We start from the raw sequence: 57,671 nt of genomic DNA, 5'->3' as shown, positions 1-57,671 counted from the left end.
GCGCATGGATGGCGCCTATCTGCCCTCGGCGCGCGAATATCACTCACTCTACGGACTGACCCCCAAGCGCCTCGAAAAGGCGAAGCCCGACGCGATCGTCATGCACCCCGGCCCGATGAACCGCGGGGTCGAGATCGACAGCAGCATCGCCGACGATCCCGACCGCTCGACGATCACCGAGCAGGTCGAAATGGGTGTCGCGGTGCGCATGGCGTGCCTCGACATATTGACGCGCCGCAAGCGGGGAGTGCCGGGATGGAACTGAAACCGCTCCACATCGTCAATGCGCAGCTCATCGACGGCGACGCACCGCGCGCGGGCAGCCTGCTCGCGGTCGATGGCCGCATCGCCGCGCTCGATCCGACCGAAGTTCCCGACGGAACCGAGACGGTCGATGCCAAGGGCCAATGGCTCGCCCCTGGCATCATCGACCTTGGCGTCTTCGCGACGGACAAGCCCGCCTTCCATTTCGGCGGCATCACCCGCGCCGCGCTGATGCCCGACAACGGCCCGCTCGACGGCGCAGGGCTCGTCGAGCGCGCGGCGAAGGGCGGCAAGCCCGACCTCTGGGTCCACCCGCTCGCTGCCGCGACCAAGAGCCTCGAAGGCAAGGAACTTGCCGAAATCGGCCTGATGAGAGGCGCGGGCGCGCGCGCCGTCGCCACCGGCCGCGCCCGCATCGCCGACAGCGGCGTGATGCGCCGCGTGCTTTCCTACGCTGCCTCGCTCGGCCTCGTCACGATCATCCACGCCGAGGATGAGGGCCTCACCGCGGGCGCGGTCGCGACCGATGGCGAGATGGCAACCCGCCTCGGCCTTGCCTCGGCCCCCGCAATTGCCGAAGCGATGGCGATCGCCCGCGACCTCGCGCTCGTCGAGGAAACCGGCGCGCCGGTCCATTTCCGCCAGGTCACCACCGCACGCGGGCTCGACCTGATCCGCGCCGCGAAAGCGAAGGGACTGCCCGTCCGCTGCGGCATCACCCCTGCGCACCTGCTGCTCTCCGACACCGCGATCGGCGATTTCCGTACTTTCGCGCGCCTGTCGCCGCCGCTACGTTCGGAGGATGACCGCCATGCTTGCCTCGCCGCGATCAAGGACGGCACGATCGACATCCTGTCGTCGGGCCACGACCCGCGCGGCCCCGAGGACAAGCGCCTCCCCTTCGCCGAGGCGCAGCCCGGCATGGCGGGCGCCGAAACCCTGCTCGCGCTCGGCCTCGGCCTCGTCCGCGACGGCCATATCTCGCCCGGCCGCCTCTTCGAACTGCTCGCGGCGACCCCGGCCTCCCTGCTCGGCGTCGACGCCGGCAGCCTCGCGGTGGGCATGGAGGCCGACCTCATCCTCGTCGACGACGGCACCCCGTGGCAGGTCGATGCGAAAAAGATGGCGGCGTGGGCGGGCAACACCCCCTTCGACGGCATGCCGGTGCAAGGCCGCGCGACGATGATGTGGAAGGGCGGGCAGCGTATCCGCTGACCCGTCTCGTCACTCCGGACTCGATCCTGCGCCCCGCTTGCTCGACCATCGATAAAGGCTTTATCTTGCTGATTTAATTCGATAGCTCGTTGAGCGGGGATCGATAAACAGCGAGGATGACCCGATGCGCCGTCTTGCCGTGCCAGCTCTTCTCACAGCCCTGCTCGCCCCCGCAGCGGCGGGGCAGATGGCGCCGGTTCAGGGTATTCCCTGTGCGCAAGGGCTCCCCTGCAACGCCCCGCCGCCGCAGGTGCTCCAGCAAATGTACGGCGGCGGCACCGCCGCGCCGCCGCCCGGACAGGTCATCCCCTTTCAGCAAGAAAAACAGGACTATGTCGGCGGCTATATGGTCAACAGCTTCGCCGCCATCGCCTTCTGGCGCTCGGCGTCGGGCCAGCCCGGCTACAGCTATGGCGCGCTGCGCGGCGACAGTCGCGAACAGGCGGAACAATATGCAATGACGGCGTGCCGCGAGGCAGGCGGGCGGGACTGCGTCGTTGGATTGTGGGGCGGCAATGGCCACTTCGCGATCGCGCGCGACAAGGAAGGCCAATATTATGCCGGCTTCGCGGGCACGCCGGGCGGCGCGAAACGTTCGGTTATGGGTAGCTGCAAGAACGTAGGCGCCAAATGCAAGATTGTCGAGACGATCGAAAGCCTGCCCTATTTCTTTCGCTTCTGACTCTCATCTGTCGTCGGGCGAGGCCATCTCATAAAACAAAAGAGGCGCGGCCTCGCGGCCACGCCCCTCCCCCTTATCTCTCGAGAATCCGTCCTATCGTGACGCGAGCCGCATCGAGCCGGGCTTCGCCGCCCACTGGATCGTCTCGCCGCCGCCCATCGCGCGGATGAAGCAGGTTTGCCCCTGCGCCTTCAGCTGATTGCACAGGTTCGTCGCGTCGGTGCGCGAGGCGAGGCCGTTGACCGTCAGGCGATAATAGGTGCGGCCCTTGACCGTCGCGGCGTGGCTCGACGCCGGGAAGTTCCCGAGCATGCCGTTACGCTTCTTCAGCGTGCCCCATTTTTCCTTGGCGATCGCCAGACTGTCATAGGCGCCGAGCTGCACCGCCCAGCCATCCGGCTTTTTCGCGTCGAAGCCCATCGCCTTGGGAATCAGCACCGTCGCGAGTTCGAGCGCCTGCTGCTGCGCGGGGCGGATGCGCCCCTCGCCCGCAACGCGCGGTGCAGCGCGGTAAGGTGCGGTTTCGGCGAGGATCATCTCGCCCGCCGGCTGCGGCTGCGGCAATTCGGTGACCGGCACGACGCCGCCCTCGCTGCGCACCGGCATCGGCAATTCGACGCTGCGGATCGTGCTGCCCGCATCTGCGAGCACCGGCGGCGGCGGCGCATAGTCGGCGACCGGCGCCGGATCGGCGCTCGCCAGCAGGGTCACGGGCGCGCTTACCGGCTCGGCAGCGGCCATTTGCGTATCGGCGAAATTGCTGAGCGCGAGACGAACCGGCATCCCCGCATCCTGCTGCGCTTCGGTGCCGATCAGGCCCGCGACGCGCACCTGCGCGTTCGGCTGTTCGGCGAGTTTCGACCATTCGGCCATCCGGCCTTCGAGCTTGTCGAGCGACAAATCCTGTGACGCGACGATGCGCGCCTGCGCCCAGCGACCCGACAGCGCGAGCGCGAGCGCGAAATTCTGCCGCGTCCGCGCCTCGGCGCCCTCGGCGCGCGCGGCTTGGCCCAGGACATAGAGCGAGCCTTCGGCGTCGCCCGCCAAGGCGAGCGCCAGCCCCAGGTCGGGCGCCGGAACCGTGTCGCGATGCCGCGTCAACAGCGACACCGCCTCGGCATTTTTGCCCTGCGCGATCTGCGACAGCGTCAGCGACAGGATCGTGTTGCTGTCCACCGCGCCGAGTTCCATCGCCTCGGTCAGCGCCGCGCTCGCCGAAGCAAATCGGCCGTCATTAAGGTAAGCTTGTCCCAGCAGCGCGCGAAAGCCCGCATCGCGCGGGCTGCCCGCGACCGCGGCTTCGGCAAGGCCAACCGCCTTGCTCGCCTTGCCGGCTTCGAGCGCGGCGCGCGCCTTGTCGGCCGATTTGGCGGCGAGCACGGGCGTTCCGGCGGCGCGCGACGGCGCGTCGGCCATCTTGCCCATGCCGCTGCATCCGGTCGCCACGCCGAGGACGAAGCCCGAAAGGGCCAGCTTCTTCAGCAGTTTGCGGTTCATGACGGGTCCCCCTCTTATGTCTTTCAGCGCCGTGCGCGCGCCGGACGCGCGGCCGGCAGGCGGCTCGCCATCGCGTCGATTTCGGGCAGCGACGCCAGATATTCGTCGAGCAGGTCGGTCAGGATCACCTGCGACGACCGGTTCGTCACCGCGCTCGCAAGGCGCAGACGCAGATGGCGTTCGGCGTCGAGACGCAGCGTGAAGGCCGCCTTTTCGCGGGCCCTGAGCGCGCGCGGCGCCTTTTCTTTCTTCGGCGCGGCCTCGGGGCGCGCCTCGACCTTGCGCGCGACCGCGGCGACGCGTTCGATCAGCGATTCCTGCTGGCGGACGACCTCGGGCACTTCGTGCGTTTCGGTCTCGAACTGGTCGGCGCCATAATCGTCGGTCGGCCCGGTATATTCGGCCGAAAACTCCTGCGCCGGTTCGAGATGCGCGCTGTCGTCGACCGCATGTTCGGCCTCGACATTATGCGCCGGCACCGATCCTGTGAGCAAAGGTTTCAGGTCGAGCATCCGCGCGGGTTCGGCCGACTGGTCGGGGTCGACATCATAGCCCATGTCGTTCCAGCCGAGGTCGTCATAACCCATGCTGTTCAGCGGTGCGGGGCCGCTGCCGAGCGGCTGGCGGCGCATCGCGGGACGCGCTCCGCCCTTGCGGGCCAGCAGGCCGGCGCTCAGCGATGCGAGGGGTTTCGGTTCGCCCATGGTTCCCGCTCCCGTCACTGACCGGCGATGCGGCGGCCGAAGCCACCGCCCATCGGGCGGACCGCGCCGTAATTGCCCTGCGTCGGGACCGGTGCGGCAAAGATCGTGCGGCGGAAATTCTTTTCGAGGCGATCGTTCATATAGGTCCAGAGCTGGCGGATTTCGTCGGCCGAGCGTCCGTTGGGGTCGACCTCCATCACCGTGCGGCCGTCGATCATCGACGCGGCATAATCGGTGCGGTGGTGCAGCGTGACCGGGGCGACCGTGCCATGCTGCGACAGCGCGACGGCGGCTTCGCTGGTGATCTTCGCCTTGGGCGTCGCAGCGTTGACGACGAACACCAGCGGCTTGCCCGCGCGTTCGCAGAGGTCGACGGTGGCGCCGACCGCGCGCAGGTCGTGCGGCGACGGACGCGTCGGGACGACGATCAGCTCGGCGACCGAAATCACGCTCTGGATCGCCATGGTGATCGCGGGCGGCGTGTCGATGACCGCGAGCTTGAAGCCCTGCTGGCGCAAGATTTCGAGGTCGGAGGCAAGCCGCGCGACCGTGGTCTGGGCAAAGGCCGGAAGGTCGGTTTCGCGTTCGTTCCACCAATCGGCGAGCGAGCCCTGCGGGTCGATATCGATCAGGACGACCGGGCCGGCGCCGGCAAGCTGCGCCTGCACCGCGAGGTGCCCCGACAGCGTGGTCTTGCCCGACCCGCCCTTCTGTGAAGCCAATGCCAATACGCGCACTGCGTTTACCCCCTCGGAAATCCAAAAATCGGGGAAGGGATGCCATGCGGGGCGCTAAAATTGGGTTAACGATGATAAAAAGAGGGTGAACGACTTGCTCGTGAATATGGTAAACACCCCCTCAAGACCAACTTGTCCCGGAATGGATCAAGTTCGGCGCGCCCCATTTTGTCGCTAACACCGTGTTAGCCAATTGGCGCTATGAAGCATCCGGGGACTGCAGCGGCTGTCGTGTCGCGCAAGTCATTGGAGAATAAGATGCGTTCGTTCCGCACCGCCGTTTCACTGGCCCTGCCGCTCGCCCTTGCGTCGATGCTGGCGGTGCCCGCACATGCCGATGTAAAGGACGGCGTCGATGCGTGGCAGGCAGGCAATTATCAGGCGGCCGTCGCCGAATGGCGTCCGCTCGCGATCGCCGGCGATGCCGATGCGCAATTCAACCTCGGCCAGGCGTACAAGCTCGGCCGCGGCGTGCCGACCGATCTGGGCCAAGCCGAAGCCTGGTATCGCCGCGCCGCGAAGCAGGGGCATTTGCAGGCCGAGGACAATCTCGGCCTCGTCCTCTTCACCGCGAACCGCCGCGAAGAGGCGATGGCCTTCATCACCCGCTCGGCCGCACGCGGCGAACCGCGCGCGCAATATGTCCTTGGCACCGCGCACTTCAACGGCGACCTCGCGGCGCAGGACTGGCCGCGCGCTTATGCGCTGACCAAGCGCGCGAGCGACGCCGGGCTCGCCATCGCGTCGGCGCGCCTGGTCCAGCTCGACAATCTGATCCCGCTCGAACAGCGCCAGCGCGGCCTCGCGATGATCCCCGACATCGAGCGCGGCGAACAGCAGGCGCGCCTCGCCGCGGTCAGCGCCGCGGCGCCGTCCGCGCCGAACCCCGCGCCCGCCTCACCGATCAAGACCGCAAGCCTGCCCGCCTCGACCCCCGGCACCAGCTACACGCCGCCGCCGGTGATCAAGGCGCAGCCCACGCCGTCACCCGCCGCGAAGGTCCCCGAACCGATCCGCAGCGTCGCCGTGCCGCCCTCACCCGCCGCCAGCGCCGCCGCGGCGGCCGCCGCCGAAGCGACCGCCGACGCCATTGCCGCGACCGGCCAGACGGAGCCCGGCACCACTTACGCGCCGCCGCCCGCGAGCGACACGCTACCTCCCGCACCGGGGAAACCGGCCAAAGTCGAATCCGCGCCGGCCAAGCCCGAACCGGCAAAGGCGGCCTCCGTTCGCGTCCACAACGCCAATACCGCCAGCCCGTGGCGCGCCCAGCTCGGCGCGTTCGGCGTCGAAGGCAATGCGCGCAAACTCTGGGCGACGCTCGAAAAGAAGAATCCGGCCTTCGCCGGCCGCCAGCCCTATCTGGTCAAGAGCGGCAAGCTCACCCGCCTCCAGGCCGGCGGTTTCGCGAACAAGGGCGAAGCCGAAAGCTTCTGCGGCGCGCTGCGCAATAACGGCCAGCCTTGCCTGGTCGTCGAAGAATAGCGCACCCCCGCGATCAGTCGGTGACCGCCGGCTCGTCGTCGGCCATCCCGCCGCGATCCGGCATCAGGAATTTCACCGTCTCGACGCAGCCCGAAGCGCCCTGCGCCGAAGGCACGACGCGGCCGCTGCGCACGATTGAGATCGCCTGCCCGCCGAAATCCGCCGACGGCTGCGCTTCGAGCAGCTTGACATTGCCCACCTCGCCCCACGGCGCGACGTCGAACGAAACCATCGCCCAGCCCTCGATCGCGCGCTTGCGATAGGCGGGGGGATAAAAGGTCGTCGGCCGGCTCGCCCATTCGATCTTTGCCGGACAAGCAGCGTTCGCGGGGCGCATCGCCGCCTTGTCGGGCCGTTCGGGCGCCGCGATCTTCGCCGCGGCGCGCCAATAGGGATAGAAGCAGCCCGTCCGCGCGCCACCGGTGAAGCGCGACGTACGCACCGCCTCGATCGCGGCGGTGTCCAGTTCGTCATTGCCGGTGCCGTGCGCGATCCGCACATTGACCGGGGTCCCTTCATCATCGGTGTCATAGGTGACGAGCGACCAGTCGCGCGCGCCGGGCGTCGCCTTCAGCTTCGAAAAATCGGGACGCGCGCGCAGCAGTGCGACCGGGCGCGGCTTGTCGCGGCAATCGCCGACGGCGGCGAAGCGGTCCCAACCCGTCTTGGGCAATCTCGGCCCGGTCGGAAAAATCGAATAGGCCGCGATGTCGGCGAGCGGCGCCTGCGCCAGCGAGGCGAATTGCGGCGAATAGCCTATTTCGCAATTCGCGCGTGGCTCCCCCGCGGCAAAGCGGCTCGCCGCCAGCGCCGGGCCGATGTCCTGCCCGAAGGGCGAAACGCTGCCGCTGTCGCGCACGATCGAGTGCGTGCGCCCCGCGCTATCGATCGCGAAACGATAGGATATCGGCTTGATCCGCTGCGGATCCATCGTCGCCACGTCGACGGCGGGACGCAGCGCCGTGCCCGGAACCGCCGCGCCGTCGCAGCGGATCTCGCCGGGATTCCACTCCAGCAGTTGCTGCGAATAAGCGGGATTGCCGGTGACGGGCGGCGCGGGTGCCGCAGCGGGCAGGAAAGCGAACAGCAACGCAGCATCGAACATCAGCCAATCCCCCGCGAACTCGCCGTCAGACTAGCGCGAGCGCGGGGGCTTACAAGATTGAAAAGCAACGCGATCGAACGCTATTGCGCGCCCGCGCGCTCTTCGGTCAGCCGTTTCTCGAGCCGCTTGCGCGAGCTGTCGGCATAGGCGCGGCACGCGCCCGGCGCGTCGTTATACCGCCCCGGCCCCGCATTGTCGGGATGCGCCGAAATCAATATGTCGCAAGGCATTGCGTCCATCTTGCGATAGCTTGCCGCAAACCCCTCGACAAAGGACGCGCCGGCTTTGGAGGTGAAGCGATAGCCGTCGGCCGACACCGGGTTGAGGCTCGATGCGAAGACGATCGCCTTGCAGACTTTTCCCTCGCACGCGCGCCAGCGCCAGCTCATGCTGCCCATCGTGTGCCCCGGCGTCGCGACCGCCGCGATCGCCGTCTTGCCAAGCTTAAGCACCTCGCCGTCCTTGACAACGCGCACCCGCTCCACCGCGGGCCAGCTGCCACCATAGCCGAGCTGCGGATCGTCCTTTGCGTGCCGCCCCATGCGCAGCCCCTCGGCCCCGCGCGCGCTCGCCACCACCGTCGCGCCGGTATCGCGCGCCAGCGCGGCGAGCCCGCCGGCATGGTCGAAATGCGGTTCGGTGCTCAGAATAAATTTGATGTCTTTGGGGTCGAACCCCAGCTTGCGGACATTGGCGAGGATCGCGGGCGCCGCCTGCGGCAGCGCGCCGTCGACCAGCACCAGCCCGGCACCGGTGTCGATCAGCGCGACGCTCATCCCCGCGAAACCAACAAGATAGGTCTTCCCGAAGATTTTCTCCGGCTCCGCAGGCGCCAGCCATTGGGCCGATCGCGAGGTCTCGATCGGCTGCGTCAGCGGATCGACCGCCGGAACCGGCGCCCCGCTCACACCCGCGAGCCAGGCGAACAGGCTGATTGCATCGAACATTTTCGTCTCCCTTCGCCCCCGAAAATGCCAAGCGAAGCGCCCCGCGACAAAGCATCATTTCTCGACAAAGCCATGAGAATATTTCATATCCTTCGTCATCCCGGACTTGATCCGGGATTCATCTATACAGCCTCGGAACAGCGGACCCCGGATCGAGCCTGTCCTGAGCCCGTCGAAGGGTCCGGGGTGACGAGGCAAATGTGCAGAGAGGTTCGATGGACCGCGCCCAACTCCCGCTCAACGCCCTCCGCGCCTTCGAGGCGGCGGCGCGCCACCTCAATTTCACGCGCGCAGGGCTCGAGCTCCACGTCAGCCAGGGCGCGGTCAGCCATCAGGTAGCCGAGCTCGAACGCCGCCTCGGCACGCGCCTCTTCCACCGCTTGCCGCGCGGCCTCGCGCTCACCGACGAGGGCCATGCGCTCGTCCCCGTCGTCGCCGAGGCGTTCGACCGCATCGCCGCGACACTCGATCAATATGCGGACGGCCGCTTCCGCGAGGCGCTCAAGGTCGGCGTGGTCGGCACCTTCGCGACCGGCTGGCTGCTGCCGCGGCTCGACGCCTTCGCGCGCCTGCACCCGTCGATCGACCTGCGCATCGCGACCAACAACAACCGCGTCGATCTTGCCGGCGAGGCGCTCGACTATGCGATCCGCTTCGGCGACGGCGCGTGGCACGGTACGCACGCAGAACCGCTCTTCGCCGCGCCGCTGGCGCCGCTCTGCGCGCCCGCGATCGCCCCGCGCCTCAAAACCCCCGCCGACCTGATCCGCGAACGCCTGCTCCGCTCGTACCGCGCCGACGAATGGGCGCTCTGGTTCGCGGCCGCGGACGTGCCCGTTCCGGTCCTGCGCGGTCCGGTCTTCGACAGCTCGGCGTTGATGGCGGCCGCGGCCGCTTCGGGCCAGGGCGTCGCGCTCGCGCCGCCCTCGATGTTCGCGCGCGAGCTTGCCGCCGAGTTGCTCGTCCAGCCCTTCGCGGTCACGATCGACGCCGGCCGTTACTGGCTCACTCGCCTGATGTCGCGCCCCGAAAGCGACGCGATGCGGCGGTTTCGCGAGTGGCTGACCGAAGAGATGGCGGCTCCCGAAGCCGCGTAAATCAACGCAAAGTTAACAATGTAAATATTGCCGTCGTCAAAGATAACACCGTCAACACCGGCAGCAACTATTCCCCCGGAATGCGCAAAATCTTCGCCATCGCCTTGCCCTTGGCGAGTTCGTCTATCAGCTTGTCGAGATAGCGGATTTCCTTCATCAGCGGATCTTCGATATTCTCGACCCGGATGCCGCAGATCACGCCCGTAATCAGCTCGCGCGCCGGATTGAGCTTCGGCGCCGCACCAAAGAAATCCTCGAAACTCGTGCCCTTCGCCAGCTCGCTCTCGATCGCCCTCTGACTATATCCCGTCAGCCAGCGAAAAATCTCGTCGACTTCCGCCTTGGTGCGCCCCTTCTTCTCCGCCTTGGCGATGTAATGCGGATATACGCTCGCGACGCTGATCGAATAGATGCGGTGCCTGGTCATGGGTTTCTCCCGCCAGCATGATAGTGGGGCGCAGCGCGATCGTCACCCTGACATCCGCATTGGGGTGGGAGCGGACCCCCGCTTCCTCTCCTTCGTCATCCCGGACTTGATCCGGGATCCATCGCAGCACTAAAGTCGTGGACCCCGGATCAAGTCCGGGGTGACGATGTATGAGGGGGCAGATTCCCGGCCGGAACCGGTCACTTCCAAACGCCCCCTCTCCAGCGGAGCATCCTTTTACTTTCTTCAGTTCAGACTGAACCGCACCGTCGCGCCGAGGGTGCGCGGCCGGGCGACCGAGCCGGCGAAGGCAAAGGGCGCGTTCAAAATGCCATATTGGTTGAACAGATTCTTCGCGAACAGCCCAAGCTCGATCCGATCGTTCACCGTCACCGACGCATTGAGGTCGACGAGGTGGAAATCGCCCTTTTCCAGCGAGCCCGCGAAATCGACGGGCGCGCTCGACAGATAGCGGTGCGCGATGCTGAAGCGCGGCTTCAGCGGCGCGTCCGCGAAACTCAGGTCGAGCGAGTTCGACAGCGTCCATTCGGATGCGCCCGGCAGTCGCGTGCCCTTCGCATAACCGCCGCCGGGCGCAAAGCTGTCGGGGAGCAGCGTCGACAGGCGCGCGTCGTTATAGGCGATGTTCGACGAGAAGCTTAGGTTGCGTGTCGGGCGCAGGTTGAGGCTGATTTCGACGCCGTCGATATCGGCGCCGCCGCCGTTCACCGTATAGGCGTTGAAATCGACCGGAGTGAACAGCCGCGCCTGCACATTGCCCCAGTCGATGTGATAGGCGGTGACATCGACGCTCAGCGTCCGGTCGACCAGGTCGAAGCGCGTGCCGATCTCGCAATTCTTCGTCGTATCGCTTTCGAACGTCAGCGGCAGGCCGGGGACCGCGGCCGAATAGACGTTGACGCCGCCAATGCGGAAGCCTTCCGAATAAAGGGCGTAAACCATGAAGTCGTCCGACGGCTTCCAGGTCAGCGACGCCTTGGGGATGAAGTCCGAATCCTTGTCAGCGGCCGGCGCGAAATCGAACGGGTCGACCAGATTGGCATTGGGCAGATATTGCAGGCGCGGGCGCGAGCGATATTCGAACAGGCGCCCGCCGAGCGTCAGCGTCAGCGTGTCGATGATATCGAACGACGCTTCGCCGAAGATCGCCTTTTCGGTGATGCGGTTGCTGCTGATCGTCCGCGTCGCGAGGTCGCCGGGGGCAAGCTCGCTGCCCGGCTGGCCGTCGAAATCGCCGGGGTTCGCATCGATATAATCGGCGATGCCTTCGATGAAGGTACCATCGGTATTGTTCGAGCGCAGCCGGGTATAATTGGCGCCGATCAACCAGCGGAAACGCCCGCCATCCGGCGACGCGAGCCGCAGTTCGCCATATTCGGTCTTCGATTTGCCGTCGCTGCTGGCGAGTTCGGGCGTGTCGGTGCGCGGGTCGTTGCCGCCGAAGATCGAATTGTCGAATGCCAGGTTCGCTTTCTTCTCGGTATAGCTGCCGACGGCCGTCAAGGTCGCAAAGCCCAGATCCTGCTCCAGCCGCAGGCTGTGCATCATGAAGCTGGTATCCTGAAACTCGGCGACGTTGGTCGCGCGGTCGAACGTCTTGGGCGGGCCGAATATCACATAGGTCTGATCGTCGAGATCATATTCCTGGTACATGCTGAGCGCCGAAATGCGCGTTGCCTCGGTCGGGGTGAAGACGATCGACCCGCGCAGGCCCCGCACGCGAAGGTCGTTGCTGCCGTCTTCGCCAAGCAGCGTGTTGTCGAGATAGCCCGCATCGTAACGCTGCAACGCGACGAGGCGGACGGCGAGCTTGTCGGTGACGATCGGCAGGTTGACCATGCCCTTGACCGCATAGCTGGCCTCACCGGCGCGCTTCGTTGTCGCGACGTTCCCCTCGAAGCCCGCGTCGAACCGGGCGGGATCGGCTTCGTTCACCACATAATTGATTGCGCCGCCGAGCGACGACGATCCGAACAGCGTGCCCTGCGGTCCGCGCAGCACCTCGACACGGCTGACGTCGAAGCTGTCGACGTCGGGGATAACGAGCGGGAAACCCGGTTCGATCAGCGGCACTTCGTTGAGATAATAGCCCGTCGTCGCCTGGTTCGCCTCATGATAGGTCGAGGATGCGACACCCCGGATCACTACTTCGGAGACGCCCGGCTGATAATCGTTGAACACAACGCCGGGAACGCGCGTGATATAGTCGGAGAGGCTTTGGGCGTTGAGTTTCTGCAGCGTCGCTTCGCTGACCGCGCTCACCGACCCGCTGACGTCGCGCACCGACTGTTCGCGCTTGGCGGCGGTGACGACGATCTCGCTGTCGTCGGTATCCTGCGCCAGCGCGCCCGTCGCATAACCCAGCGCCAGGATCGAGATACCGCACGCGGCGACCCGCCGGATCGATGCAAACCCCATTTCTGCCTCCCTGTTTGATAATGCCTATTGGTAGGAAAATCCGATGCTCAAGCTATCATGCGAAACTGGCGTGACGGCGATGGTCGGGCCATAATCCAGCCGGATCGGGCCAGCACATGCACCCGGGAAAGCGCAGTTTCGCGGGGGCTTCCGGTCAAATTGCCCGATCGATGGATTGGGTGGCCTGATCGGCGCAGTAAGCCATTGGTGCCGCCATAGACTGGACGCAATATCCCCGCCGATCGAAAGAGGGTCGCATGAAAAGCATCGAAAACGAGGGTCGGAGAGCGTTTATGGGCGGCGTCGCGATGGCGGCGCTCTTGCTCGGAAATCGCAGCCTATGGGCAAAGGCGCCCGGCGGTCGCTGGCCCAAAGTCGCGCCGCCGCAATCGCCCCGCATTTCGGACGTGATCGAACAATTGGGCCGCACGCGCGACGACGCCTATAGCTGGATGAAATTCATCCCGGAAAGCGGCGAGCGCAACCGCACCAACCTGCCCCCCGCCGTCGCGAAGATGCTCGCCGACGAAAACGCCTATGCCGATGCTTTGCTGCAACCGACCGAGGCGACGCAGGCCGAACTCGTGCGCGCGATGCTGGCGCGCGGTTCGGATGCCGCCGCGGCGCCCGCGCTCGAAAAGGACGGCTGGATCTATTCCTCCGCCATACCCCCGGGTGCGACGCACGCGCGCTACAGCCGCCAGCGCGGCGGCGGAGAGGCCGAACTGCTTGTCGACGAAGGGCTGCGCGCGAAGGATCAGCCCTATTTCCGAAGCACCGGCCACCAGCCGAGCCCCGACCATCGCTGGTTCGCGTGGGCCGAGGATGTCATCGGCAACGACCGCCATCGCATCTGCATTCGCGACAATCGGACCGGCGAGATCCGCACGATCGTCGACAAGGACGCCTATGGCTATGGCGGGCTCGTCTTTTCGCCCTCGTCGCGCTGGCTGTTCTGGATCTGGCGCGACGCGCGCAACCGGCCGACGCGGCTCTATCGCACCTCGGTCGACGGCAAGGTTACCGACCTCGTTTATGAGGAGAAGGACCCGGCGATCTTCATGTCGGTCAAGCGCACCGCGGCCGATGGCTTCGTCGCGCTGACGCTCGCGGGGCCCGAGACCGCCGAAGTTCGCCTCGTGCCCGCGCGCGACGAAACCGCCGCGCCCATCGCTGTCTGGCCGCGCAAAACCGGCGTGCGTTACGAGATCGACGAATGGGACGGCAGCCTCGTCGCGCTCACCGACCTCGATGACGCTTTCGACATGCAGCTGCTGCGCCTCGACCCAAGGGATTTCCGCACGCTCGCCACGCTCGTCCCGCACCGCGCGGGCACGCCGATCCTGTCGATCCTGCCATTCAAGCGCGCGCTCATCCGGCTCGAACGCGCCGATGGGCTCCATCGCCTTGTCATCCTCCGCCCCGATGGATCGGAACAGGTAATCGCGTTCGACGACCCCGCCTATGCGATCGAACTGCCGCTCGAACAGAGCTATGATGCCGCATCGGTGATGATCGCGCACCAGTCGCCCAAATCGCCGCGCCGCTGGATTCGCGTCGACCTCGCGAGCGGCAAACAGACGGTCGTCGGGCGACAAAGGATCGAAAACTTCGACCCCCACGATTATCAGGTCGAACGCCTGTTCGCCCCCGCCCCCGACGGCGAGATGGTTCCTATCACGCTGCTGTCGCGCCGCGGCGCGCCCAAGGACGGGAAGGCGCCACTCCTCCAATATGGCTATGGCTCGTACGGCGTCCCGAGCGATCCCGAATTTTCGATCCCCGCGCTCGCGCTCGTCGATCGCGGCTGGCGCTATGCGATCGCGCATGTTCGCGGCGGATCGGAGAAGGGCCGCCGCTGGTTTCTCGGCGGCCGCAAATTCACCAAGCGCAACAGCTTTACCGATTTCATTGCATGCGCCGAATATCTCGCCGACGAAGGCTATACGGCGAAAGGCAAAATCGTCGCCTATGGGCTTTCGGCCGGCGGACTGCTGGTCGGTGCGAGCATGAATATCGCGCCGACGCTGTGGGGCGGCGTGATCGCGAAGGTGCCGTTCGTCGACATGCTCAACACGATGAGCGATGCGGCGCACCCGCTCGTCCCGCTGTTCCGCCCCGACTGGGGCGACCCGCTCGCCGACCCCAGGGCCTATGACTATATCGCCTCGATCTCGCCATATGAAAATGTCCGCGCGACCCCCTATCCGCCGCTGCTCTGCACCGCGGGGCTCAAGGACGACCGCGTCGCCTATTGGGAGCCGGCAAAGCTGGTAGCCGAGGTGCGGCGGAAGTCGACGAGCGGCAATCCCGCGATGCTGATGACCGATATGGACAGCGGCCATCAGGGCAGCGCCGACCTCGCGAGCGAATATAAGGAAAAGGCGCTCTTCTGGGCCTTTGCCATGCGATGCGTCGCCTAGGCGGAGCGTAAATCATTGATTTGCTGAACCGATCGCCGCGTCTTTTCGCTCAACCCGGGCCGGGCGGCGGCAAAATCCCGCCGAAATGGAGCAAACCGCGCTTAAAGCCGGCCGCGGGCGCTCGTTAAAGCTCGCATGACCACCAAAGCGACAGCATCGAACGAGCCGGTAGGGCGGCTCCTGGGTTGGCTGGGGCTTCGCCACGCACGCGGCAGCGCCCCCGATGGAGGCCTTGCGCCCCCCGACCCCGGCGGCCCGCGCCACCTGGCGCGCGAGGCGCGTTACGAGCTCGCCGCTTCGATCACCTCTTTCCTCGTCGACAACGACCTCGACGTGTCGCCGACCAACCTCCTGATCGCGCATGGCGCCTTTTCGGGGCGCAACCCGCGGCTCGCGCGCCAGATCGTCGCGCAGGCACAGACTGCCGAGGGGATCAGTCAGAAATGGCTCAACGAACTCGATGACCAGGAAGCGGGCCAGCCCGATCGCGTCGAAATCGACCGGCTGATGACGCGGCTCGAAACCAATATCGAGGCCTTTCATGCGAACACCAAGGAAGCCCGCACCGTCACGAGCGACTATGGAATCGAGCTCGAACAGCATGTCACCGATCTCGAGCAGCTCGAGAAGACCGGTCGCATCGTTTCCAGCCTCGCCGACCTTGCCAAGGTCATGCTCGAACGCACGCGCAAGGCCGAGGACGACATGCGCAAGAGCGAGGACGAGGCGAAAGCGCTGCGCCGGAGCCTCGAACGCGCCAAACGCGACGCCGAACTCGACTATCTGACCGGCCTGCCCAATCGCCGCGCCTTCGAGGTGCTGCTCGACCGGCACCACAAGGAAGCCCGCGCCGCACTCGAACCGCTGAGCGTCGCCTTTTGCGACATCGACGAGTTCAAAAAGGTCAATGACCTCCACGGCCATGAGGCGGGCGACCGCGTGATCAAGGCGATCGCCGATACGCTGGCGCGCATCTCGAACGATCATTGCCATGTCGCGCGCCACGGCGGCGAGGAATTCGTCATGCTCTTTCGCGGCCTGACCCCGACCGAGGCCGCAGCCAAGCTCGATGACGCGCGCGAAGCGCTCGCCGACCGCCGGCTGATCAACCGCAAAACCGACGAGCCTTTCGGCCAGATCACCTTCTCGGGCGGCGTTGCCGACGTCTTCGGCTATGGCGACACGCGCGCCGCGCTCAAGGCGGCGGACGAAGCGCTCTACAAGGCCAAGGCCGCGGGCCGGAACTGCATTCGCATCGCCGACCCGGCCTAGGGTCCTGACAACCTATTCCCGCGAGGGGGCGGGAGCCCGCGAGCGGCCGGCACCAGCGCCGGCCGCTCGCGGCACTATCATGCCGTCGCCGGGCGCGTCGTCCACAGCCCGAAACTCGCAATGATCGCATAGCAGGCCAGCGGAACCGCCAGCGCGATGCGGATATCGCCGCTGAGATCGGCCACGGTTCCGAACAGGAAAGGGACGATCGCCCCGCCGATGATCGCGGTGCACATGATGCCCGATCCTTGTGGCGTCCGTTCGCCAAGCCCCTCGGTCGCGAGGCTGAAGATCGTCGGGAACATCAGCGAATTGCAGAAACCGACCAGAATCAGTGCCCAGCCGGAGAGTGCACCCGTGGTTACCGCCGACAATATGATCAGCGAAATCGCGCCGGCCGCAAAGGTCGTGAGCACCCGTCCCGGCTTCGCCAGTCGCAGGATGAATCCGCCGAGCAACCGGCCGACCAGTGCGCCCAGCCAGTACATCGCAACCAGCTTGCCCGCCGCCTGGAGCCCCAGCCCCATCACGCTCGGTTCGGCGAGATAGGCCATCAGGTTCGAACCGATCGCGACTTCGGCACCGACATACACGAAGATGCACAGTGCGCCGAACTGGACGCGGCGGTTGTGGGTCAAGAGGCCCCACGTGCCCTCGAGCTTCACAGCGTCGGTCCTGGCATGGTCGATCGCCGAACGATACATCCAGAACACCGCTGCGATCGCCAGCATCAGCACGCCGAGCCACATATACGCGGTACCGATCGAAGCCCCCTCGGCGACGCGATAGGCCTGGATTTGCGCCTCGGTAGAGGTCTCGGCGTCGATCGGCTGCTCATCGCCGAGCAGAAAGGCCGCGCCGCCATAGACCATCAGGAACACGCCGATCGAATTGAACGCCTGCGCGAAGGTCAGCCGACTGTGCGAGGTTTCGACGGGTCCCAGCGTCGTAATCACCGGATTCATCGCAACTTGCAGAACCGTGATCCCCGCACCGATGCAAAAAAGCGCCGCGAGGAATCCGGGATAGGACGCCGCAGCCGACGCGGGGATGAACAGGAAAGCGGCCGCCGCCACGATGATGAAGCCAAGCACGAAGGTGCGAATATAGCCGAGCTTCGACATGATGATCCCGGCGGGGATCGAAAAAGCGCCATAAGCGATAAAGAACGCCATCTGCACGAGGTTCGCCTCGGCATGCGTCAGGTGGAACATCGGCTTGAATTTGCCGACGAGCAGGTCGTTGATGTTCGTGACCCCGCCAAGCAGGAAAAACACCGCGAAGGCGAGGATCAGCACCACCCGGGTGCTGCCACTGCTCCTGCCCGGTTGCTCTGCCGCGTCCGGTTCCGCACTCGTGACGACATTCGGCGCTAAAGCCATTTCACTCTCCCCAAGCTTTTTTCAGGCTAACCCGCGCCCGGTCTTGTCATTTTGCGGCGGGCGGGCAAGGCAGATTCTCGCCGACCGCCTCGACATTCGTATTCAGCAGCGTCGCGGCAAAACCCTTGTCCGCCTTGACCGTCACCGCATTGTCGACCTGCCGCAAATTGGCCCCCGCATCGGCGAAACAGCGCAGCGGCACCTTGATGGTCGACACCTGTCCGGCGGCCGCCTTGACCGCGGCAGAAATGTCGAACGCCTTACCGCCGAGCGCGAGGCTGACCGGCGCGCTGCCGGCCGCATCGATCCGCCAGTCGACGCGAAGCGCGAAGCTGTTGCCCAGCTGGCGCGACAGGTCGGCATAGGGGCCGGTCAGCTCGAGCGTGGCCGGGCCGGTCCAGGTGAAGCTCTTGCCGTCTTCCTGCGCGCGCACATCGACCGAGCGCGCCGCGATCATGCCGCCGGGGCTCGCGATCGGCGCGGACTCGACCGGCCGTTTGCCGCCCGCGTCGGTGATCGACAGCACCCACGGCGCGCGCGCGCGGCCGCCCGAGAAGAAATTCTCGACATTGAGCGCCGCCGAAATATCGACGCCCAGCTCTTCGGACAGCTGCGGCACCGTCGTCGTATCGCCATATTTCAGCCCGTAGCCTACGGCAAATTGCGGATTTTCGACCGGCGAGCGCGCATCGGACGGCCAGGCGAAGGGGAGCGTGCCGGTGAAGCCGCGCGCGGTCTTGCCGTCCTTGCCGGCGACGAGCACGTCGGCGACCCCGGCCCCCTGCGAGCCCGGTAGCCAGCTGGCGACGAAGGCGTCGGCGGCGTTGATTTCGGGATTGGTGAACATCGGCCGCCCCGAAAGGAAGAGCGCAACCACCGGAATGCCCGCGGCCTTCAGTTTCTTGAGCGTCGCAAGGTCGGTTGCTTCGGTCGGCTGATAATCGAGCGTCGCGACATCACCCTGGAACTCGGCATAGGGCGCCTCGCCGAACACGACGATCGCGACGTCGGGCTTTTCCTTGAATACCCCGGCTTCGGACAAGGTCGCGACGCCGCCGGCGTCGCGCACCGACTTGTCGAGCGCTTCCCAGATCGTCTGCCCGTTCGGGAAGTCGGAGCGCACGACGTCGGTGCCCTGCCAGCTGATCGTCCAGCCGCCCGATTGCATCGCCATATTGTCGGCGCCCGGACCCGTGACGAGCACGCGCGCGCCGGGCTTGACCGGCAGGATATTGCCGTTGTTCTTGAGCAACACCAGCGACTTGGCGACCGCCTCGCGCGCCACGGCGAGATGCTCGGGGGTGCCGACCGCCTTCACGGCGCTGCGATCGACATGGCCTTCGGGAAACAGGCCGAGCTTATATTTCACGCGCAGGATGCGCCGCACCGCATCGTCGAGGCGCGCCACCGGGATCGTGCCGTCCTTCGCCTGTTTCAGCGTCGTCTCGTAAAGCCCCTTCCAGCTGTCGGGCGCCATGAACATGTCGAGCCCGGCGTTGATCGACTGCGCGCAGTCGGTGACGCTGCACCCCGCGACCTGCCCATGGCCGTTCCAGTCGCCGACGACGAAGCCTTCAAAGCCCATCTTGGTCTTGAGGGCGTCGGTCAGCAGCCCCTTGTTGCCATGATGCTTGACCCCCTGCCAGCTCGAGAAACTCGCCATCACGGTCAGCGCGCCGGCGTCGATCGCGGCAGGATAACCCATCGCATGTTTCGCGATCAGCTCCTTCTCGTCGACCTTGGCGTCGCCCTGATCCTTGCCCTCGAACGTCCCGCCGTCGGCAAGGAAATGCTTGGCGGTCGCCGCGACGTGACTTGCATCGACAGTCTTGCCCGCAGCGAGTGGTCCCTGCAGCCCGAGCACCATCGCCTTCGCATAATCGGCGACGAGCTTGGGGTCGGCAGCATAGCCTTCATAGCTGCGCCCCCAGCGCAGATCCTGCGGCACGGCGAGCGTCGGCGCAAAGGTCCATTCGATACCGCTGCCCGCGATTTCGGCCGCCGTCACCGCGCCGATCCGCTGGATCAATTCGGGATCGCGCGCCGCGCCGAGCCCGATATTGTGCGGGAAGAGCGTCGCGCCTGGAATATTATTATGCCCGTGCACCGCATCGACCCCGAAGATGATCGGGATCGCGACGCCGTTCGCCTGCGGTTTCATCGAGACGGAACGAAATTCGCCGACGAGTTTCGCCCAGTCGGCCGCGCTCGATCGTTCATTGCCATTGGGCCCACTGTTGCCACCCGCGAGGATCGATCCGAGCGGCCAGGTTTCGAGATCCTTCGGCGTAATCGTGCTGATATCGCCCTGGATCAGCTGGCCGACCTTTTGCTCGACCGTCATCTTCTTCAGCAGCGCATCGATGCGCGCCTCGGTCGCGGCGTCGGTGATGGCGGCGGGGCTCTTCGCCGCGGGCCAGAGTTCGGGATGGACGGCCGCGGCCTCACCTGCGTCCTGCGTCGCTGCCATTGCGGTTCCCGCCAGAAGCAGCGCAGCCGCGATCACCATTGCCTGTCGGCGCATTGTCTCTCCCATCCCTCATATGTGAACGTTATCAAAATTTGATGTCGCATAGCGACCGAATGAAATCAAGCACTCAGTTCAGGCCTGTTCGGGGGCCGCGTCAGCGCGGGCGCGGCATCGTCGCCAGCAGCAGCACCGCGATCGCGGTCAGCCCGGCAAGCAACAGGAACAGCGCATCGAATCCGAAGCCGGGGACGAGCGAAATGGTCAACCACGGCATGATCAGCGACGGCATCGTATTCGTCAGGTTGAAGATGCCGAGGTCGCGTCCGCGCCGGTCCGAACGCGGCAGGATGCGCAATGTCTGGCTGGCATGGAGCGACAGGAACACCGTCGTTGCCACGCCGAATACAAGATAGCTCGCCTTTGCCGCGTCGAGCTCGGCTGCAAAGGCCATGCCGATCATCCCCACCGCCGACACCGCCGCGCTGACGACGAGCGGCAGGAAGGGCCGGTCGTTGCGGTCGGCCCAGCGCCCGCTCGCCAGCGCGATCGGTATCGCAAGCGTCAGCGCAACCCCGAAGATACGCGCCTTTTCATTGTCGTGCATATCGGGGGCGATCGACCGGAACCAGAAATAGAGATAGGCGAAGAGCGCCGCCTCGGCGATCTGGACCAAGAGGCGTGCAAGCCACATCCGCACCGCCGGGCCGCTCGGGCGCTGGCGATGCGCATCGGCGGCGCGCGCGGGCGGCGCGGTCAGCTCGGGAAAGACGCGCGGCCGGCCAAGCAGCAGCACGGGAAGCACCGCGCTCGCGACGAGCAGCGCGATGACGATCAGGCGGCTCTCACCCGACACCAGCCCCGGCCAGGTCACGAGCGCGCCCGACCAGGCGCCGAGCGCTGGCGAGAAAGCGAGCAGTCCGCCGAGCAGTCCCTTCTGCGCATCGGGGACGCAATCGCCCGCCCAGGCGGCGAGCGGCCCGAGCATCATGTTGAGCGTGAGCTGCCACGCGATGATGATGCCGACCAGCGTCCAGACATCCTCCGCCATCGGAACGAGGAGGAGCAGAGTGATGCTCAGGACCAGCCCGGCGAGCACCCACGCGCGCCGGCTGCGCGTGCGATCGCTGAGCCAGCCGAATGCGATGCCGCCGACACTCGCGGCGATCGCGCCGAAGAAAGTGACATAGCCCAGGGTCTCGACGTCCGCCGGCCCGGCCAGCTCGGTCATGCGCGACGGCAGCCAGATCGTCAGAAACGGCACATAGGCGATTGCCCCGCCCGCCGCGGCGAGCGCGTAGAGGAGCAGGAACGCGAGGGACTGGCGGTGAACCGCGCCCGTATCAGCCATGAATGACGGCCGGCGCGGCGGTCGACCCGCGCGGCACCAGCCCGCCCTGCACGCGCGTCGGCTCGGTCGGGCGCGGCGCGCCGCGCTGCGCCGCAATGATCAGCTCGACCGCGCGCGATGCGGTCTCGGCGACCGGCTGGTCGACCGCAGTCAGCGCCGGCTGGGTGAAACGCACCACGGGCGTATTGTCGAAGCTGACGATCGAAAGCTGGTTGGGCACATCGAGCCCCCTTTCGCGCGCGACCTCCAGCGTCGCCAGCGCCATCTGGTCGCTGCTCGCGATGATCGCGGTGGGCGGGTTCGCACTATCGAGCAGTTGGCGCGCCGCATTCGCCCCTGACGCATAGGTGAAATCGCCCTCGACGAGCAGGCCTTCCGTGGCCAACCCCGCCGCCGCCATCTCGCCCGTCCAGCCGTCGACGCGCCAACGGCTGAGGCTATATTCGGGCGATCCCGCGATAAAGCCGATACGCTGATGCCCAAGGTCGATCAGGTGCCGCGTCGCGCGCCGCGCCGATCCCTCATCGTCCATCGTCAGCGCGATCCCCGCCGCGCCACCGCGCGATCCGATGCGTGCGAACGGAATCTTCTGCTGGTCGAGCAGGCCGACGATCAGCGGGTTGTCCGAATGCGGCGGAGTCAGGATCACGCCGTCGGGCTGGAGCGCTGCGATCGCCGCGCGCAATTCGCGCTCGACATGGTCGTTGTGCGTGTCGACCAGTTCGAAAATCATGCGATAGCCATATTCGGCGCATTTCAGCATCCCGCCGAGCAGCATCTGGTCGACCCAGTCGACGCCCTGCCGTCCCTGCCAGTCGGCAATCGTGCGCTCGCGGTCGTTGATCGCCAGGATCAGATAGGATCGCGACCCGCTCATCCGCTGCGCCGCGATCGACGGGACATAGCCCAATTTGTCGATCGACGCCTGGACGCGCTCCTTCATTTCCGGGCGGACATTGGGCTCGTCGTTGATGACGCGGCTCACCGTCTGCAGCGACACGCCCGCGTCGGCTGCAACATGCTTGATCGTGACCGACTGCCGCCGACGCCCCATTATTGTCCCTGATCCCCCTTGGTGCCGCAATCGCTAACGGCATCACCGCCACATTGCCAGACGCGAACCCAGTCTATTTCCATAATTTTCGGATATCCGCTTTCATCGAGGCCCTTCAGCCCGCGTCCCTCGGCGAGCCCGCCACCGATCGCGAGGTTCAGGATCAGGTGAAAGGGCCGGTCGAACGGCGCCGCGGGATCGTCCGATCCGCTCGTCGACCATTCGCTCGCAACGCGCGTCGCATAGGGCTTGCCGTCGACCGTCCAGACGATCTTTCCCTTTTCCCAGACGATGCCGAAGACGTGGTAACCGTCGAGCGGGGCGGGAAGCGCGGTCTCGTCACCCTTATGCAGGTTGTCCGGCCATCGCCCGCCGAAGTGCAACGTGCCGAGGATGCGGTTCTCGATTCCGCCCGCGCAATCGTCGCACCGCACGCCGAGGTTCACCGCCTCTAATATGTCGATCTCGCCCGACGCCGCCCAGCTCCCGTAATGATCGGCCTCGGGCAGCATCCAGATTGCCGGCCACGTCCCCTGCCCCTGCGGCAGCTTTGCGCGCACCTCGATCTTGCCATAGGTCCACGCCGCCTTGCCGCGCGTGACGAGGCGGGCGGAGGTATACGGCTTCGTGGCCTGCGCCTCCGCCTTTTCCGGGTCGCCGCGCTGCGACAGCGGAAACGCCGGCCCGGTCATCGCCTCTTTGCGCGCGGTGATGACCAGCTTGCCGTCCCTCAGCACCGCATTGACCGGCCGGTCGGTATAGCATTGGCGCTCGTTGTTGCCCCCGCCCCAGCAATCGACGTCGAAATCCCATTTGCCGCGATCGATCGCGCCGCCGTCGAACTCGTCCGACCAAACGAGCCGCCATCCGGCGTCCGCGGGCGGCTGCGCCGCAGCGGCCGCCGGCGCCGCGGCCAGCATCAGGAAAGCCGCGGCACGCATCAGGCCGCCTTCGGCTCCTCGGCACCGCAATAGCGCGCGACATAGGCATGATGCTCGGGCAGCGTCGCGACCGTCTGCGCGATATTGTCGCGCAGCGTCTGGAACAATCGCTCGACCTCGTCGTCGCGCAGCTTGGCGGCGATCGGGTGATAGGTCTGCGGTTCGATCCCCTGCCCCATCATCACCTGCACCCAGCTATTCTCGGCGAACAGCTCCTCATTCTTGCGGAACACGCGCCCCGTTTCGCGAAACAGCTCGATCTTCTGTTGCAGCGTATCGGGAACCGGCATGTTTGCGACATGGCGCCAGAAGGGGCTGTCGCGGCGATTCGTCGCCTTGTAATGGAGCACGACAAAATCGCGGATCTGCTCGATGTCGAGCCGCTGCTGGTCGTTGAACTCCTGCGCGTCGCGTTCGCTGACGCGGCCGTTCGGCATCAACCGGATGAAACGCAGTACCGCGCGCTGGATCAGATGCACCGTCGTCGCCTCGAGCGGCTCGACAAAGCCCCCGGCAAGACCCACGGCGACGCAATTGCGATACCATTGCTTGCGCCGCACGCCGCCCTTAAACTTGATGTCGAACGGCTCGATCAGCGGCTCGCCGACGCTGCTCATCAACCGGTCATAGGCTTCGTCGCGCGACAGGTAGCCACTCGTATAGACGATCCCGGCGCCCATCCGGTGCTGGAGCGGAATGCGCCATTGCCAGCCCGCATCGTGCGCGATCGCCTGCGTATAGGGCATTGGCGGGCCCAGATGTTTGGACTGCACCGCGATTGCGCTGTCATTGGGCAACCAGTGGCTCCAGTCCTCGAAGCCCGCATGCAACGCCCCGTCGATCAGCAGGCCGCGAAAGCCGGTGCAATCGACGAACATGTCGCCCTCGACCCGCCGCTCTCCATCGAGGTGCAGCGCGGCGATATCGCCCGTCTCGCCGTCGAGCTCGACACGCGTAATCTTGCCCTCGACGCGCGTGCAGCCATCCGCCTCGGCCAACTTGCGCAGATAGCGGCCATAGAGCGTCGCATCGACATGATAGGCGTAATTCATCCGGTCTTCGGGTAAATGCGCGAACTTGCCCTGCATTCCCGCGACGAGCTCCAGGCAATAATCCTCATAAGGCTGTTCGTGCCCGCGCTCGCGCGCGTTGAGCCAGAAATGCTGGAAGCCCGCCGACCAGTGATCCTTGCCCGACAGGCCAAAGCTGTGAAAATAGCTGTCGCCGTCGTGCTTCCAATTGTCGAACAGGATACCCAGTTTGAAGGTCGCCTGCGTCGCGCGCATGAATTCGGGTTCGGGAATGCCGAGGATGCGGTTGAAATTGACCAGAGGCGGGATCGTCGACTCGCCCACCCCGATCGTCCCGATCGCCTCGGACTCGACGAGTGTCAGATCGACCGTGTGCCCCATCGTGCGCGCGATCGCAGCCGCCATCATCCAGCCCGCGGTGCCCCCGCCCGCGATCACGACGCGCTGCACCGGTTTCCTGTCGCTCATTTACTCAAGGCCCTCAGCAAGAAGGCGCGCAGCCGCCCCGCCGTCTCGGACGTGAGCGGGGCGAGGATGCTGCGCGCGGTTTCGGGAATATGGTCGGTGACGCTTGCATCGTTGTCGAAGACATAATGGTCGAACTGTTCGCGCCAGATCGCCTTGTCTTCCGGTGGCAGGTCGCGGATCGCGAGGATCGCATGGTTGAGCGCCGCCTGCGGTTGTCCGAGCCACGCCGGGGTCCGCCGCCACCAGTAATTCACCAATATGTTGAAGTCGGCGAGCCCCTCGACATGGTGCCACCACATCGACGGGATGAAGATCGCATCGCCGGGTTCGAGTTCCACCGTCAGCGCCTCGGCCATGGCATCGACGAAGCGCGGATGCTTCGCAAGGTCGGGGGCGTCGAAATCGACCATGCTGACCACGCGCCCCGCGGGCGTATTGTCGATCGGCCCGAGATAGAGATCGCGGAACGCGCCCGGCGGGAACAGCGTGAAGCGGCGGCGGCCGGCGGCGCAGCACGCCAGATTGTCGGGAAAATCATTGTGCGCCGCGATCTTGGTGCGCGTGCCGATCCAGATGCTCTTCAAGGGATCGCGGTCGCCAAGCTCGACCCCGTTCGCTTCGTCGAGCCCGTCGAAATGCGACGGAATATCGATCGACGCCAGATAGACGGTGCGCGCCTCGCCGCGTTCCTCGGCGGTCTCGATGCCGGCGAAAATATCGGCGAGCTTGCCGGTCCCGACCCGGAAATTCATTTGCATTTCGTCGTCGTAGAACAGCCGCCCGTCGTGCCCCGGCGGGCCGATCGAGACTTTGAACGGACGATCGCGCGCATGGTCCAGCAGATAACGCCGCGCGTCGCGCGCCGAGCGTTTGCCCGCTTCGACGAGCGGCCAGCCGGCGACGAGCCCGCGCAGGACAAAGGGCTCGCGCGCGCCTTCCAGCAACGCGCCCGGCCGCGCCCCCTTGTCCCATGGCCGCTCGGGCACCCGCGCAAGGCGGTCGGCAAAGGCGCCGGCCTGTTCAGCCACCGCCGAGCCTGCGGTTCTTGCGCGCGACGAGCGCCGACAGCTGCGACAGCGATGCCAGCGCCATGAACATGGGCATCAGATGTCCGGCAGCGTGCAGCGCGCCGAGTGCCTCGCCATCGAGCCCGCGCAGCTTCGCTTCGTCGATAATGTGGAAGCCGACGAGCGAATGGACCGACCCATCGTCGAGCGTCACCTCGAGGCTGAAGGGTTCGAGCAGGTCATAGGCGAGCAGCGCCTCGTAAAAGGCCTTGCTCTCGCGATAGCCTTCGTCGAGGTCGCCGAGCCGCTCGGCGATCTCGTCCAGATAGGGGGTCGCCTTCCCTTCGCCGTCGAACAGCCGCACGCCGTCGCTCGCATCGGCGATCCGCGGATGGTCGAGATCGATATGGACCTGCCCCGACCCCTCGCCGCCCGCCGGACGCCCGATCAGGAACGGCCCGATCGCAAGCGACAGCGGGCGATAGCGCGCGTCCCAATGCCCGCCTTCGAGAAACAGATTCTCGCCATTCTGGAATCCGAACATCGCGAGCGCGGTGAAGTCGTCGCGTCCGGTTTCGCGGCGGAACAGGATCGGGAAATGCGCCTGCACGCGCCGGAACTCGGTCGGCACGATCAGCGTCGCCATGACCTCGTCGCCCAGTTCCGCCCCCGCGTCGGTGCGCACGCGCAGTTCGCGGTGGGTCATATTGTCGAGAACGGCGTGGCGGGTCATCCAATTCCTTCCTGTCGCGCCGCGGCAGCCTGCACGCCGGGTCGCAGTGTATCGAGATAATCGCGGTTGGCGGGCAGCGCCGCGGCGAGCGACCGCGCGCGCTGGCGGGTGTCGGCAAGCAAGCCTTCCGCACGCCCGCCCGTCGTCGGCAGATCAGCAGGAACCGGAAAGCCCATGCCATAGAGAATATACTGGTGGCTCTCGGCGGAGAAAATCTCGTCGACGCGCGGGAAATCCCAGGCCGACGGCGGCTGGTCGCGCCAGAGCGCCAGCATCTCGGCAAGCCGCGACGGGATATGCGCCGCGTCGCGCTGCGCGAGCCAATAGGGCTCCTCGCGCCGGCTCAGCACATAGTGCAGCTTCAGAAACTCGACGATGCGGTCCCAGCGATAACGGAACAGCTCGTTGAACCGCGCGGCGTGGATCGGCAGCGCCGCCCGGTTCGCGGGAAAATTGTCGATCAGCGCGTTCAGCGACAATTCGATCATCACGATCGCCGAGGCTTCGAGCGGCTCGATGAAGCCCGCGGACAGGCCGACCGCGATGCAATTGCCTTCCCAGAAGCGCACGCGATGCCCGGTGGGGAAACTCAGCCGCCGCGCCGGAACTTCGGGCGCCTCGGGCAGCACGCGCGCAATATAGGCTCGCAGCACCGCTTCCGCCGCATCGTCGTCCATGAAGCGGCTCGCATAGACGCAGCCTATGCCGCGGCGCCCGGGCAGGCCGATATCCCAGATCCAGCCCGCCTCATGCGCGGTCGATACCGTTTGCGATGCGACCGGGCTGCCGGGCGTCACCGGCACCTGCGCCGCAAGCGCGCGATCGTTGAACAGCGTATCGCCGCGGTCGATCCAGTCGACGCCCAAATGCCCGCCGATCAGCAGCGACGCATGGCCGGTGCAGTCGATGAACAGGTCGCCCTCGACCGCACCGTTCCGGCTCGTCGCGACCGACGCTATCCCGCCGGCTCCGTCCGCATCGATGCCGGTGACATGATCCGCGACATGCCGCACGCCCAGCTGTTGCACTGCGCGGCGCGCGAGCAGCGCCGCGAACTTCCCGGCATCGAGATGATAGGCATAGTTCGCCGCGCCCTGATAATCGGGCATCGCCCGCTGTCGCGGCGCGAGGTTCAGGTCGCAGACATGCGTCTGCGGCGTCATCGCCGCGGCGAAGGACAGATCGGCGGCGCCCGACCGCCACGCCGCGAGCAGTTCGGCCGTCGGTGCCGCGGGCGGCGCGGTGAAGGGGTGCAGATAGCGGTCGTCCACCGCACCGGTAACCCAGCCGTCGAACCGCGACCCCTGCTTGAAAGACCCGTCGCACGCGGCAAGGAATTCGCCCTCGCCGATGCCGATTGCCCCGAGGGTTGCGCGCATCGTCGGCCAGGTGCCCTCGCCGACACCGATCGTCGGGATGTCGGGCGCCTCGATCAGCGTGACGGAAAGCCGGCCCGCCATCGCCCGCGGCGAACTTGCGAGGCGCGCCGCCGTCAGCCAGCCGGCGGTGCCGCCGCCCACGATGACAACCTTCTCGATCGCGCTATTCATTGCCGTCGATCCTAGGCCAAGCTTCCATCGCCGTCACGCAAAAGAGCCGCGCCCGAAAAGGCGCGACCCTCTTGCCTGTGACCCGGCGGAAATGGCCCGCGGCCCTAGAAGCTGAACCTGACCCCTGCCGCATAGCGGGCGAAGCCTGGCGATACGAAGGTGACGTTGTTGGGATGCCGAAGATGCTTGCGCTGTCCTTCGCCCGTCAGGTTGATCGCCTCGACGAAGCCGGTGAGTCCGGGGATGAACTCGTAACTAGCACTGGCGTCGATCTGCCAATAGGCCTCAGTGTAGGTCGGATTCGGGCCGGCCGAGAAGAGGAATTTGTCGCGCCAGTTCCATGCCACACGCGCCTGGACCGGCCCCTTGTCATAGAAGAGCACCGCGTTGGCGGTGTCACTGAGGCCGACGAGCGCGAATTGTGCGACTGTCGACGGCTGCGTATTGTCATATTCCGCATCGCCGTTGACGATCGTGTAGTTCAGGATCACGCCAAGACCCGTATCCCAGAAACTGTGCTGAAGCGCGAACTCCCAGCCGTTAAGCGAGGCGGTCTGATCGCTGTTGATCGGCGTCGTGATTTCGAAATTGACCAGCGGGTCGCCGGGCGCCGCGTTGATGACATTGCCGGTGACGGTATCAGGGAAATTCGTGATGATATATTGGCGAATCTGCGCGACGGTTGCACTCGCGCCAAGCGCCGCGACCGCGGCGTTCCAGCGCGGGCCGTTCACCGGCGTCGTCAATCCGAACGCGCTGCTGTCGATGCGCGTCGAGGATATGAAGTTGCTCACATCCTTGTGGAAATAGCCCGCTGAAATATAGCTGTCGCGCGCGTAGTACCATTCCGCAGACAGGTCGATATTCTTTGACTTGTATGGAATCAGTCCTGGATTGCCCTGTGCGCCGCCGCCGCCGCCCACGCGGAACAGCGTGTCGATCGTGCGCCCGCCCTGCATCAGGTCGTACGAGGGACGCGCGATCGTGTGACTGTAGGATGCGCGCAGTTTGACATCCTGCATCGGCGAGATGTCGAAATCGATCGCGGGCAGCCAATTGTCGTATGAGCCCTTGAACCGCGTGAAATCACTTTCGTCGGAAAAGACCACGTTGAACTCGTTGTCACCAACCCAAGTGGTTGTCACCGGCACGGGCACCAGCGCCGACGACGAAATATCGGTCGTTTCATAACGAAGGCCCGCGACGAGATGCGCCGGGTTTTCGAACAGGTCAAAGACGGTCGCCACCTGCAAATAGGGGGCCAAGGTCTTTTCGGTGATGCGCCGGTCGGTATTGAACACGGCAAGGCAGGTGCCCGGTTGAGCCGAACCCGTCGCGGGGTTGCTGCAGACCTGATAATTCTGCTCGTTCAGGTCGGCCAGCCGCTCGAAATCGAAGGTGTAGAAGCTCTCGATCATCCCCGGCTGGGCAAGACCCGGGAATTTGTCGGGCAGCGTGACGAGTTTGAAAATATCGTCGGGAATATCCGACGCCGGCCCCGCCCCGCCCCAGGTGTCGTCGTTCTGGACCGTACCGAACGCCGATCGCACCTTGCTGTCGACATAGGACACGCCGAAATCGATGCTGTCGAGGAAACCGCCGTCATGGTCATATTGGCCGCGCAACTGCACCTGATTGATCCGGTTGCGGAAAAAGGCGTTACGGAAGGCGTTGCCCGTCGGCGTGATCAACGACGCATCGAGCGGATCGATTCCGGGATACATGCCATAGGAGATGACCGGCAGGTCATTTTCGAAATTGACCGTCTGGTTCTGGACGCCGAACACGGCATTGCCCAACGACACGCTTGATCCGAAGCGGTTGACCGGACTGACCTCCGCCGTCGAATGGTGGCCGTCGAGTTCAAAGGTAACTCCGTCGGGGCCATTCCATTCCAGGTTGACGCCCAGTGACTTGTTCTCAGCCCGGTTCTCGGTCAGCGCGCCGCTGTACGACAGATCCTTGCCGCCATAGAGGGCGTCAGGCCCGGGCGTGCCGGTGGGCGCTGCGAATTCCTCGCTATAGAAGATCGGTCCAGCGACCGGCCCATCGGTCCACGCGCTCGACGTATTTTCGTGGTTGAACCACACGCCGACATTGCTGTTGCGATTTTCGACGGTGTTGCGCGAATAGGTGTAGTCGACCGTCGCGGTGAACGCGTCACTCGGGCGGAATTGCAATACCGCCTGCCCGTTGATGCGCTCACGATTGACGTCGTTAAGGTCATAGGACGCGTTTTGCGGGACCTGATAGACATCGTTCGGTCCCGGACGATTGGTAATGTTATCGGCGCGCGGCGTACCCGGCTGCGCCAGCGAACCCCAGTTATTCTCGCTGCCCAAATAACCGTCGCGCCAACCGACATTGGCCGTGTTCTCGCTCGATTTGCGCTTCTGATAAGAGCCGGTGATCAGAATGCCGATCGTATCGTCGGCAAAAGTCGTACTGAGAATGCCCGATATCTCGGGGGTGATCGGATCGCCGTTGTTGCGCGACGAATCATACACGCCCTTGACCCCCAGGCTGCCACGCAGTCCCGGCCGGTCGAGAGGACGCGGCGTGCGAAGATTGATGACCGAGCCGATACCGCCCGATTCCATTGTCGCACGGCCGCTCTTGTAAACTTCGACCGCGGCAATGCCCTCCGAGGCGAGATTGTCGAAGTCGAACGAGCGCGACGACGGCGCGCCATCCCCGCCGCCGATCAGCGCCGTCGGCATCTGGCGACCGTTGAGCGTCACAAGGTTGAATTCGGGACCGAAGCCGCGAACGGTGACCAGCGATCCTTCGCCGTTCGAACGATCGATCGACACGCCGGTAATGCGCTGGAGCGATTCGGCGAGATTGGTGTCGGGGAATTTGCCGATATCCTCGGCCGAAATCGCGTCGACGACGCCCTGCGCCTCGCGCTTGATGTCGGCCGATGCTGCGAGCGAAGCGCGGATGCCGGTCACGATGATCTCGTCGCCGCCGACTTCGCTGTCGGCCGGCGCTTCCTGCGCGACCGCAACCTGCGCGACGCCCATCATCGACAGCGCCGAAGTCCCGGCCAGAAATTTGGCAAGCCACTGTTTTTGAGATGCCCGCATCCCCGTTCCTCCCACATAGCCGCTCTCTTTTGGTGGCGGCATTCCCGTTATGTGAACGTTATCTAAATGGGAACGTTCTCATTGTCAACGCATCGAGCGTGGCATTTCAGTCACAATATTACAGAATATGTGCAGCAAACGTATGCAGCATAACAGGCGCGTCGATTGCGGTTTCAGCGACTCCAGCGCGCAAAAATAGCGGTCGGAAGCAATAGCCCCCTCGCCTCCTCGCGTACTGCGAGTTCGCCGCATTCGATCCTGCCGGGCAGGTCGGCGAAAAGCTGCGCGAGCAACTCGCCGATCGCGAGCGCCGACATGCGCACCGCATAGACGGTCAGAAACAACGCGCGGCTGTCGGCGTCGAGCAGTTGGCGGCAGTCGGCGAGCAGCGGCGCCAGCCCTTCCTCGATCTGCCAGCGTTCGCCGCCGGGCCCGCGCCCGAACTTGGGCGGGTCGAGCAGGATCGCGTCATAACGCCGCCCCCGCCGCACCTCGCGCGCGGTGAACTTGCCCGCGTCGTCGACAATCCAGCGGATTGGCTTGTCGGCCATATCGCCAAGCGCCGCATTTTCGCGCGCCTGCCCGACCGACTTTTTCGACGCATCGACATGCGTCACCGACGCGCCCGCGGCCGCGAGCGCCTGGCTGCCGACGCCGGTATAGCCGAACAGGTTGAGGAACGCCGGATCGGGCTTGTCGGCGATACGCTCACGCAGCCAGTCCCACACCGGCGCCATGTCGGGAAAGAAGCCCAGATGCCGGAACGGCGTGCACGACGCTGTAAAGCGCGTTTCGCGCCAGGCGAGCGGCCAGCCCTCGGCCGGCACGGGCTTGTTATAATACCAGCGGCCGCCGCCATCGTCGTCCGAAGCGGGAATGAACTCGCCATCGGCAGCCGCCCATTCGCTTTCGGGTAGCGCGGGCGCCCACATCGCCTGCGGTTCAGGCCGGATGAAGCGATAGCGGCCATAGCGTTCGAGCTTGCGCCCGTTCCCGCTGTCGACCAGCCCATAATCGTCCCACGACTCGCCGACGAGCGTAACGAGCGGCAGCAAGTCAGCCACGCGCCGCTTCCGCGAGGATGAAGGCCTTGACCGCGTCATAGTCGCCGGGGAGCTTCGTATAACGTTCCTCGCGCTCGAACAGATTGCCGAGCCGCGCAGGCAGCGGCGGACGCACGCCGGTGGCGCGCTCGACCGCCTCGCGGAACTTTGCAGGATGCGCGGTGGCGAGCGTGACGACCGGAATGTCGGCATCGATCTCCAGCGTGCGCGCCGCGGCGAGCCCGACCGCGCTGTGCGGGTCGATGATCTGCCCCCCGCGCTCCTGCGCCCAGCGCAGCGCAAGCGCCATCGCGTCGCCGTCGATGCTGGCACTCGAAAACAGGCCCCGCGCGCCGGCCAGCATGTCGGCGGGAATCGTCATCGCGCGTTCGGCATCGAACTCGCCCATCATCGCGGTGATCGCGGCGCCGTCACGCCCCGCTAGGTCGAAGAGCAACCGCTCGAAATTGCTGCTGACCTGAATGTCCATGCTCGGCGTCGCGGTCGGCGTCACCGTGTCCGCACTGTAATCGCCGCCGGTGAGCGCGCGGTGGAGGATGTCGTTGACGTTGGTCGCGACAACCAGCCGCGCGATCGGCAGCCCCATCTGCGCCGCGACGTAGCCGGCGAACACATCGCCGAAATTGCCCGTCGGCACAGAGAAGGCAACCGCGCGGTCGGGCCCGCCGAGGCGGACGGCCGCGTAGAAATAATAGACGACCTGCGCCATCAGCCGCGCCCAGTTGATGCTGTTCACCGCGGACAGCGCCACTTGGCCCCGCGCTTCTTCATCGCCGAACAGCCGCTTCACCATCGCCTGCGCATCGTCGAAGCTGCCGTCGATCGCGATATTGTGGACGTTCGGCGCGAGCACGGTCGTCATCTGGCGGCGCTGGACGTCGCTGACGCGGCCTTCGGGGTGGAGCATGAAGATGCGGATATGCTCGCGCCCGGCGACCGCCTCGATCGCTGCGGACCCCGTATCGCCCGAGGTCGCGCCGACGATAGTGATGTCGGTATCGCCGCCTGCCAGGAATGTCTCGAAGAGCTGGCCGAGCAATTGCAGCGCGACATCCTTGAACGCCAGCGTCGGCCCATGGAACAGCTCGAGCAGCCAGTGGCGATGGTCGAGCTGGACGAGCGGCGTCACCGCGTCGTGGCTGAAGCGGCCATAGGCAGCCTTGCACAGCGCGCGCAGTTCGTCTTCGCTCAGCGAGCCCGCGACGAACGGCGCCATCACGCGCACCGCGGTTTCGACATAATCGAGCCCGGCGAGCGCGCGAATCTCGTCGCGGCTCAGCTGCGGCCATTTCGCCGGCACATAGAGGCCCCCGTCGCCGGCGAGCCCCGCGAGCGTCGCGGCACGAAAGTCGAGGGTCGGCGCAGAGCCGCGGGTGCTGATATATTCCATGGCGGCCCAGCGCCTAGAGCGATTTCAAGCGAAATGGAACATTTCGCGGCCCGGAAATCGAGGAAAAATATCTTCGGGAGAGGCTCAAGGCCGCAAGCGGCGACGAACGGCCAAAATATAGATGACCAGCGCCGCGGCGGCGAAGAGGAACCATTGCACCGCATAGGCGAGATGGTTGTTCGGCGTATCGTCGGCCGAGGGCACCCCGCTCGCGCGCAAATTCGCGACAGGCGCATCGGCGACGAGCATTGCACGCGCGGGCACCGCCTTGCCCGTCAGGCGCGCGATCACCGTCGGCTGCTCGGGTCCAGGGACGATCGTCCCCTGCACCGTGCCGCCTTTCCATTCGGGCGGCGTGAAATCGTCGCCGATCCCGACATCGACGAGCACCCCCGGCCCTTCAGCGCCGGTGCGGCAGTCGGCGATCATGCGGATACCGGACTTCCCCTTGCGGTCGGTGCCGCTGCGCGGATCCCAGCGCACCGGATCGAGGCAGACGACGCTGCTCTTGCGATACAGCATCTCATCGGGAACCGGCGGCAGTTCGGGATAGGTCACGAGCGACGACATCGCCATGTTGCGCTGGTAAAGCCCGATCAGCGCCTCCTTCTCGCTCTTGCGCTGGAGCTGCCAGACGCCGAGCGCGATCATCACCGCAACCGCCGCGAGCACGAGCAGCGTCGGGATCAGCGGCCAGCGCGACACAGGCACGGGGGCGTTCGCGGGAGCGGCGGGATCAGTCATTTTCGTCCTCCACCTGGCGGCCTTCGCCAGCCTGGCGCTGATGCTCGCTCGCGAGCAACGCGGCCTTTCCCACGCGCAGGCCGTAAACGACCGCGGCGGCGGTCAGCGGCACCCACAAGAGCACATGCACCCAGAAAGGCGGCCGGACCAGCGCATCGAGCGTCAACGCGATCGCGATCAGCAACGCGCCGATGATCAGCGTCAGGAACGCCGCGGGCCCGTCGCCGACATTATAGCGACCGAAATCGAGCGCACAGACGCGGCAGTGCGGCGCGAACTTCACCGGCCCCTCGAACAATGTCTGCGCCCCGCATTGCGGGCAGAGACCGAAAAGGGCAGCGCGCCAGACCGGCGGCTGCCCTTTTTGCGGTTGGTTGTCGGTGGACAATTTAGTGCGCGGCGACCGGCGCGCCCCAGCCGCCCCAGACATAGACGATGATGAAGAGGAACAGCCACACGACGTCGACGAAGTGCCAGTACCACGCCGCGGCTTCGAATCCGAAATGCTGCTGCGGGGTGAAATGGCCCTTATAGGTGCGCACGAGGCAGACGATCAGGAAGATCGTGCCGACGAGCACGTGGAAGCCGTGGAAGCCGGTGGCCATATAGAAGGCCGAGCTGTAATTGCTCTGCCCGAAACCGAAGGGCGCATGCATATATTCATAGGCCTGGATCGCCGAGAAAACGGCGCCGAGGATGATCGTCAGCCACAGACCTTTCTTCAACCCTTCGCGGTCGCCGTGGATCAGCGAATGGTGCGCCCAGGTGATCGTCGTGCCCGAGCAGAGCAGGATCAGCGTGTTGAGCAAGGGCAGCGAGAAGGCGTCGATGACTTCGATGCCCTTCGGCGGCCACATGGTGATCGCGTCGGCGCCATCCTGGCCGAACAACGAGGTGACCGCGCCTTCGGCATATTCGATCGGAACCGGGAAGAGCGAAAAGTCGAACCACGCCCAGAACCAGCCGACGAAGAACATCACTTCGGACGCGATGAACAGGATCATGCCGTAACGCAGGTGCAACTGGACGACCGGGGTATGGTCGCCGGCATGCGCTTCGTTGATGACGTCCGACCACCAGCTGAAGAATGTCGCGATCACGCCCATGAAGCCAAGGCCGAGAACCCATTTCCCGACGCCGCCGAAATGGTCGGCGTGCATCGCCATCACCAGACCGAAGAACATCGTCAGCGCCGCGACCGAGCCGATGAGCGGCCAGACGCTGGGATTTACGAGGTGATAGTCATGATGTTTGGCACCGGCCATGTCACAATTCCCGTTTTTGCTGCCCCAGCATGACGATTCCCCATCATCTGCCGGCCCTTTGTTAGACTCTTGTTCGCGGCCTTAGCTCGCCTTTTTACCCTCGTCTACAGGGTGAAAGGTATAGCTTAAGGTGATTTCCTGCACGTCGCGCGCGTCGGGGTCGTCCTTGATCTTCGGATCGACGAAGAACAGCACCGGCATGCGCATCTGTTGCCCCGGCTCCAGCCGTTGCTGGGTGAAGCAGAAGCACTGGATCTTGGTGAAATACTGGCCCGCCTGCGTCGGCGTGACGTTGAAGCTCGCGGTCCCGACCACCGGCTGGGCCGAATTATTCTCGGCGATGAAGATCGCCATGTCGCGCGCGCCGATGCTGACCGTATCGGTCGGATGCTCGGGATAGAATTTCCACGGCAGGTTCGGCGAGACGTTGGCGTCGAAGCGCACGGAAATGGTGTCCGACAGGATCTTCGGTTCCTCGGCCGCGGCGACGGGGTCGTAACGCTGCGTCGTGCCGCCGAAACCGGTCACGCGGCAAAAGAGATTGTAGAGCGGCACCGCCGCGAAGCCGAGGCCCACCATCGCCAGCGCGAGCAGCGCGGCGAGGCTGGCGGTCTTCGCGTTGGGGGACATGCGGGCGATCATGCGAAAATCTGCATCTTGGCGATGGTGATGAAGAAAAAGAGGATCGCGAGCGCGCCGAGCATCCACGCCATCATGTTGGCGCGGCTGCGCTGGCGGCGCCGATATTCGGCTTCATCGAAGGGCTCGAGATTGGGTTCGTCGGTCATAGCAGCCACCAATGGTCGGCGACGACCGCGCCGAACAGGATGAAAAGATAGGCGATCGAATAAGCGAACAGCCGCTTTTCGGGTTGCATCGTATCACCCTCGCCCGTGCGGCGCGTGCCGACCTGGATCGACAGCAGCACGAAGATGGCCGACAGGATCACTGCGGTCCAGCCGTAAAGCGCGCCGGTGTAACCGAGCGGCCACGGCGCGATCGCGCCGATCGCCATGATGATCGCATAGAAAAGAATCTGGCGCCGCGTCGATTTCTCGCCCGCGACGACGGGCATCATCGGAATGCCCGCGGCGGCATAGTCCGAGCGCACGAACAGCGCGAGCGCCCAGAAATGCGGCGGGGTCCACAGGAAGATGAGCAGGAACAGCAGCACCGGCAGCGGCGCGATGCTGCCCGTCGCGGCGACCCAGCCGATCAACGGCGGAAAGGCGCCCGCCGCACCGCCGATGACGATATTCTGCGGCGTCCGCGGCTTCAGCCACATCGTGTAGACGAAGACATAGAAGAGGATCGAGGCGAGCAGCAGGAGCGTCGCCTGCCAGTTCGATGCGAAGAGCATCAGGAACAGCGAAAAGGCCGCGAGACCGACGCCGAACTGCAGCGCCGTCTGGGGATCGAGACGCCCCGCTGGAAGCGGCCGTCCCGCGGTCCGCTTCATCTTGGCGTCGAGCCCCGCCTCATACCATTGATTGAGCGCGCCCGACGCCCCTGCCCCCAGCGCGATCGCGAGGATCGACGCGAAAGCGAGCACCGGATGCACCGCGCCCGGCGCCGCAAGCAGCCCGCACAGGGCGGTGAACACCACCAGCGACATGACGCGCGGCTTGGTCAGCGCAAACAGGTCGCGCCAGTCGGCGGGTAAGGCCGTTTCGCCGTGGGTCAGGCTCTGCGCCATGGTCACTCCGGCCATCAGGGAAACGCCCCCCGCCGATTTTCAGCAGGGGGCATAACCGATCAGGCGATACGCGGCAGTTCGTTGAACTGGTGGAACGGCGGCGGGCTCGACAGCGTCCATTCGAGCGTCGTCGCGCCTTCGCCCCACGGATTGTCGGCGGCCTGCTTGCCCGCGAACAGTGAGTAGAGGATGTTCGCGAAGAAGATCAGCACGCCCACGCCCATGATCACATAACCATAGGACGAGATCAGGTGCCAGAAGGCATAGGCTTCCGCATAGTCGGGATAACGGCGCGGCATGCCCTGCTGGCCCAGGAAATGCTGGGGGAAGAACAGGACGTTCACGCCGATGAAGAAGATCCAGAAGTGCAGCTGCCCCAGGAACTCGCTGTACATCCGGCCCGACATCTTGGGGAACCAGTAATAGAAGCCGGCGAAGAGCGAGAAGACCGCGCCCAGCGACAGCACATAGTGAAAGTGCGCAACGACATAATAGGTGTCGTGCAGGTTGGTGTCGACGCCGCCGTTGGCGAGCACGACGCCGGTCACGCCGCCGACGGTGAACATGAAGATGAAGCCCAGGGACCAGACCATCGGGGTCTTGAAGCTCATCGAGCCGCCCCACATGGTCGCGATCCAGCTGAAGATCTTGATGCCCGTCGGGACCGCGATGACCATCGTCGCTGCGGTGAAATACATCTTCAGGTTCACGCTCATGCCGACCGTGAACATGTGGTGCGCCCACACGATGAAGCCGACGACGCCGATCGCGACCATGGCGTAGGCCATGCCGAGATAGCCGAACACCGGCTTGCGGCTGAAGGTCGAGATGATCTGGCTGACGATGCCGAAGCCCGGCAGGATCATGATATACACTTCGGGGTGGCCGAAGAACCAGAAGAGATGCTGGTAGAGGACGGGATCGCCGCCGCCGGCCGCATCATAGAAGGTGGTGCCGAAGTTGCGGTCGGTCAGCAGCATCGTGATCGCCGCGGCGAGCACCGGCAGCGCGAGCAGCAGCAGGAAGGCGGTGACGAGCACCGACCACACGAACAGCGGCATCTTGTGCAGCGTCATGCCCGGTGCGCGCATGTTGAAGATGGTGGTGATGAAGTTGATCGCGCCGAGGATCGATGCCGCGCCCGCAAGGTGGAGCGAGAAGATCGCCATGTCGACCGCGGGTCCTGCCGAGCCGCTGGTCGACAACGGAGCATAGACCGTCCAGCCGGTGCCGGCGCCAAGTCCGCTGCCGCCCGGAACGAACATCGACCCGACGAGCATGACGAACGCGACGGCGGTCAGCCAGAAGGAGACGTTGTTCATGCGCGGGAACGCCATGTCGGGCGCGCCGATCATCAACGGTACGAACCAGTTGCCGAAGCCGCCGATCATCGCGGGCATGACCATGAAGAACACCATGATCAGGCCGTGCGCGGTGATCATCACGTTCCAGAAATGCTTGGCCTGTACCTCGCCCGCCGATGCGTCGAAGAATTGCGCCCAGCCGGTCAGGTGCTGGATGCCGGGTTCCGCCAGCTCCCAGCGCATCATGCCCGAAAGCACCCCGCCGACGATGCCGGCGATGATCGCGAAGATCAGATAGAGGGTGCCGATGTCCTTGTGGTTCGTCGACATGAACCAGCGGACGAAAAAGCCCGGCGTGTCGTGGTCGTCATGCGCGTGATCGGCATGGCCGTGCGCGGGTGCAGTCGCTGCGATATCGGTCATCTGTCGGACCCCTTGTTAATTCTTGGCGGCCGGCGCGGCGGCGGGAGCCGCTGCGGGCGCAGCTTCGGTCGTGGTGGCGGCGGGCGCCGCGGCCGGCGCAACAGCCGGCGCTGTCGTGGTCGCGGCGGGCGCGGCTGCGGGCGCCGCGGCAACCGGCCCCGCGGGGTTGCCGCCCTTCGAGCGGACCCACGCTTCCCACTTGTCGACCGGGAGAACTTCGACGGCGATCGGCATATAGCCGTGATCGACGCCGCACAGTTCCGAACATTGGCCGTAATAGACGCCGACCTTGTTCGCGGTGAAGGTCGTTTCGTTGGCGCGGCCGGGGACCGCGTCCATCTTGGTCCAGAAGGCGGGAACCGCAAAGCTGTGGATCACGTCGGCGCCGGTGATGATCAGCTTCACCTGGCGGCCGACGGGAACGACCATGCGGTTGTCGACGGCGAGGTGATAGGGCTCGCCCGCCGCTTCGGCCTTGTCCTTGGGCAGGATCTTCGAGACATATTCGCCGATCCCCTGGTCGGGATAGGCATAGCCCCAATACCATTGATAGCCGGTGACCTTGATCGTCAGCGCGTCCTTCTTGGGCGGTTCATATTGCGCCGCGAGCAGGCGGATCGACGGCACCGCGATCACCGCGAGGATCAGCACCGGAATCGCGGTCCAGATGATTTCGATGAAGGTGTTGTGCGTCGTCTTCGACGGCACCGGGTTCGCCTTGGCGCGATAACGGAACACGACCCAGAGCAGCAGGCCGAGGACGATCAGAGTGATCACCGTGATGACGGGCAGCAGGATGACATGGTTGAAGAAATAGGCCTGCTCGCCGATCGGGCTGACCTGCGGCTGGAAATCGATGCCCGCATCGACCGGCTGGCCGACACCCGGGGTCGGCTTCATCGGTACATAGGTGGCATCGCCCGCCGGAGCCGCGACGGTCGTCGCCGCCGGAGCGGCCGCATCGGTCGCGACCGGAGCTGGATTCGCCGGAGCCGTTGCGGCGGGCGCTTCGGCCGGCGCCGCAGCCGGCGTGGCCGGCGCTTGGGCATGACCGGCGCCCACCGCGCCGAGCGACAAAACCGCCGCAATTACAAGGGTTTTCAAGCTCTTCATAAGGATAGTGCCGCCCGTTGCCTGTTGTATTTATGATGCCCCAGCCTGCCCTTCCCCGCTGCCGGACATGCGCCCGCGCAGCCATCGGACAGGCTGAATCTCGCGGGCGCTATAGACCCGCTTGCCGCTTGCCTCAAGCATCTCTAACACTATTTTGCGGCTGGCAAATCTTCGCCGCTTAAACCCGCTCGCCCGCCATGGGCGGCGCACAGGACAAAAGAATAATCCTTCATGACCGACGATGAAATCCTGGCCGAATTCCGTGCCGCCGAGGCCCTGCTTCAGGGCCATTTCCTTCTCTCCTCCGGCCGCCACAGCGAATATTATCTCCAGTGCGCGCGCGTGCTGATGGATACCGAACGCGCCGGCCGGCTCGCCACCGCGCTCGCCGCAAAGCTGCCGCGCGACCTTCGCCAGGCGATCGACATCGTCGTCTCACCCGCGATGGGCGGCGTCATTATCGGCCACGAAATGGGCCGCGCGCTCGGCAAGCCCGCGATCTTCGTCGAGCGCCCGACCGGCACCTTCGAACTGCGCCGCGGCTTCGCGATCGATCCCGGCGCGAAGGTGCTGATGGTCGAGGACGTCGTCACCACCGGCCTCTCGTCGCGCGAAGCGATGGAGGCGGTGCGCGCGGCGGGCGGCGAGGTGATCGCCGAAGCCGCGCTCGTCGACCGATCTGCGGGCAGCGTCGATCTCGGCGTGCCCTTCTATCCGCTCGTCGCGATCAACTTCCCGACCTATGCCGAGGACGAACTGCCCGAGACGCTCGCCGCGACCGAGGCGGTGAAGCCCGGCAGCCGGAGCAAGGCGGCTTGACCAGCCCTGCTTCCTCGCGCTTGCGGCTCGGCGTCAACATCGACCATGTCGCGACGATCCGCAACGCGCGCGGGGGCGAGCATCCCGATCCGGTGCGCGCGGCGGAGATCGTCGCCGCGGTCGGCGGCGACGGCATCACCGCGCATCTGCGCGAGGACCGGCGCCATATCCGCGACGACGATCTCGCGCGCATTCAGGCCGCGACCGACCTGCCGCTCAATCTCGAAATGGCGGCGACCGACGAGATGCTCGAGATCGCGCTGCGCCACAAACCGCACGCCGCGTGCATCGTCCCCGAAAAGCGCGAGGAGCGCACGACCGAGGGAGGCCTCGACGCCGCGGGCCAGCACAACCACCTCGCCCCCATCGTCACGCGTCTCAACGACGCGGGCATCCGCGTCAGCCTGTTCATCGAGCCCGACCCGCGGCAGATCGAGGCCGCGATGCGCCTCCGCGCGCCCGTGGTCGAATTCCACACCGGCCGCTACGCGCATGTCGAGGGCGAGGAGCGCGCCGCCGAACTCCGCCGCCTCGCCGACGCCGCCGCGCTCGCGTGGAAGAACGGCATCGAACCCCACGCCGGCCACGGCCTGACCTATGACAATGTCGTCCCGGTCGCCGCGATCCCGCAGCTCGCCGAACTCAACATCGGCCATTATCTGATCGGCGAGGCGATCTTTACCGGGCTCGAAGATGCGGTGCGCCGGATGCGCGCGCTGATGGACGAGGCGCGAGGGTGAGTGTGAGTGTGAGAAATAACCGTCGCCCCCGCGAAGGCGGGGGCCGTTGTCGGCTTGTCACGACAGCATGGTTCAAGGCTGACAGCGGCCCCCGCTTTCGCGGGGGCGACGGCCTGTCGGGGCCGTCATGATCATCGGCCTCGGCTCCGACCTCTGCAATATCGAGCGCATCCAGAATTCGCTCGACCGTTTCGGCGAGCGGTTCGAAAAGCGCGTTTTCACCGATGTCGAGCGCGCGAAGGCGGCGCGGCGGCCCTTCACCCGCGCGGGAACCTTTGCCAAGCGTTTCGCCGCCAAGGAGGCTTTCTCCAAGGCGGTGGGCACCGGCTTCAAGCGCGGCGTGTTCATGAAGGACATCGGCGTCGTCAACGCGCCATCGGGCGCGCCGACGCTCGCACTGACCGGCGGCGCGGCCGAACGGCTGGCTCAGATGGTCCCCGCGGGCCATAGCGCGCATATCCACCTGACGCTGACCGACGATCATCCCTGGGCGCAGGCGTTCGTCATCATCGAAGCAATCAAGGACTGATATTTTCATGGCGAAGCGCGGCTCGAAAAGCGGGACAAAGGACAATGAAGGCTGGGGCAAGCTGATCCGCGATGTCGTGGTGATATTGCTGCTCGTGCTGGGCATCCACAGCTGCGTCGCCAAGCCCTTCTATATCCCGTCCGATTCGATGATGCCGGTGCTGCGCAACGGTGACCGGCTGATCGTCAGCAAATATCCCTATGGCTGGTCCTATTCGTCGGTCAGTTTCCACCTCGCGCCCAAGGTCGAGGGGCGGATATTCGGCAAGCTGCCGCAGCGCGGCGACGTCGTCGTGCTCGAACATCCGGTGACGCGCATCGACTATATCAAGCGCGTCATCGGCCTCCCCGGCGATACGATCGAGCTTCGCAACGGCGAACTCAGCATCAACGGCAAGCCGGTGAAGCGCGAGGTTCAGCCGATGCTCGCAATCCCGGTCGATCCCAACCTTCCCGGTCCCGACAGCAGCCTGTTCCGCTTCGTGAGTCGCGACGCGGGCGGCAGGTCAGTGCTCGAACTGCCGATCGTCCGCGAAACGCTCCCCGGCGGCGCGACCTTCGACACGATCGACATGGGTCCCGGCTATGCGACCGACGATTATGGTCCCGTCACGGTGCTTGCGAACCATCTGTTCCTGATGGGCGACAACCGCGACGGCAGCGCCGACAGCCGCGTCGACACCAGCCAGAAGGGGCTCGGCGGCCCCGTTCCCTTCGACGCGATCGCCGGGCGTGCGGAGATCATCAGCTTTTCGACCGACGGAACCGCCGAATGGTATAATCCCTTGAGCTGGTTTGGCGCGCTCCGATCGGGCCGCGCGGGAACCGATCTGCGCCCGGAACGTCAAGGCGAATAGGACAACAGGGAGCAACCATGGCGGCGACACGAAAACCGGCGGCCACGCGCACCGCCGCCTCTGCCGCCGCCAAGGCCGAGGCGCACCGCGAAGCCCCCGGCCCCACCGAAATCCGCAGCCAGCTCGTCCGCGCCGAACTTCTGAAGGCGGGTGTCTGGCTCGGCCTTGCCTTGCTCATCGGCGTGTGCATCGTGCTCATCCAGCCAATCCTGCTGATTTTTGCCGGCATCGTAATGGCATCGATGCTCGACGGCGGCACCCGGCTGCTCGGCCGCGTGCTGCCGATCGCGCGCGGCTGGCGCCTGCTCATCGTCTGCCTCTCGCTCCTTGCTTTCCTGGGTTGGACGATCCTCTTCGCGGGGTCGCAGATCGCCGATCAGGCCGCGACGCTGCAAACCGTCGTCATGGCGCAGGTCGAACGCATCGCCGCCTGGGCGAGCGACCATGGTATGGGCAGCTTCCAGCTCGATACCAAGACAATTACCGAAAATATCGCCGGCACCGTCGGCCGCGTCACCGCCGCGGTCGGCACCGTGCTCGGCGGCCTCACCAGCCTCGTCATGATCGTCGTTCTCGGCATTTTCATCGCGATCGAACCGCGCCTCTACGAGCGCGGCGTCGCATGGATGCTGCCGATGAAGTCGCGCGAGAATTTCTATATCACCACCGCGCGCATGGGCTTCACGCTCCGCCGCCTGATGGCGGGCCGCCTGCTCGGCATGCTCGTCGAGGGGATCGGAACCTGGCTCGCCTGCCTTGCCGTCGGTATCCCGATGGCGGCGTTGATGGGCCTCCTGACCGGCCTCCTCGCCTTCATTCCCAACATCGGTGCGATCGTATCGGGTGTGCTGCTTGTGCTCGTCGGCTTTTCGGCGGGGACCGATACCGGGCTATGGGCGATCGCCATCTATTTCGTCGTGCAGACGGTCGACGGCTACCTGATCGTCCCGATGGTCGCGAAAAAGACCGTCGACCTCGCCCCCGCGCTCGTGCTCGGCGCGCAGATCCTCTTCGGCACGCTGCTCGGACTGATGGGCTTGTTCCTCGCCGATCCGATCGTCGCGATGATCAAGGTCGCGCTCGAACGCGAGGCCGAGCGTAACGCCGGCGCGGCCGATACGAAAACGGCGGCAGGCACCTAGCCCGCCGCCGCTTCATTTTCCCCGACCGCGGCCTTACGGCTGCGGCGCACCGGGCGGCGGGCCGGCCGGACCGCCGGGAGCGCCCTGCATCATCTGTTGCTGCTGCATCTGCTGCATCTGCTGCTGCATCGCGCGAACTTCGGCTTCCGAACGGAAGTCGAGCAAGGTGACGGCGAAGTGCAGCGTGCTGTTCGCGGGGATCGGCCCGACGGCGCGGTCGCCATAGCCGAGCTGCGGCGGGATGCTGATCTTGTATTCGCCGCCCTTCTGCATCCGCGTCAGCGCCTCGGAAAAGCCCGGGACGACCTGCGCAACCTGCATCGGTGCCTGTTCGTTGGAATCGAAAACAGTGCCGTCGTCGAGCTTGCCTTCATATTTGACCAGCACGACGTCGGCCTTCGTCGGGCTCGGCCCGGTACCGACCTTGACGACCTCGAACCCGATGCGCGGGGTCATATGCCAGGCAAAAGCCGCGCCCGCGACCAGCAGCGCGGCGAGGCCGAACCACATCAGCCACAGCCCGCCCTTGCTCACCGGGCGCAATGGAACCGTCGTTACGCTCATCTTGGCTAATCCTTCCGCTGCCCCGGCCGGGGCGAAAATGCTGGCGAGCCTATAGGCGGTGCGACGCGCGGCGGTCCAGAGGCAATTGAGCATCAGAAGCGCACGCAAGAGAATGTCCGCATTGGGTGGTGAGCTGTCGTTGCTCTCCTCCACTTCCGTCATCCCGGGTTTGACCCGGGATCCCGCTTTTTTGGAGCGCCGACCGGTCTTCGGCATCAAGCGGGACCCCGGATCAAGTCCGGGGTGACGAATAAAGAGACGGCTACAATCGGTCGCTTCCCGCCACCTCGCTCTGCACAAACGAAAAAGGGCGCCGCGTTGCCGCAGCGCCCCTTTCACGAACGGGATCCCGAACGGGAGACGGTCTTACTTGATACCGTCGCGCTCCATCCGCTTGCGCTCCATCTTGCGGGCGCGGCGGACGGCGGCGGCGTGCTCGCGCGCGCGCTTTTCGCTGGGCTTCTCGTAATGACGGCGCAGCTTCATTTCGCGATACACGCCCTCACGCTGCAGCTTCTTCTTGAGCGCGCGAAGGGCCTGGTCGACATTATTGTCGCGAACGATGATCTGCATACGCCGTGTCGTCTCCTGTTCGTCAAAACGGTTCGGGCCACCGGTGCGTCCGGTCCGCCGTAAACCGCCGATATTCGGGCAATAAAAAGAGCGCCGCGAAAGCGCGACGTTCCGATGCTGCGCCAACTAAAGGGATTCGCGCCGAAATGCAAGCCCAAAGGCGGTGAACCGCGCCCGCCGCGCCATCGGGCCGCCCCACCCTCCCCGGGATTGTGCCGCGCCCCATCCTTATGGCATAGGTAGCAGGACGAAACTAACATCATAATGAGGGACAGGCCATGGCGACCCAGCTCAAGCGCAACAGCAAATATAGCGAAGCCGAATGGACGGCGCGGCAGGAACTTGCCGCCTGCTACCGCATCTTCGCGATGATGGGCTGGGACGAAATGATCTTCAACCACATCACGGTAAAGGTCCCCGACGAGGATGGCGCCTTTCTGATCAACCCCTATGGCATGCACTTCAGCGAGGTCACTGCGTCGAGCCTGATCAAGATCGACATCGACGGCAACAAGCTCGACGAGGACAATCCCTGGCACGTCAACAAGGCGGGCTTCGTCCAGCACAGCCTGTTCCACCGTGTGCTGCCCGACGCGCATGCGATCATCCACACGCACACGACCGCGACGATGGCGGTCTGCGGGCTCGAAGGCGGGCTCCAGCCGACCAATTTCTATGCGTGCAACTTCATGGGCCAGCTCGCCTATCACGACTTCGAGGGCGTGACGGTGCGCGAGGAAGAAGGCGAACGCCTGGTCAAAAACCTCGGCGACAAGCGCATCCTGATGCTGCGCAACCATGGCCCCGTCGTGATGGGCAAGTCGCTGACCGACGCCTTCATCAAATATTGGGCGCTGCAGCGCGCGTGCGAGATCCAGCTCGCGACGATGAGCATGGGCAAGCCGGTCCTCGTCGACGAGGAAGTGATCAAGGTTCATCAGCGCGACCTTTATATGGCGGCCATCCCCGGCCAGTCGGGCAAGGCCGAATTCGACGCGATGGTGCGCAAGGTCGACAAGATCGACACGAGCTGGCGTGACTAATCCGCTCGCTGCGCTAACAGGGGCGGCATGACGCGATTCTCGGTCAACGACCGCCCGGTCGAATATCGCATGGCCCCCGAAACGCCCCTCTTGTGGGCGCTGCGCGACGCGTCGAACCTGACGGGGACCAAATATGGCTGCGGCACCGGGGATTGCGGCGCCTGCACCGTCGATATCGACGGCGAGGCGATTCGCAGCTGCCTCGTCACGATTGCCGAATGCGAAGGCCGTTTCGTCACGACGATCGAGGGCCTGTCGCGCGACCGCAGCCACCCGGTGCAGCAAGCGTGGGTCGCCGAGCAGGTGCCGCAATGCGGTTTCTGCCAGTCGGGGATGATCATGTCGGCGGCGGCGCTGCTGCGCGCCAACAACAATCCGAGCGATGCCGAGATCGACGCCGCGATGACGGGCATCTGCCGCTGCGGCACCTATCCGCGCATCCGCACCGCGATCCGCCTCGCCGGCCGCGTGATCCGCGGCGAGGAACGCATCGCCGCCGCCCCGCCCCCGGGCATCCGTCCCGAGGACGCCGCGCGCGCCGTGCCCGCACTGCGCCCGCCGCGCGGTAGCTGAACGCACCCGTTCATCTAGCTGAACCGGAGGCAACGGTGTGGTCAGCCATCGATCATCTTGCCAATGGTAAGAATCGATTCATCATCCCGGCTGGCGTCTCCAGCAAACGGGACATGAGTTGGAGAATGGCGAGATGAAGAAGATGTTCGGAGGGTTGCTGATCGCAGCGACGATCCTGACCCCCATTGCCCCGGCGGCCGCGCAGGCGTCTGGCGAGAGGGTCCAGATCGCGCAGCGCGGCGACCGTGGCGACCGGGGCCCGCGCGGCCCCGAAGTGCGGCGCGGCGGCAATCGCGGCGGCGAAGCCCGTCCGCAGCGCCAGCGCAGCGAAATGCGTCAGAGCAGCAATGATCAGCAGCGTCAGGCGCAACGCCAGCAGTGGCGCCAGCGCGGCGATAATGAGCAGCAGCGTCAGGCTCAGCGCCAGCGCAGCGGAATCTACGACCGCAACAATGACGGCCGCATCGATCGCCGGTGGGACCGTAACCGCAACGGCCAGGTCGATCGGCGGTACGACCGCAACGATAATAATCGCGTCGACCGGCGTTACGACCGCAATCGCAACGGCGACCTCGACCGCCGCTGGGATCGCAACAACAACAACCGCATCGACCAGCGCGACCGGCGTTACGATCGCAACCGCGACGGCCGGATCGATCGTCGGTACGACCGCAACAACAATGACCGCGTAGACCGGCGCTATCGCGACGGCCGCCACGACCGCTACGATCGCAATCACAGCCGCTGGAACCGCGAATGGCGCAGCGACCGCCGCTACGACTGGCGCAGCTATCGCGACCGGAACCGCAGCTATTACCGCATGCCGCGCTATTACAACCCGTATCGCGGCTATGGCTATACGCGCTTCAGCATCGGCTTCACGCTCGGCTCGCTCTTCTACGGCCAGCGCTACTGGATCAACGATCCGGGCTATTACCGCCTGCCGCCCGCCTATGGGGGCTATCGCTGGATCCGCTATTATGACGACGCGCTTCTGGTCGATACCTATTCGGGCGAAGTGGTCGACGTGATCTACGATTTCTTCTGGTAATATTCCTTTCGGTTACCCGAAGACAAACTGAGGGGCCGGTTCGCCGGCCCCCTTTTTTTGCATAGCGGCTTTCGACTGATTGCGGACGTTAGTAATAGGCCGCATATAGGGATCATGACACTGGAAACTTGGCAAACAAGGGCGCCTGACCTGATTGCGGAAGTGGTTCTATACCCACTGCACGAGGGTGGCAGAGATAGTGCCATCCTACCCAGCTATGGCTGCCCCTGTTTCGACAAGAAAGAGACCAGTGTCGGAGGATGGACTGCTCGAATGCAACTTGGCGATCGACCTTTCGAGCCAGGAACGAGCCGCCAGGTCGGGTTCGTGTTTCTATCTCCCGAAGGAGCAGAGAAGATGCGTCTCGCGCGAAAGTTCTACCTATGGGAAGGCCGCTTTATCGGCGAAGCATCGGTTACTTCCTAACGACAGCTCTTACCCCAAAGCCGACATTCCTCACCCCCCTTGCCCTCCTCCGCCCGCTCCGCCACGATAGCGCGATCAAACAGGGGAGACTTCATGCTTAAACTGGGAATGGTCGCGGCCGCGGCGCTCGCGCTGCTCGGAACCACCGCACACGCAAAAACCACCGTCATCTATGCGGGCCGCGTCATCACCGACGCCAGCAAGCCCGCGCAGGGCCCCTCGACCATCGTGGTCACCGACGGCCGCATCGCCTCGATCGCCCCCGGCCGCGCCGATGCCCCCGCGGGCGCCGAGATCGTCGACCTCGCCGACAAGACCCTGCTCCCCGGCCTCGTCGACCTCCACGTCCATCTGACCGGCGACCCGGGCGGCGACTATCGCAGCGAAGCCGTCGATCCCGACGAATGGGGCGTGGTCGTCGGCGCAAAGAACGCCGCGACAACCTTGCGCGCGGGCTTCACCACGGTGCGCGAGGCGGGATCGGCGCAATATACCGCCTATGCGCTGCGCCGCGGCACCGCGAACGGCTTTATCGAAGGCCCGCGCATCGTCGCCGCGGGTCCGGCGCTGTCGATCATCGGCGGCCACGGCGACATCACCGGCTTCCGCGAGGATGTTCACGACGTGCTCGATCAGGGCTATACCTGCACCGGGGTGCTCGAATGCGCCGAAAAGGTCCGCAAGGCATCGCGCGCGGGCGCCGACGTCATCAAGATTACCGCGACCGGCGGCGTCCTGTCGCAACAGGCGCGCGGGCTCGAAGGCCATTTCACCAGCGCCGAACTGCAAAGCATCGCCGACACCGCGCACTCGCTGGGCCTCAAGGTCATGGCGCACGCGCATGGCGCGGGCGGCATTACTGCGTCGGCCGCCGCGGGGATCGACAGCATCGAACATGGCACTTTCGCCGACGATACGACGCTGAAAGTGATGAAGGCCAAGGGCACCTATCTCGTCCCCACCCTGATGGCGTTCGAGGGGATCCGCGAACGGCTCGGCAAAGGCATCTATACCCCGACGGTCGAGGACAAGGTGCGCATGACGCTGAACGATGTCGGCAAGGCGGTGACGCGCGCCAAGGCGCTCGGCGTCCCCATCGCCTTCGGCACCGATGCCGGCGTGTTCGAACATGGCCGCAACGGCGGCGAGTTCGCGCTCCTCGTCAAATATGGCCTCACACCCCGCGAAGCGCTCGCCAGCGCGACGACGGTCGCCGCGAAGCTCTTGTCGATGGAAAGCGAGATCGGCCGGATCGCGCCGGGCATGTCGGCCGATATGATCGCGGTCAGCGGCGACCCGCTCGCCGACGTCACGGCGCTCGAAAAGATCGACTGGGTGATGGCGCGCGGCCGCATCGCCGACTGACCGTTGGCCGCCGCGCCCGCGACGCGCATGGTCGTTTGACACGGCCGGGCGCGTCGTCCACTCTTGGGCCTTCGCTCACAGCCAAAGGAGATCGACCCGCCGCCTTGCGGGCATGACGCTATGCGCCAGTTCACGATTGAAAGCCTTTCGACCGCCGATTCCATCCCCTTCCTCGCCGACCTCCCGCCCTGGGCCGAAACGTTGACCGCCCTGGGCCTGCTCGCGCTCCTTGCGTGGACCGGCTACTTCATTGTCAAACATGTGGTGCTGCGCCTCGTGACGCGCTGGCTGCCGCACGAAGGGCTCACCCCGCTTCCCGTCGCCGCCCGCCTCGCCTTCATCGTTCCCGCGCTCATCATATCGAACGGGATTGCGGCTGTGCCGCATCTGCCGCCGGCCGCCGTCACCGTGGTCAGCAATGTCGCCGCGGCCTCGATCATCCTGTTCATCGCGATGGCGATCAGCCGCGCGCTCAGCCTCGGCAACCAGATTTACGACCGCCGCCCCGACGCCGCCAGCCGGCCGATCAAGGGCTATGTCCAGCTCCTGAAGATCATCCTCTACGGCGGCGCGGCGATCCTCATTGTTGCCGCGCTGATGGACCAGTCGCCGGTGCTCCTGCTGTCGGGGATCGGCGCGATGGCCGCGGTGCTGCTGCTGGTGTTCAAGGATACGATCCTGTCGCTCGTCGCCTCGGTCCAGCTAACCTCGAACGACATGCTGCGCGTCGGCGACTGGATCGAAATGCCCGCGCTCAACGCCGACGGCGATGTGATCGACATCGCGCTCCACACGGTCAAGGTGCAGAACTGGGACAAGACGATCACCACCATCCCCACGCACCGGCTGATTTCGGAAAGCTTCAAGAATTGGCGCGGGATGTCCGAATCGGGCGGACGACGGATCAAGCGTTCGATCTTCATAAACCAGAACGGCATCCGCTTCCTGACAACCGAGGAAAAGCAGGCGCTGCGCCGCTTCCAGCTGCTCGACGATTATCTCGGGCACAAACAGGCCGAACTCGGCGAATGGAACGCCGCCGCCGAACGCGCCGGGCGCGATCCCGTCAATATCCGCCGCGTCACCAATATCGGCACGCTCCGCGCCTATATCGTCGAATATCTCCGCGCCAATTCGCATGTCGCCAACGATATGACGTTGATCGTACGCCAGCTCGATCCGACGCCGCAGGGGCTACCTATCGAACTCTATTGCTTCACCAACACCACCGCGTGGAGCGCTTATGAGGATATCCAGTCGGACATCTTCGACCATCTGCTCGCGATCCTGCCCGAATTCGGCCTCCGCCCGTTCCAGGAACCGAGCGGTCTCGATCTGCAGCGCGGCTTGGCGGCCTGATCGCGAAGGGGCGGCATCACGCGGCGCGGCGGACCCGTCCCTGCGCCGGCGCGGCCGCCTTCAGCCCGATCAACGCCTCGATCTCGACTGCCGCGGCGAACTGGACGCCGACGCGGTTGCCCGTCGACCAGCGCGCCTTGGCATCGACCGACTGGCCGGGCCCGAATTCGAGCGTCAGCGGCGTCCCTGTCGGCACGTTCCACAGCCCCTCGATCAGCGCGCCGCGCGACGACATGTTGCGGACGATTGCTTCGTACCGATGTCCGCCGCTGTCGATCTGGATCGTGCGAAAGATCGTGAGCCGCGCCTCGCGCGCGCTCTTGAACCCCTTGGCCTCGACGCGCCCGCCGCCCTCGCGGAGCAGCGCGAGCACTTCGGCGAGGTCCATGGGCTTGCCATAGATATAGCCCTGAACGTGGCTGCACCCAAGCCCGCGGACCAGCGCGAGGTCGTCGTGCGTCTCGACCCCCTCGGCGGTCGTCTCCATATCGAGCGCGGTGGCCAGCCCGACGATCGACGAGATGATCGCCGCGTTCATGCTGTTCTTGTCGGCGGCGCCAAGGACAAAGCTCTGGTCGATCTTGATCTTGTCGAACGGCGCCTTCTTCAGATAGCCGAGCGCCGAATAGCCGGTGCCGAAATCGTCGAGCGCCAGCCGCACGCCGGTGCGCTTCAATTTCTGGAACATCGCCAGATTCTCGGCGCTTTCGTCGAGGAAAACGCCCTCGGTAATCTCGAGTTCGAGCTGTTCGGGCCGGATGCCCGCCGCCGACACCGCATTCACGATCGTCGCGGGCAGCTTTTCGTTGGCGAACTGGCGCGGCGAGACGTTCACCGCGACGCGGTAATCGGGTCCGAGTTCGGCGATCGCGGCGCAGGCCGAGCGGATGATCCACTCGCCGATCGGGACGATCAGGTTCGATTCCTCGGCAATCGGGATGAATTTCGACGGGCTGATCGTGCCCGCGGTCGCATGATGCCAGCGGATCAGCGCCTCGAACCCCGAAATCCGCTCGCTCGCGACGTCGACGATCGGCTGATAGAGCAGTTGCAACTCGTCCTTCGCCAACGCATCGCGCAGCGCATCCTCGATCGCCTTGCGCTCGCTCGCCTGATTGTGCATCGCGTCGGCATAGAAGCGATAGACGCCGCGCCCCGCGTCCTTCGCGGCATAGAGCGCAAGGTCGGCGTTGCGGACCAGCGCGGAGGCGCTCACCCCCTGCCCTTCCGAAACCGCGATGCCGATCGACGATCCGATCCGCACCTGCTCGCCCTCGATCGCGAACGGCTTCGCGAGGCTCAGGATGATCGCATTTGCAATGCCCGCGAGCTTCTCGGGCTGGCTCATCTGCGGCACGACGATCTGAAACTCGTCGCCGCCGAGCCGCCCGACCTGTCCCTTGTCGCCGACGATCTGCGTCAGCCGTCCCGCGACCTGCTGGAGCAGCTGGTCGCCGACCGGATGCCCCAGCGTGTCGTTCACCGCCTTGAACCGGTCGAGATCCATCAGCAGCAGCGCGCACGGTTGCGGCTGGCCGTTGTGGCTCTTCAGCGCGCGTTCGAGCAGATCGGTGATGTGGCGCCGGTTGGCGAGGCCGGTCAGCGTGTCATAGCGCGCGAGCTGGTTGATCTCGCGCTCCGACCTTTTCTGATCGGTCAGGTCGGTGCCGCTGCCACGAAAGCCCTGGAAATTGCCGAATTCGTTGCTGATCGGCTGACCCGAGATCGACCACCAGCGCTCCTCGCCCGGCACCGCCGCCTGCACGGTCAACTCCTTGAACGGCGTGCGAGACGACAGGCTGAACCCCAGCGTGCGCTCCTCGCTCTCGTCCTTGCCGACGCGCTTGCGGATGATGTCGGTAAAGGGGTGGCCTAGCAGATGCGCGAGCGGCCGGTCGAGGCGCGCCGCGACGGTGGGCGAGATATAGACGAGCCGTCCTTCGCGATCGGTTTCCCAGAACCAGCCGCGCCCCGCGCGCTCGAAATCGCGCATCAGGTTGAGCGCGCGCTGCTGGTCGCCGATCGCGAGGCGCGCCGCACGTGTCGCGCGCCGCTGATGGCGGACATCCTCGCGCATCATCGCGATCAGCAGGCCGAGGAAGATGAAACCGGCGACGCCGAACGGCCATGACGCGACCCCGATCGCGCCGCCGAGCACCGTCGCCCCGGCAAAGGTGAAGAAGGCCGGCCGCACGATCGCCGCCGCCGACGCCGCGACCAGCAGCGCCCCGACATGAATCGCGGTGAAGGCGTCGAAATAGCTTCCCCCGTCGGGAACCGCGATCGCGGCGAACATCGCCGCCGCGTTGAGCAATGTGCCAAGGGCGATCAGCGCCATGCACAATATCGCCATCGTCCGCACGCGCTGGTGCGCTATCGGCCGGGGGCGGCGCATCGCCTGCCCGATCACCATCAGCGCGACGTCGCACGGCAGCCCGGCCGCCATCACCAGCCAGTGCGAGAGATGATCAAGGAAACCCGCGGCACCCGGCAGGAAGGCAAAGCTCAGGAACGCGAGGACGCGGCCGATGAGCACATAATGCCACAGCTTCGCGACGCGCATGACTTCGGTGACGAACGCGGGCGAATCGAACAACGACTCGCCCGTCGCCGGATCGCCCGCTCCCGGTCCGATGATGGCCTGCCTTATCCCCAATTTCCCCTCATTCCCGCTTTTGTGATCGCGGTTTTCACTGGCCGGAAGGGGTAACCAAATCCTTACCGCGACGCGTTGATTTCCGCCGATATTGTGCCAAAACGGAAGGGGTTACGTTTCGGTTCGCAACTTGTTATAGATGGGTCATGCCCGCCGTCCGTCTCTTTCCGCCCGACCGCTTTTTCGACCGCGCCGAATGGTCGGCGATCACGCGCGCGTCATCGTGGCGCGGTATCTGGCTGGTGGCGCATGCGTGGATCGTCAGCATCGCACTCGTCGGCCTCGCCGCCTGGTCGCAAAACCCCGCCGCGTGGTTGCTGGCCATCGTCTTCGTCGGCGGGCGCCAACTCGGGCTCGCGATCCTGATGCACGACGCGGCGCATGGCGCGCTGCACCCGAACCGCAAAATCAACAATTTCCTCGGCCAATGGCTGACCGGCGCGGCGGTCGGGTCGGACCTGATCGCCTATCGCACCTATCATCTCCAGCACCATAAATTCACCCAGCAGCCCGAGGACCCCGATCTGTCGCTGTCGAAGCCTTTCCCCACCACGCGCGCCAGCTTGCGCCGCAAGATGCTGCGCGACCTCACCGGGCAGACCTTTTTCAAGCAGCGCATGGCGCAATTCGGCTTCGCCTTCGCTGGCCTCAAGGCGATGCTGCGCGGCGAGCACGCGCAAAAGGGCGGAGCGAGCACAAAGGCCGGAACCCCCTTCAACAAACAGTCGGACGACGGCATGACGTCACCGACGATCGACGCCGCAGGCGCGATGGCGGTAACGCGCGCGGTCGGGCGTTTCCTGATCGTGCAGGCAGTGCTGCTAGGCGCTTCGCTCGCGCTCTATGGCTGGACGCCCTACCTGCTCTGGCTCGCCGGGCTCGCGACGACCTTCCAGCTTTACCTGCGCATCCGCAACATCGCCGAACATGCCTGCACCACCACGGGCAGCGAGGACCCGTTCACCCATGCGCGCACGACCCACGCGGGCTGGCTCGCACGCGCGACGGTTGCTCCATATTGGGTGAATTATCACGCCGAGCATCACCTGTTCATGGGCGTGCCCTGCTATCGCCTGCCAGAGGTCCACGCCGCGCTCGGCCGCGCGGGCAAGCATGATGCGATGACGATCGCGCCGAATTACACCGCGGTACTGCGGCGCGTCACCGCCGCCGGCTGATCAGCCTTCCTGCACGAATCGCGCGCCGGCGCGGTCCTTGACCGTCTTTTCGGGGTCAAAGATCATCCCGTTCATCGCGACATAAACCCCGGGCGGCAGCGTCTGCACCGCCGCCAATGCAAATCCGACGTTGAATTCGGCATCGCTCGCGCGCACCGACGCCGGCTGCATCGCGCCCGTCATCACGATCGTCTTGCCCGCAATCCCGGCCAGCACGCGCCCGGTGACGACCATGGTGTCGGTGCCATGGGTGACGAGGATGCGCGACGCATCGCTCGCCGCCACCGCGGCGCGGATCGCCTCGCGATCGGCATCGTCCAGCTCGAGACTGTCCTTGCGCATCAATTGCGTAACGCGGTGCGCGACATGGACATTATTCTCGCGCAGCATGTCGGGGATCGCCGCGGGACCGATCTGGAACTCGCTCAACGCGTCGAAATAGACCTTGTCGATCGTCCCGCCGGTCGTGAAAATGTCGATGACATCGCTCATGCCAAAGCCTCGGCGATTAGCCGCCGCGTATTGTCGATGCCGAACAGCGCGATGAAGCTCCCCATGCGCGGCCCCGCGCTCGATCCGAGCAGGGTTTCGTAGAGCGCCTTGAACCAATCGCGCAGATTTTCAAAGCCATAGGCCTCATTCTTGCCAATCTCGTAAACGATATTCTGGATGTCGTCGGCCGAGGCATCGGCGGGCAGCGTCGCAAGCTTGTCGTCGAGTTCCTTAAGTGCCGGCCCCTCGCCGCCCTGCGGCTTGCGACGGTTCAGCGTCGGCGCGACATAGTCGCGGTTATACGCCATCGCATTGTCGATCAGCCGGTCGAGTTCGGGATAGGTCGCAGCATCGGCGCCCTCGACATATTGACCGAGGTAGCGCCAGATTTGCTCCTTCGACGCATCGGCGCCCATCACGCCGACGAGGTTGAGCAGCAGCCCAAAGGTCACCGGCAGTTCGGTCGCGGGCACGTCCTGCCCGCGCGCGACATGGACATGGTGCACGGGGTTGCCGAGCTTCTTGTCGGGCTCCTGCGCCGGATAATTGCCGCGCATCTGCAGATATTCGTCGACCGCCTTCGGCACGACGCCGATATGGAGCTGCTTCGCCGCCTTGGGCTCGCGGAACGCGAAGAAGGCGAGGCTTTCTTCGCTGCCATAGCTCAGCCATTCCTCGATCGAGAGACCGTTGCCCTTCGACTTCGAAATCTTCTCGCCCTTCTCGTCGAGGAACATCTCGTAGATCAGCCCCTCGGGCTTGCGCCCGCCGAGCGCCTTGGCGATCTTGCCCGACTGCGTGCCGCTGTCGGTCAGATCCTTGCCATACATTTCGTAATCGACGCCGAGCGCGACCCAGCGCATCGCCCAGTCGACCTTCCACTGCAGCTTCGCGCCGCCGCCAAGGATGCTGTGCGTGATCGTCTCGCCCTCATCCTCGAACGACACGAGGCCGGCATCGGCATCGACGACGGTCACCGGCACCTGCAGCACGATCCCCGACTTGGGGCTGACCGGCAGGATCGGCGAATAGGTCGCGGCGCGCTCGGCGCGCAGCGTCGGCAGCATGATGTCGAGGATGTCCTGATTGTGACGCAGGACATTCTTCAAGGCGTGGTCGAACGCCCCCGACCGGTAACGCTCGGTCGAGCTGACGAATTCATATTCGAAACCGAAACGGTCGAGAAACTCGCGCAGCATCGCATTGTTATGATGCGCGAAACTTTCGAACTTGCCGAACGGATCGGGGATCGCGGTCAGCGGCTTGCCCAGATATTCGCGCAGCATGTCGCCGTTCGGCACATTGTCAGGAACCTTGCGCAGCCCGTCCATATCGTCGCTGAACGCGACCAGCCGCGTCGCCGCACCGCCGGTCAGCGCCTCGTACGCCCGGCGGACCATCGTCGTGCGCAGCACTTCGTTGAACGTGCCGATGTGCGGCAGCCCCGACGGACCATAGCCCGTCTCGAACAGCACGGGATCGCCCCCGGGCTTGCCGCCCGGATAGCGTTTGACCAGCTTGCGCGCTTCCTCGAACGGCCAGGCCTTGGACGTTTGCGCGGGCTCGCGCAGCGAAGGGTGAAGGTGCAAGTCGGTCATGCCGCGCCCATAGCGGCAAGCGGGGTCAAATCGAAAGGCAAAATTGTCCCGGCGCGGCGCAACATCGTTACCGGAAAATTTACCATGCTGCGATAGCGTCCCGGCCATGGACAATTTTCGCCTCCCCGCACCCCGCGGCCACAAGCGCACCCCGGTGTCGATCGACGTCACGGTCAACGGCATCCTCAACTTCGTCGACGGCCGGATCACGGATTTGTCGGAGGGCGGCGCGCGCGTCGACGGGGCGAGCATGCCGGCGCGCTCGCGCTGCGAAATCCATTATGGCGGCGAAGTTACCTACGCCGTCGTCATGTGGTCCGAAGTCGACCGGATGGGCGTGC

At 65.4% G+C, this 57,671-nt stretch carries 51 protein-coding genes (2 of these 51 cut by a window edge); 19 read left to right on the top strand and 32 right to left on the bottom strand.

Annotation, left to right across the window (positions count from 1 at the left end; translation table 11 throughout):
• The 3 genes from E5675_RS08190 to E5675_RS08180 all read left to right on the top strand — a co-directional run.
• Positions 1-265 carry the final stretch of an aspartate carbamoyltransferase catalytic subunit gene (locus E5675_RS08190; protein WP_136174087.1) on the top strand. 731 nt of this gene lie to the left of the window's left edge, so 265 of the gene's 996 nt are visible here — the last part of the coding sequence; its start codon lies beyond the left edge, outside the window; the stop codon is at positions 263-265.
• On the top strand, positions 256-1,479 hold the full coding sequence (locus E5675_RS08185; protein WP_136174086.1) for a dihydroorotase: 1,224 nt from the start codon (positions 256-258) through the stop codon (positions 1,477-1,479). The genes E5675_RS08190 and E5675_RS08185 overlap by 10 nt, the downstream gene beginning before the upstream one ends.
• A 124-nt stretch (positions 1,480-1,603) precedes the next feature.
• Positions 1,604-2,161: a DUF4189 domain-containing protein gene (locus tag E5675_RS08180; protein ID WP_136174085.1), complete on the top strand. Its 558-nt coding sequence runs from the start codon at positions 1,604-1,606 to the stop codon at positions 2,159-2,161.
• A gap of 93 nt (positions 2,162-2,254) precedes the next feature.
• On the opposite strand, the gene E5675_RS08175 is transcribed toward E5675_RS08180, so the two are convergent.
• Genes E5675_RS08175 through E5675_RS08165 form a run of 3 tightly spaced genes read right to left on the bottom strand, consistent with a single transcriptional unit; the run spans position 2,255 to position 5,099 of the window.
• Entirely contained in the window at positions 2,255-3,658 is a 1,404-nt protein-coding gene (locus E5675_RS08175) for an SPOR domain-containing protein (protein ID WP_136174084.1), read from the bottom strand.
• 23 nt (positions 3,659-3,681) lie between these two features.
• Positions 3,682-4,362, bottom strand: coding sequence for a hypothetical protein (locus E5675_RS08170; RefSeq protein WP_136174083.1), 681 nt, complete (start codon positions 4,360-4,362; stop codon positions 3,682-3,684).
• Positions 4,363-4,376: 14 nt separating this feature from the next.
• Positions 4,377-5,099, bottom strand: a complete 723-nt coding sequence (locus tag E5675_RS08165) for a ParA family protein (RefSeq protein WP_136174082.1) — start codon at positions 5,097-5,099, stop codon at positions 4,377-4,379.
• A gap of 258 nt (positions 5,100-5,357) precedes the next feature.
• On the opposite strand from E5675_RS08165, the gene E5675_RS08160 reads away from it, so the two are divergent.
• On the top strand, positions 5,358-6,584 hold the full coding sequence (locus E5675_RS08160) for an SPOR domain-containing protein (protein WP_168707818.1): 1,227 nt from the start codon (positions 5,358-5,360) through the stop codon (positions 6,582-6,584).
• A 13-nt stretch (positions 6,585-6,597) separates the two neighbouring features.
• On the opposite strand, the gene E5675_RS08155 is transcribed toward E5675_RS08160, so the two are convergent.
• Both E5675_RS08155 and bla read right to left on the bottom strand, forming a co-directional pair.
• The gene (locus E5675_RS08155; protein WP_136174081.1) at positions 6,598-7,689 is read right to left on the bottom strand and encodes a TonB family protein; all 1,092 of its coding nucleotides are present in this window, start codon (positions 7,687-7,689) and stop codon (positions 6,598-6,600) included.
• An 80-nt stretch (positions 7,690-7,769) separates the two neighbouring features.
• Positions 7,770-8,636, bottom strand: a complete 867-nt coding sequence (gene bla, locus E5675_RS08150) for a subclass B3 metallo-beta-lactamase (RefSeq protein WP_136174080.1) — start codon at positions 8,634-8,636, stop codon at positions 7,770-7,772.
• Positions 8,637-8,851: 215 nt separating this feature from the next.
• Between bla and E5675_RS08145 the strand changes: the two genes are divergently transcribed.
• Complete coding sequence (locus tag E5675_RS08145; protein WP_136174079.1) at positions 8,852-9,733, top strand: LysR family transcriptional regulator; 882 nt, start codon at positions 8,852-8,854, stop codon at positions 9,731-9,733.
• A 67-nt stretch (positions 9,734-9,800) separates the two neighbouring features.
• Here E5675_RS08145 and E5675_RS08140 read toward each other — a convergent pair whose 3' ends face one another.
• Both E5675_RS08140 and E5675_RS08135 read right to left on the bottom strand, forming a co-directional pair.
• On the bottom strand, positions 9,801-10,160 hold the full coding sequence (locus E5675_RS08140) for a DUF2200 domain-containing protein (protein ID WP_136174078.1): 360 nt from the start codon (positions 10,158-10,160) through the stop codon (positions 9,801-9,803).
• A gap of 246 nt (positions 10,161-10,406) precedes the next feature.
• Positions 10,407-12,599 (bottom strand): TonB-dependent receptor, encoded by a 2,193-nt coding sequence (locus E5675_RS08135; RefSeq protein WP_136174077.1) that lies wholly within the window; start codon positions 12,597-12,599, stop codon positions 10,407-10,409.
• 257 nt (positions 12,600-12,856) lie between these two features.
• On the opposite strand from E5675_RS08135, the gene E5675_RS08130 reads away from it, so the two are divergent.
• Together E5675_RS08130 and E5675_RS08125 are read left to right on the top strand one after the other, a co-directional pair.
• The gene (locus tag E5675_RS08130; RefSeq protein ID WP_210727624.1) at positions 12,857-15,022 is read left to right on the top strand and encodes a prolyl oligopeptidase family serine peptidase; all 2,166 of its coding nucleotides are present in this window, start codon (positions 12,857-12,859) and stop codon (positions 15,020-15,022) included.
• 135 nt (positions 15,023-15,157) lie between these two features.
• Entirely contained in the window at positions 15,158-16,294 is a 1,137-nt protein-coding gene (locus E5675_RS08125) for a diguanylate cyclase (RefSeq protein ID WP_136174076.1), read from the top strand.
• Between the two features lie 77 nt (positions 16,295-16,371).
• Here the strand turns inward: E5675_RS08125 and E5675_RS08120 are convergent, their stop codons facing one another.
• The 20 genes from E5675_RS08120 to coxB all read right to left on the bottom strand — a co-directional run bounded on the left by E5675_RS08120 (position 16,372) and on the right by coxB (position 40,366).
• On the bottom strand, positions 16,372-17,676 hold the full coding sequence (locus tag E5675_RS08120; RefSeq protein ID WP_136174075.1) for a sugar MFS transporter: 1,305 nt from the start codon (positions 17,674-17,676) through the stop codon (positions 16,372-16,374).
• A 46-nt stretch (positions 17,677-17,722) separates the two neighbouring features.
• Positions 17,723-20,200, bottom strand: coding sequence for a glycoside hydrolase family 3 protein (locus tag E5675_RS08115; RefSeq protein WP_136174074.1), 2,478 nt, complete (start codon positions 20,198-20,200; stop codon positions 17,723-17,725).
• A gap of 100 nt (positions 20,201-20,300) precedes the next feature.
• Positions 20,301-21,494, bottom strand: a complete 1,194-nt coding sequence (locus E5675_RS08110; protein WP_136174073.1) for an MFS transporter — start codon at positions 21,492-21,494, stop codon at positions 20,301-20,303.
• Positions 21,487-22,548, bottom strand: a complete 1,062-nt coding sequence (locus tag E5675_RS08105) for a LacI family DNA-binding transcriptional regulator (protein WP_136174072.1) — start codon at positions 22,546-22,548, stop codon at positions 21,487-21,489. The genes E5675_RS08110 and E5675_RS08105 overlap by 8 nt, the downstream gene beginning before the upstream one ends.
• Positions 22,548-23,489, bottom strand: a complete 942-nt coding sequence (locus E5675_RS08100) for a glycoside hydrolase family 16 protein (protein ID WP_136174071.1) — start codon at positions 23,487-23,489, stop codon at positions 22,548-22,550. The genes E5675_RS08105 and E5675_RS08100 overlap by 1 nt, the downstream gene beginning before the upstream one ends.
• Positions 23,489-24,988: a tryptophan halogenase family protein gene (locus tag E5675_RS08095; protein WP_136174070.1), complete on the bottom strand. Its 1,500-nt coding sequence runs from the start codon at positions 24,986-24,988 to the stop codon at positions 23,489-23,491. Before E5675_RS08095 ends, E5675_RS08100 begins: the two co-directional genes overlap by 1 nt.
• A complete protein-coding gene (locus tag E5675_RS08090) occupies positions 24,985-26,016 on the bottom strand; it encodes a cupin-like domain-containing protein (RefSeq protein ID WP_136174069.1) in 1,032 nt (343 codons plus the stop codon). The genes E5675_RS08095 and E5675_RS08090 overlap by 4 nt, the downstream gene beginning before the upstream one ends.
• Entirely contained in the window at positions 26,009-26,728 is a 720-nt protein-coding gene (locus E5675_RS08085) for a SapC family protein (RefSeq protein WP_136174068.1), read from the bottom strand. Before E5675_RS08085 ends, E5675_RS08090 begins: the two co-directional genes overlap by 8 nt.
• Entirely contained in the window at positions 26,725-28,278 is a 1,554-nt protein-coding gene (locus tag E5675_RS08080; RefSeq protein ID WP_136174067.1) for a tryptophan halogenase family protein, read from the bottom strand. The genes E5675_RS08085 and E5675_RS08080 overlap by 4 nt, the downstream gene beginning before the upstream one ends.
• 104 nt (positions 28,279-28,382) lie before the next feature.
• Positions 28,383-31,367: a TonB-dependent receptor gene (locus E5675_RS08075; protein WP_136174066.1), complete on the bottom strand. Its 2,985-nt coding sequence runs from the start codon at positions 31,365-31,367 to the stop codon at positions 28,383-28,385.
• A 173-nt stretch (positions 31,368-31,540) separates the two neighbouring features.
• Positions 31,541-32,419, bottom strand: coding sequence for a class I SAM-dependent methyltransferase (locus tag E5675_RS08070; RefSeq protein ID WP_136176385.1), 879 nt, complete (start codon positions 32,417-32,419; stop codon positions 31,541-31,543).
• 4 nt (positions 32,420-32,423) lie between these two features.
• Positions 32,424-33,821: a threonine synthase gene (thrC, locus tag E5675_RS08065; protein ID WP_136174065.1), complete on the bottom strand. Its 1,398-nt coding sequence runs from the start codon at positions 33,819-33,821 to the stop codon at positions 32,424-32,426.
• A gap of 84 nt (positions 33,822-33,905) precedes the next feature.
• Positions 33,906-34,565, bottom strand: coding sequence for an SURF1 family protein (locus E5675_RS08060; RefSeq protein WP_247594833.1), 660 nt, complete (start codon positions 34,563-34,565; stop codon positions 33,906-33,908).
• Entirely contained in the window at positions 34,558-34,953 is a 396-nt protein-coding gene (locus tag E5675_RS08055; RefSeq protein WP_247594832.1) for a DUF983 domain-containing protein, read from the bottom strand. Before E5675_RS08055 ends, E5675_RS08060 begins: the two co-directional genes overlap by 8 nt.
• 1 nt (position 34,954) lies before the next feature.
• Positions 34,955-35,830, bottom strand: coding sequence for a cytochrome c oxidase subunit 3 (locus E5675_RS08050; protein WP_136174063.1), 876 nt, complete (start codon positions 35,828-35,830; stop codon positions 34,955-34,957).
• Between the two features lie 81 nt (positions 35,831-35,911).
• On the bottom strand, positions 35,912-36,460 hold the full coding sequence (locus tag E5675_RS08045; protein ID WP_247594831.1) for a cytochrome c oxidase assembly protein: 549 nt from the start codon (positions 36,458-36,460) through the stop codon (positions 35,912-35,914).
• A gap of 8 nt (positions 36,461-36,468) precedes the next feature.
• A complete protein-coding gene (locus E5675_RS21450) occupies positions 36,469-36,618 on the bottom strand; it encodes a hypothetical protein (protein ID WP_168707817.1) in 150 nt (49 codons plus the stop codon).
• Positions 36,615-37,541 (bottom strand): heme o synthase, encoded by a 927-nt coding sequence (locus tag E5675_RS08040; protein WP_210727623.1) that lies wholly within the window; start codon positions 37,539-37,541, stop codon positions 36,615-36,617. Before E5675_RS08040 ends, E5675_RS21450 begins: the two co-directional genes overlap by 4 nt.
• Before the next feature lie 44 nt (positions 37,542-37,585).
• Complete coding sequence (gene ctaD, locus E5675_RS08035) at positions 37,586-39,253, bottom strand: cytochrome c oxidase subunit I (RefSeq protein ID WP_136174061.1); 1,668 nt, start codon at positions 39,251-39,253, stop codon at positions 37,586-37,588.
• Positions 39,254-39,268: 15 nt separating this feature from the next.
• Positions 39,269-40,366, bottom strand: a complete 1,098-nt coding sequence (coxB, locus tag E5675_RS08030) for a cytochrome c oxidase subunit II (protein ID WP_136174060.1) — start codon at positions 40,364-40,366, stop codon at positions 39,269-39,271.
• 231 nt (positions 40,367-40,597) lie between these two features.
• Between coxB and pyrE the strand changes: the two genes are divergently transcribed.
• The 5 genes from pyrE to E5675_RS08005 all read left to right on the top strand — a co-directional run bounded on the left by pyrE (position 40,598) and on the right by E5675_RS08005 (position 44,452).
• A complete protein-coding gene (gene pyrE, locus E5675_RS08025; RefSeq protein WP_136174059.1) occupies positions 40,598-41,185 on the top strand; it encodes an orotate phosphoribosyltransferase in 588 nt (195 codons plus the stop codon).
• Complete coding sequence (locus E5675_RS08020) at positions 41,182-41,925, top strand: pyridoxine 5'-phosphate synthase (RefSeq protein WP_136174058.1); 744 nt, start codon at positions 41,182-41,184, stop codon at positions 41,923-41,925. The genes pyrE and E5675_RS08020 overlap by 4 nt, the downstream gene beginning before the upstream one ends.
• A 127-nt stretch (positions 41,926-42,052) precedes the next feature.
• Complete coding sequence (acpS, locus tag E5675_RS08015; protein ID WP_136174057.1) at positions 42,053-42,454, top strand: holo-ACP synthase; 402 nt, start codon at positions 42,053-42,055, stop codon at positions 42,452-42,454.
• 7 nt (positions 42,455-42,461) lie between these two features.
• Complete coding sequence (gene lepB, locus E5675_RS08010; RefSeq protein WP_136174056.1) at positions 42,462-43,310, top strand: signal peptidase I; 849 nt, start codon at positions 42,462-42,464, stop codon at positions 43,308-43,310.
• Between the two features lie 17 nt (positions 43,311-43,327).
• Entirely contained in the window at positions 43,328-44,452 is a 1,125-nt protein-coding gene (locus E5675_RS08005; protein ID WP_136174055.1) for an AI-2E family transporter, read from the top strand.
• Between the two features lie 33 nt (positions 44,453-44,485).
• On the opposite strand, the gene E5675_RS08000 is transcribed toward E5675_RS08005, so the two are convergent.
• Both E5675_RS08000 and rpsU read right to left on the bottom strand, forming a co-directional pair.
• Positions 44,486-45,016, bottom strand: a complete 531-nt coding sequence (locus tag E5675_RS08000; RefSeq protein WP_136174054.1) for an FKBP-type peptidyl-prolyl cis-trans isomerase — start codon at positions 45,014-45,016, stop codon at positions 44,486-44,488.
• A gap of 366 nt (positions 45,017-45,382) precedes the next feature.
• Positions 45,383-45,589, bottom strand: a complete 207-nt coding sequence (gene rpsU / locus E5675_RS07995; protein ID WP_037510267.1) for a 30S ribosomal protein S21 — start codon at positions 45,587-45,589, stop codon at positions 45,383-45,385.
• A gap of 278 nt (positions 45,590-45,867) precedes the next feature.
• Between rpsU and E5675_RS07990 the strand changes: the two genes are divergently transcribed.
• The 5 genes from E5675_RS07990 (at position 45,868) to E5675_RS07970 (ending at position 51,406) form a co-directional block, all read left to right on the top strand.
• On the top strand, positions 45,868-46,632 hold the full coding sequence (locus E5675_RS07990; RefSeq protein ID WP_037557791.1) for a class II aldolase/adducin family protein: 765 nt from the start codon (positions 45,868-45,870) through the stop codon (positions 46,630-46,632).
• A 27-nt stretch (positions 46,633-46,659) separates the two neighbouring features.
• Positions 46,660-47,205 carry a (2Fe-2S)-binding protein gene (locus E5675_RS07985; protein ID WP_136174053.1) on the top strand — a complete coding sequence of 182 codons (546 nt, stop codon included), beginning with the start codon at positions 46,660-46,662 and terminating at the stop codon, positions 47,203-47,205.
• A 133-nt stretch (positions 47,206-47,338) separates the two neighbouring features.
• The gene (locus E5675_RS07980; protein ID WP_136174052.1) at positions 47,339-48,256 is read left to right on the top strand and encodes an RcnB family protein; all 918 of its coding nucleotides are present in this window, start codon (positions 47,339-47,341) and stop codon (positions 48,254-48,256) included.
• 519 nt (positions 48,257-48,775) lie between these two features.
• Positions 48,776-50,047, top strand: a complete 1,272-nt coding sequence (locus tag E5675_RS07975) for an amidohydrolase family protein (RefSeq protein ID WP_136174051.1) — start codon at positions 48,776-48,778, stop codon at positions 50,045-50,047.
• A gap of 120 nt (positions 50,048-50,167) precedes the next feature.
• Entirely contained in the window at positions 50,168-51,406 is a 1,239-nt protein-coding gene (locus E5675_RS07970) for a mechanosensitive ion channel family protein (RefSeq protein WP_136174050.1), read from the top strand.
• 16 nt (positions 51,407-51,422) lie between these two features.
• Here E5675_RS07970 and E5675_RS07965 read toward each other — a convergent pair whose 3' ends face one another.
• Positions 51,423-54,002 carry an EAL domain-containing protein gene (locus E5675_RS07965; RefSeq protein WP_247594830.1) on the bottom strand — a complete coding sequence of 860 codons (2,580 nt, stop codon included), beginning with the start codon at positions 54,000-54,002 and terminating at the stop codon, positions 51,423-51,425.
• A 206-nt stretch (positions 54,003-54,208) separates the two neighbouring features.
• Here E5675_RS07965 and E5675_RS07960 point away from each other — a divergent pair, with 206 nt between their 5' ends.
• On the top strand, positions 54,209-55,240 hold the full coding sequence (locus E5675_RS07960; protein ID WP_136174048.1) for a fatty acid desaturase family protein: 1,032 nt from the start codon (positions 54,209-54,211) through the stop codon (positions 55,238-55,240).
• Here E5675_RS07960 and E5675_RS07955 read toward each other — a convergent pair whose 3' ends face one another.
• Positions 55,241-55,732 (bottom strand): asparaginase domain-containing protein, encoded by a 492-nt coding sequence (locus E5675_RS07955; RefSeq protein ID WP_136174047.1) that lies wholly within the window; start codon positions 55,730-55,732, stop codon positions 55,241-55,243.
• Positions 55,729-57,330, bottom strand: a complete 1,602-nt coding sequence (locus E5675_RS07950) for a lysine--tRNA ligase (RefSeq protein WP_136174046.1) — start codon at positions 57,328-57,330, stop codon at positions 55,729-55,731. The genes E5675_RS07955 and E5675_RS07950 overlap by 4 nt, the downstream gene beginning before the upstream one ends.
• A 106-nt stretch (positions 57,331-57,436) precedes the next feature.
• On the opposite strand from E5675_RS07950, the gene E5675_RS07945 reads away from it, so the two are divergent.
• A protein-coding gene (locus E5675_RS07945) for a PilZ domain-containing protein (RefSeq protein ID WP_136174045.1) crosses the window boundary here: on the top strand, positions 57,437-57,671 show its 5' portion. Its footprint extends 134 nt past the window's final position; only the first 235 of its 369 coding nucleotides appear in the window; it begins with the start codon at positions 57,437-57,439; its stop codon lies off the right edge, out of view.

It is taken from the genome of Sphingopyxis sp. PAMC25046, from assembly GCF_004795895.1.
Taxonomy (GTDB): Bacteria; Pseudomonadota; Alphaproteobacteria; order Sphingomonadales; family Sphingomonadaceae; genus Sphingopyxis.
The sequence above is the reverse complement of the archived record's forward strand: the minus strand, read 5'-3'. Positions and strand labels throughout refer to the sequence as shown.

What these genes read in the sequence shown, in the direction of transcription:
- E5675_RS08185 (WP_136174086.1), top strand. Translation starts at nt 256, where the DNA reads ATGGAACTGAAACCGCTCCACATCGTCAATGCGCAGCTCATCGACGGC.
- E5675_RS08180 (WP_136174085.1), top strand. Translation starts at nt 1,604, where the DNA reads ATGCGCCGTCTTGCCGTGCCAGCTCTTCTCACAGCCCTGCTCGCCCCC.
- E5675_RS08175 (WP_136174084.1), bottom strand. Translation starts at nt 3,658, where the DNA reads ATGAACCGCAAACTGCTGAAGAAGCTGGCCCTTTCGGGCTTCGTCCTC.
- E5675_RS08170 (WP_136174083.1), bottom strand. Translation starts at nt 4,362, where the DNA reads ATGGGCGAACCGAAACCCCTCGCATCGCTGAGCGCCGGCCTGCTGGCC.
- E5675_RS08160 (WP_168707818.1), top strand. Translation starts at nt 5,358, where the DNA reads ATGCGTTCGTTCCGCACCGCCGTTTCACTGGCCCTGCCGCTCGCCCTT.
- E5675_RS08155 (WP_136174081.1), bottom strand. Translation starts at nt 7,689, where the DNA reads ATGTTCGATGCTGCGTTGCTGTTCGCTTTCCTGCCCGCTGCGGCACCC.
- bla (WP_136174080.1), bottom strand. Translation starts at nt 8,636, where the DNA reads ATGTTCGATGCAATCAGCCTGTTCGCCTGGCTCGCGGGTGTGAGCGGG.
- E5675_RS08145 (WP_136174079.1), top strand. Translation starts at nt 8,852, where the DNA reads ATGGACCGCGCCCAACTCCCGCTCAACGCCCTCCGCGCCTTCGAGGCG.
- E5675_RS08140 (WP_136174078.1), bottom strand. Translation starts at nt 10,160, where the DNA reads ATGACCAGGCACCGCATCTATTCGATCAGCGTCGCGAGCGTATATCCG.
- E5675_RS08135 (WP_136174077.1), bottom strand. Translation starts at nt 12,599, where the DNA reads ATGGGGTTTGCATCGATCCGGCGGGTCGCCGCGTGCGGTATCTCGATC.
- E5675_RS08130 (WP_210727624.1), top strand. Translation starts at nt 12,857, where the DNA reads ATGAAAAGCATCGAAAACGAGGGTCGGAGAGCGTTTATGGGCGGCGTC.
- E5675_RS08125 (WP_136174076.1), top strand. Translation starts at nt 15,158, where the DNA reads ATGACCACCAAAGCGACAGCATCGAACGAGCCGGTAGGGCGGCTCCTG.
- E5675_RS08120 (WP_136174075.1), bottom strand. Translation starts at nt 17,676, where the DNA reads ATGGCTTTAGCGCCGAATGTCGTCACGAGTGCGGAACCGGACGCGGCA.
- E5675_RS08115 (WP_136174074.1), bottom strand. Translation starts at nt 20,200, where the DNA reads ATGCGCCGACAGGCAATGGTGATCGCGGCTGCGCTGCTTCTGGCGGGA.
- E5675_RS08110 (WP_136174073.1), bottom strand. Translation starts at nt 21,494, where the DNA reads ATGGCTGATACGGGCGCGGTTCACCGCCAGTCCCTCGCGTTCCTGCTC.
- E5675_RS08105 (WP_136174072.1), bottom strand. Translation starts at nt 22,548, where the DNA reads ATGGGGCGTCGGCGGCAGTCGGTCACGATCAAGCATGTTGCAGCCGAC.
- E5675_RS08100 (WP_136174071.1), bottom strand. Translation starts at nt 23,489, where the DNA reads ATGCGTGCCGCGGCTTTCCTGATGCTGGCCGCGGCGCCGGCGGCCGCT.
- E5675_RS08095 (WP_136174070.1), bottom strand. Translation starts at nt 24,988, where the DNA reads ATGAGCGACAGGAAACCGGTGCAGCGCGTCGTGATCGCGGGCGGGGGC.
- E5675_RS08085 (WP_136174068.1), bottom strand. Translation starts at nt 26,728, where the DNA reads ATGACCCGCCACGCCGTTCTCGACAATATGACCCACCGCGAACTGCGC.
- E5675_RS08080 (WP_136174067.1), bottom strand. Translation starts at nt 28,278, where the DNA reads ATGAATAGCGCGATCGAGAAGGTTGTCATCGTGGGCGGCGGCACCGCC.
- E5675_RS08075 (WP_136174066.1), bottom strand. Translation starts at nt 31,367, where the DNA reads ATGCGGGCATCTCAAAAACAGTGGCTTGCCAAATTTCTGGCCGGGACT.
- thrC (WP_136174065.1), bottom strand. Translation starts at nt 33,821, where the DNA reads ATGGAATATATCAGCACCCGCGGCTCTGCGCCGACCCTCGACTTTCGT.
- E5675_RS08060 (WP_247594833.1), bottom strand. Translation starts at nt 34,565, where the DNA reads ATGACTGATCCCGCCGCTCCCGCGAACGCCCCCGTGCCTGTGTCGCGC.
- E5675_RS08050 (WP_136174063.1), bottom strand. Translation starts at nt 35,830, where the DNA reads ATGGCCGGTGCCAAACATCATGACTATCACCTCGTAAATCCCAGCGTC.
- E5675_RS08045 (WP_247594831.1), bottom strand. Translation starts at nt 36,460, where the DNA reads ATGTCCCCCAACGCGAAGACCGCCAGCCTCGCCGCGCTGCTCGCGCTG.
- E5675_RS21450 (WP_168707817.1), bottom strand. Translation starts at nt 36,618, where the DNA reads ATGACCGACGAACCCAATCTCGAGCCCTTCGATGAAGCCGAATATCGG.
- E5675_RS08040 (WP_210727623.1), bottom strand. Translation starts at nt 37,541, where the DNA reads ATGGCCGGAGTGACCATGGCGCAGAGCCTGACCCACGGCGAAACGGCC.
- ctaD (WP_136174061.1), bottom strand. Translation starts at nt 39,253, where the DNA reads ATGACCGATATCGCAGCGACTGCACCCGCGCACGGCCATGCCGATCAC.
- coxB (WP_136174060.1), bottom strand. Translation starts at nt 40,366, where the DNA reads ATGAAGAGCTTGAAAACCCTTGTAATTGCGGCGGTTTTGTCGCTCGGC.
- pyrE (WP_136174059.1), top strand. Translation starts at nt 40,598, where the DNA reads ATGACCGACGATGAAATCCTGGCCGAATTCCGTGCCGCCGAGGCCCTG.
- acpS (WP_136174057.1), top strand. Translation starts at nt 42,053, where the DNA reads ATGATCATCGGCCTCGGCTCCGACCTCTGCAATATCGAGCGCATCCAG.
- lepB (WP_136174056.1), top strand. Translation starts at nt 42,462, where the DNA reads ATGGCGAAGCGCGGCTCGAAAAGCGGGACAAAGGACAATGAAGGCTGG.
- E5675_RS08005 (WP_136174055.1), top strand. Translation starts at nt 43,328, where the DNA reads ATGGCGGCGACACGAAAACCGGCGGCCACGCGCACCGCCGCCTCTGCC.
- E5675_RS08000 (WP_136174054.1), bottom strand. Translation starts at nt 45,016, where the DNA reads ATGAGCGTAACGACGGTTCCATTGCGCCCGGTGAGCAAGGGCGGGCTG.
- rpsU (WP_037510267.1), bottom strand. Translation starts at nt 45,589, where the DNA reads ATGCAGATCATCGTTCGCGACAATAATGTCGACCAGGCCCTTCGCGCG.
- E5675_RS07990 (WP_037557791.1), top strand. Translation starts at nt 45,868, where the DNA reads ATGGCGACCCAGCTCAAGCGCAACAGCAAATATAGCGAAGCCGAATGG.
- E5675_RS07985 (WP_136174053.1), top strand. Translation starts at nt 46,660, where the DNA reads ATGACGCGATTCTCGGTCAACGACCGCCCGGTCGAATATCGCATGGCC.
- E5675_RS07980 (WP_136174052.1), top strand. Translation starts at nt 47,339, where the DNA reads ATGAAGAAGATGTTCGGAGGGTTGCTGATCGCAGCGACGATCCTGACC.
- E5675_RS07975 (WP_136174051.1), top strand. Translation starts at nt 48,776, where the DNA reads ATGCTTAAACTGGGAATGGTCGCGGCCGCGGCGCTCGCGCTGCTCGGA.
- E5675_RS07970 (WP_136174050.1), top strand. Translation starts at nt 50,168, where the DNA reads ATGCGCCAGTTCACGATTGAAAGCCTTTCGACCGCCGATTCCATCCCC.
- E5675_RS07960 (WP_136174048.1), top strand. Translation starts at nt 54,209, where the DNA reads ATGCCCGCCGTCCGTCTCTTTCCGCCCGACCGCTTTTTCGACCGCGCC.
- E5675_RS07955 (WP_136174047.1), bottom strand. Translation starts at nt 55,732, where the DNA reads ATGAGCGATGTCATCGACATTTTCACGACCGGCGGGACGATCGACAAG.
- E5675_RS07950 (WP_136174046.1), bottom strand. Translation starts at nt 57,330, where the DNA reads ATGACCGACTTGCACCTTCACCCTTCGCTGCGCGAGCCCGCGCAAACG.